Annotated in this window: 61 protein-coding genes, 10 tRNA genes and 1 pseudogene (1 of these 72 running past the window's edge); 33 read left to right on the plus strand and 39 right to left on the minus strand. The window is 40.4% G+C overall.

The annotated features are described in order from the left end of the window. Nucleotides 1-365: pseudogene (locus DW862_RS10560) on the plus strand (hypothetical protein); the annotation flags it as partial. 113 nt (nucleotides 366-478) lie between these two features. Here the strand turns inward: DW862_RS10560 and DW862_RS10565 are convergent. The 23 genes from DW862_RS10565 to DW862_RS10665 form a co-directional block, all read right to left on the minus strand. Beyond that, nucleotides 479-910 carry a hypothetical protein gene (locus DW862_RS10565; protein WP_004326765.1) on the minus strand — a complete coding sequence of 144 codons (432 nt, stop codon included), beginning with the start codon at nucleotides 908-910 and terminating at the stop codon, nucleotides 479-481. Between the two features lie 9 nt (nucleotides 911-919). Continuing rightward, nucleotides 920-1,645 (minus strand): KilA-N domain-containing protein, encoded by a 726-nt coding sequence (locus tag DW862_RS10570; RefSeq protein WP_004326766.1) that lies wholly within the window; start codon nucleotides 1,643-1,645, stop codon nucleotides 920-922. Nucleotides 1,646-1,654: 9 nt separating this feature from the next. Continuing rightward, nucleotides 1,655-1,969 (minus strand): Rha family transcriptional regulator, encoded by a 315-nt coding sequence (locus DW862_RS10575; RefSeq protein WP_005794398.1) that lies wholly within the window; start codon nucleotides 1,967-1,969, stop codon nucleotides 1,655-1,657. 596 nt (nucleotides 1,970-2,565) lie between these two features. Next, nucleotides 2,566-3,078 carry a hypothetical protein gene (locus tag DW862_RS10580; RefSeq protein WP_005794401.1) on the minus strand — a complete coding sequence of 171 codons (513 nt, stop codon included), beginning with the start codon at nucleotides 3,076-3,078 and terminating at the stop codon, nucleotides 2,566-2,568. Beyond that, nucleotides 3,075-8,549, minus strand: coding sequence for a replicative DNA helicase (locus DW862_RS10585; RefSeq protein WP_120068092.1), 5,475 nt, complete (start codon nucleotides 8,547-8,549; stop codon nucleotides 3,075-3,077). Before DW862_RS10585 ends, DW862_RS10580 begins: the two co-directional genes overlap by 4 nt. A 17-nt stretch (nucleotides 8,550-8,566) precedes the next feature. Next, nucleotides 8,567-8,788 (minus strand): hypothetical protein, encoded by a 222-nt coding sequence (locus tag DW862_RS10590; RefSeq protein WP_008775833.1) that lies wholly within the window; start codon nucleotides 8,786-8,788, stop codon nucleotides 8,567-8,569. 62 nt (nucleotides 8,789-8,850) lie between these two features. Beyond that, nucleotides 8,851-9,309, minus strand: a complete 459-nt coding sequence (locus tag DW862_RS10595) for a hypothetical protein (RefSeq protein WP_004326772.1) — start codon at nucleotides 9,307-9,309, stop codon at nucleotides 8,851-8,853. Between the two features lie 101 nt (nucleotides 9,310-9,410). Next, complete coding sequence (locus DW862_RS10600) at nucleotides 9,411-9,974, minus strand: hypothetical protein (protein WP_004326773.1); 564 nt, start codon at nucleotides 9,972-9,974, stop codon at nucleotides 9,411-9,413. A gap of 23 nt (nucleotides 9,975-9,997) precedes the next feature. Then, on the minus strand, nucleotides 9,998-10,393 hold the full coding sequence (locus tag DW862_RS10605) for a hypothetical protein (RefSeq protein WP_008775834.1): 396 nt from the start codon (nucleotides 10,391-10,393) through the stop codon (nucleotides 9,998-10,000). Next, nucleotides 10,390-10,920 (minus strand): hypothetical protein, encoded by a 531-nt coding sequence (locus DW862_RS10610; RefSeq protein WP_004326776.1) that lies wholly within the window; start codon nucleotides 10,918-10,920, stop codon nucleotides 10,390-10,392. Before DW862_RS10610 ends, DW862_RS10605 begins: the two co-directional genes overlap by 4 nt. A 3-nt stretch (nucleotides 10,921-10,923) precedes the next feature. Beyond that, nucleotides 10,924-11,247, minus strand: a complete 324-nt coding sequence (locus DW862_RS10615; protein WP_004326777.1) for a hypothetical protein — start codon at nucleotides 11,245-11,247, stop codon at nucleotides 10,924-10,926. 2 nt (nucleotides 11,248-11,249) lie between these two features. Next, on the minus strand, nucleotides 11,250-11,624 hold the full coding sequence (locus DW862_RS10620; RefSeq protein WP_005794411.1) for a hypothetical protein: 375 nt from the start codon (nucleotides 11,622-11,624) through the stop codon (nucleotides 11,250-11,252). 19 nt (nucleotides 11,625-11,643) lie between these two features. Beyond that, nucleotides 11,644-12,837, minus strand: coding sequence for a hypothetical protein (locus DW862_RS10625; protein ID WP_005794414.1), 1,194 nt, complete (start codon nucleotides 12,835-12,837; stop codon nucleotides 11,644-11,646). Nucleotides 12,838-12,874: 37 nt separating this feature from the next. After that, nucleotides 12,875-13,282, minus strand: a complete 408-nt coding sequence (locus DW862_RS10630) for a hypothetical protein (RefSeq protein WP_004327383.1) — start codon at nucleotides 13,280-13,282, stop codon at nucleotides 12,875-12,877. Between the two features lie 27 nt (nucleotides 13,283-13,309). Beyond that, a complete protein-coding gene (locus tag DW862_RS10635; RefSeq protein ID WP_032581963.1) occupies nucleotides 13,310-13,933 on the minus strand; it encodes a hypothetical protein in 624 nt (207 codons plus the stop codon). A 94-nt stretch (nucleotides 13,934-14,027) separates the two neighbouring features. After that, nucleotides 14,028-14,109 (minus strand) — tRNA-Tyr (locus DW862_RS10640). A gap of 6 nt (nucleotides 14,110-14,115) precedes the next feature. Further along, nucleotides 14,116-14,200 (minus strand) — tRNA-Ser (locus tag DW862_RS25895). A 73-nt stretch (nucleotides 14,201-14,273) separates the two neighbouring features. Continuing rightward, nucleotides 14,274-14,345, minus strand: a tRNA-Glu gene (locus tag DW862_RS10645). Nucleotides 14,346-14,350: 5 nt separating this feature from the next. Beyond that, nucleotides 14,351-14,421, minus strand: a tRNA-Gln gene (locus tag DW862_RS10650). A 5-nt stretch (nucleotides 14,422-14,426) separates the two neighbouring features. Beyond that, a tRNA-Trp gene (locus DW862_RS10655) sits at nucleotides 14,427-14,499 on the minus strand. A 7-nt stretch (nucleotides 14,500-14,506) separates the two neighbouring features. After that, nucleotides 14,507-14,579, minus strand: a tRNA-Asn gene (locus DW862_RS10660). A 79-nt stretch (nucleotides 14,580-14,658) separates the two neighbouring features. Next, nucleotides 14,659-14,731: transfer RNA gene (locus DW862_RS25900), tRNA-Phe, on the minus strand. Between the two features lie 65 nt (nucleotides 14,732-14,796). Then, nucleotides 14,797-14,869: transfer RNA gene (locus DW862_RS10665), tRNA-Met, on the minus strand. Nucleotides 14,870-15,217: 348 nt separating this feature from the next. On the opposite strand from DW862_RS10665, the gene DW862_RS10675 reads away from it, so the two are divergent. Together DW862_RS10675 and DW862_RS10680 are read left to right on the plus strand one after the other, a co-directional pair. Continuing rightward, nucleotides 15,218-16,852 (plus strand): terminase large subunit domain-containing protein, encoded by a 1,635-nt coding sequence (locus DW862_RS10675; protein WP_120068095.1) that lies wholly within the window; start codon nucleotides 15,218-15,220, stop codon nucleotides 16,850-16,852. After that, nucleotides 16,849-18,345, plus strand: a complete 1,497-nt coding sequence (locus DW862_RS10680) for a phage portal protein (protein WP_005794425.1) — start codon at nucleotides 16,849-16,851, stop codon at nucleotides 18,343-18,345. Before DW862_RS10675 ends, DW862_RS10680 begins: the two co-directional genes overlap by 4 nt. A 196-nt stretch (nucleotides 18,346-18,541) precedes the next feature. On the opposite strand, the gene DW862_RS10685 is transcribed toward DW862_RS10680, so the two are convergent. From DW862_RS10685 to DW862_RS10725, 9 genes are all read right to left on the minus strand, one after another. Continuing rightward, nucleotides 18,542-18,796 carry a hypothetical protein gene (locus DW862_RS10685; RefSeq protein ID WP_005794429.1) on the minus strand — a complete coding sequence of 85 codons (255 nt, stop codon included), beginning with the start codon at nucleotides 18,794-18,796 and terminating at the stop codon, nucleotides 18,542-18,544. Between the two features lie 29 nt (nucleotides 18,797-18,825). Next, entirely contained in the window at nucleotides 18,826-19,614 is a 789-nt protein-coding gene (locus DW862_RS10690; protein ID WP_005794430.1) for a hypothetical protein, read from the minus strand. Further along, entirely contained in the window at nucleotides 19,598-20,005 is a 408-nt protein-coding gene (locus DW862_RS10695) for a hypothetical protein (protein WP_005794432.1), read from the minus strand. Before DW862_RS10695 ends, DW862_RS10690 begins: the two co-directional genes overlap by 17 nt. Further along, nucleotides 20,002-20,379, minus strand: coding sequence for a hypothetical protein (locus DW862_RS10700; protein WP_005794434.1), 378 nt, complete (start codon nucleotides 20,377-20,379; stop codon nucleotides 20,002-20,004). The genes DW862_RS10695 and DW862_RS10700 overlap by 4 nt, the downstream gene beginning before the upstream one ends. Nucleotides 20,380-20,384: 5 nt before the next feature. Continuing rightward, nucleotides 20,385-20,606, minus strand: coding sequence for a hypothetical protein (locus DW862_RS10705; RefSeq protein ID WP_032535098.1), 222 nt, complete (start codon nucleotides 20,604-20,606; stop codon nucleotides 20,385-20,387). Between the two features lie 2 nt (nucleotides 20,607-20,608). Continuing rightward, a complete protein-coding gene (locus DW862_RS10710; RefSeq protein WP_005794436.1) occupies nucleotides 20,609-20,791 on the minus strand; it encodes a hypothetical protein in 183 nt (60 codons plus the stop codon). Between the two features lies 1 nt (nucleotide 20,792). Next, nucleotides 20,793-22,430 (minus strand): phage/plasmid primase, P4 family, encoded by a 1,638-nt coding sequence (locus tag DW862_RS10715; protein WP_007854258.1) that lies wholly within the window; start codon nucleotides 22,428-22,430, stop codon nucleotides 20,793-20,795. A 7-nt stretch (nucleotides 22,431-22,437) separates the two neighbouring features. Continuing rightward, a complete protein-coding gene (locus tag DW862_RS10720) occupies nucleotides 22,438-22,701 on the minus strand; it encodes a hypothetical protein (protein ID WP_005794441.1) in 264 nt (87 codons plus the stop codon). Between the two features lie 759 nt (nucleotides 22,702-23,460). After that, nucleotides 23,461-24,027, minus strand: coding sequence for a hypothetical protein (locus DW862_RS10725; RefSeq protein WP_004327397.1), 567 nt, complete (start codon nucleotides 24,025-24,027; stop codon nucleotides 23,461-23,463). A gap of 373 nt (nucleotides 24,028-24,400) precedes the next feature. Between DW862_RS10725 and DW862_RS10730 the strand changes: the two genes are divergently transcribed. From DW862_RS10730 to DW862_RS10790, 12 genes are all read left to right on the plus strand, one after another. Then, nucleotides 24,401-24,640 carry a hypothetical protein gene (locus DW862_RS10730; protein WP_004327398.1) on the plus strand — a complete coding sequence of 80 codons (240 nt, stop codon included), beginning with the start codon at nucleotides 24,401-24,403 and terminating at the stop codon, nucleotides 24,638-24,640. A 140-nt stretch (nucleotides 24,641-24,780) separates the two neighbouring features. Continuing rightward, the gene (locus tag DW862_RS10735; protein ID WP_007854252.1) at nucleotides 24,781-25,062 is read left to right on the plus strand and encodes a hypothetical protein; all 282 of its coding nucleotides are present in this window, start codon (nucleotides 24,781-24,783) and stop codon (nucleotides 25,060-25,062) included. Between the two features lie 77 nt (nucleotides 25,063-25,139). After that, nucleotides 25,140-26,033 carry a hypothetical protein gene (locus tag DW862_RS10740; RefSeq protein ID WP_120068098.1) on the plus strand — a complete coding sequence of 298 codons (894 nt, stop codon included), beginning with the start codon at nucleotides 25,140-25,142 and terminating at the stop codon, nucleotides 26,031-26,033. A gap of 2 nt (nucleotides 26,034-26,035) precedes the next feature. Beyond that, nucleotides 26,036-26,248 carry a hypothetical protein gene (locus DW862_RS10745; RefSeq protein WP_120068101.1) on the plus strand — a complete coding sequence of 71 codons (213 nt, stop codon included), beginning with the start codon at nucleotides 26,036-26,038 and terminating at the stop codon, nucleotides 26,246-26,248. A gap of 650 nt (nucleotides 26,249-26,898) precedes the next feature. Further along, the gene (locus DW862_RS10755; protein WP_243636475.1) at nucleotides 26,899-28,758 is read left to right on the plus strand and encodes a hypothetical protein; all 1,860 of its coding nucleotides are present in this window, start codon (nucleotides 26,899-26,901) and stop codon (nucleotides 28,756-28,758) included. Between the two features lie 51 nt (nucleotides 28,759-28,809). Next, nucleotides 28,810-29,319, plus strand: a complete 510-nt coding sequence (locus DW862_RS10765; protein ID WP_007846555.1) for a hypothetical protein — start codon at nucleotides 28,810-28,812, stop codon at nucleotides 29,317-29,319. Nucleotides 29,320-29,326: 7 nt separating this feature from the next. After that, a complete protein-coding gene (locus DW862_RS10770) occupies nucleotides 29,327-29,584 on the plus strand; it encodes a hypothetical protein (protein ID WP_007846554.1) in 258 nt (85 codons plus the stop codon). A 12-nt stretch (nucleotides 29,585-29,596) separates the two neighbouring features. Continuing rightward, nucleotides 29,597-29,992: a YopX family protein gene (locus DW862_RS10775; RefSeq protein ID WP_007846553.1), complete on the plus strand. Its 396-nt coding sequence runs from the start codon at nucleotides 29,597-29,599 to the stop codon at nucleotides 29,990-29,992. Then, nucleotides 29,989-30,258: a hypothetical protein gene (locus tag DW862_RS10780; protein ID WP_007846552.1), complete on the plus strand. Its 270-nt coding sequence runs from the start codon at nucleotides 29,989-29,991 to the stop codon at nucleotides 30,256-30,258. The genes DW862_RS10775 and DW862_RS10780 overlap by 4 nt, the downstream gene beginning before the upstream one ends. A 5-nt stretch (nucleotides 30,259-30,263) precedes the next feature. Further along, the gene (locus tag DW862_RS26335; protein WP_224205399.1) at nucleotides 30,264-30,836 is read left to right on the plus strand and encodes a P-loop NTPase; all 573 of its coding nucleotides are present in this window, start codon (nucleotides 30,264-30,266) and stop codon (nucleotides 30,834-30,836) included. Then, nucleotides 30,826-31,521 carry a hypothetical protein gene (locus tag DW862_RS26340; protein ID WP_224205400.1) on the plus strand — a complete coding sequence of 232 codons (696 nt, stop codon included), beginning with the start codon at nucleotides 30,826-30,828 and terminating at the stop codon, nucleotides 31,519-31,521. The genes DW862_RS26335 and DW862_RS26340 overlap by 11 nt, the downstream gene beginning before the upstream one ends. Before the next feature lie 2 nt (nucleotides 31,522-31,523). Then, nucleotides 31,524-32,342: a site-specific integrase gene (locus DW862_RS10790; protein WP_032581918.1), complete on the plus strand. Its 819-nt coding sequence runs from the start codon at nucleotides 31,524-31,526 to the stop codon at nucleotides 32,340-32,342. A 51-nt stretch (nucleotides 32,343-32,393) separates the two neighbouring features. Here DW862_RS10790 and DW862_RS10795 read toward each other — a convergent pair whose 3' ends face one another. From DW862_RS10795 to DW862_RS10805, 3 genes are all read right to left on the minus strand, one after another. Then, the gene (locus tag DW862_RS10795) at nucleotides 32,394-33,533 is read right to left on the minus strand and encodes a site-specific integrase (RefSeq protein WP_007846549.1); all 1,140 of its coding nucleotides are present in this window, start codon (nucleotides 33,531-33,533) and stop codon (nucleotides 32,394-32,396) included. Between the two features lie 217 nt (nucleotides 33,534-33,750). Beyond that, nucleotides 33,751-33,824 (minus strand) — tRNA-Asp (locus DW862_RS10800). 54 nt (nucleotides 33,825-33,878) lie between these two features. Continuing rightward, nucleotides 33,879-33,952 (minus strand) — tRNA-Asp (locus DW862_RS10805). A gap of 438 nt (nucleotides 33,953-34,390) precedes the next feature. On the opposite strand from DW862_RS10805, the gene purU reads away from it, so the two are divergent. The 10 genes from purU to DW862_RS10855 all read left to right on the plus strand — a co-directional run bounded on the left by purU (nucleotide 34,391) and on the right by DW862_RS10855 (nucleotide 44,713). Further along, a complete protein-coding gene (gene purU, locus DW862_RS10810) occupies nucleotides 34,391-35,248 on the plus strand; it encodes a formyltetrahydrofolate deformylase (protein WP_008771204.1) in 858 nt (285 codons plus the stop codon). Then, nucleotides 35,248-35,838, plus strand: coding sequence for an imidazole glycerol phosphate synthase subunit HisH (hisH, locus tag DW862_RS10815; protein WP_008643438.1), 591 nt, complete (start codon nucleotides 35,248-35,250; stop codon nucleotides 35,836-35,838). The genes purU and hisH overlap by 1 nt, the downstream gene beginning before the upstream one ends. Before the next feature lie 91 nt (nucleotides 35,839-35,929). Next, nucleotides 35,930-36,649 (plus strand): 1-(5-phosphoribosyl)-5-[(5-phosphoribosylamino)methylideneamino]imidazole-4-carboxamide isomerase, encoded by a 720-nt coding sequence (hisA, locus tag DW862_RS10820; RefSeq protein ID WP_004313663.1) that lies wholly within the window; start codon nucleotides 35,930-35,932, stop codon nucleotides 36,647-36,649. Nucleotides 36,650-36,773: 124 nt separating this feature from the next. Further along, nucleotides 36,774-37,526: an imidazole glycerol phosphate synthase subunit HisF gene (hisF, locus tag DW862_RS10825; protein WP_008643433.1), complete on the plus strand. Its 753-nt coding sequence runs from the start codon at nucleotides 36,774-36,776 to the stop codon at nucleotides 37,524-37,526. A 192-nt stretch (nucleotides 37,527-37,718) separates the two neighbouring features. Next, on the plus strand, nucleotides 37,719-38,330 hold the full coding sequence (gene hisIE / locus DW862_RS10830; RefSeq protein WP_004313661.1) for a bifunctional phosphoribosyl-AMP cyclohydrolase/phosphoribosyl-ATP diphosphatase HisIE: 612 nt from the start codon (nucleotides 37,719-37,721) through the stop codon (nucleotides 38,328-38,330). A 42-nt stretch (nucleotides 38,331-38,372) separates the two neighbouring features. Beyond that, the gene (locus DW862_RS10835) at nucleotides 38,373-39,101 is read left to right on the plus strand and encodes a cell division ATP-binding protein FtsE (protein WP_004313660.1); all 729 of its coding nucleotides are present in this window, start codon (nucleotides 38,373-38,375) and stop codon (nucleotides 39,099-39,101) included. A gap of 13 nt (nucleotides 39,102-39,114) precedes the next feature. Continuing rightward, nucleotides 39,115-40,434: an aspartate kinase gene (locus DW862_RS10840; protein ID WP_004313659.1), complete on the plus strand. Its 1,320-nt coding sequence runs from the start codon at nucleotides 39,115-39,117 to the stop codon at nucleotides 40,432-40,434. A 78-nt stretch (nucleotides 40,435-40,512) separates the two neighbouring features. Continuing rightward, a complete protein-coding gene (gene lysA / locus DW862_RS10845; RefSeq protein ID WP_008643429.1) occupies nucleotides 40,513-41,673 on the plus strand; it encodes a diaminopimelate decarboxylase in 1,161 nt (386 codons plus the stop codon). A 142-nt stretch (nucleotides 41,674-41,815) separates the two neighbouring features. Next, complete coding sequence (locus DW862_RS10850) at nucleotides 41,816-42,295, plus strand: ferritin (protein WP_004304025.1); 480 nt, start codon at nucleotides 41,816-41,818, stop codon at nucleotides 42,293-42,295. 153 nt (nucleotides 42,296-42,448) lie between these two features. Next, nucleotides 42,449-44,713 (plus strand): ATP-binding protein, encoded by a 2,265-nt coding sequence (locus DW862_RS10855; protein ID WP_120068105.1) that lies wholly within the window; start codon nucleotides 42,449-42,451, stop codon nucleotides 44,711-44,713. Between the two features lie 33 nt (nucleotides 44,714-44,746). Here DW862_RS10855 and DW862_RS10860 read toward each other — a convergent pair whose 3' ends face one another. Further along, nucleotides 44,747-45,154 carry a DUF2721 domain-containing protein gene (locus DW862_RS10860; protein WP_008025474.1) on the minus strand — a complete coding sequence of 136 codons (408 nt, stop codon included), beginning with the start codon at nucleotides 45,152-45,154 and terminating at the stop codon, nucleotides 44,747-44,749. A 172-nt stretch (nucleotides 45,155-45,326) separates the two neighbouring features. After that, on the minus strand, nucleotides 45,327-46,520 hold the full coding sequence (gene kbl, locus DW862_RS10865; protein ID WP_120068109.1) for a glycine C-acetyltransferase: 1,194 nt from the start codon (nucleotides 46,518-46,520) through the stop codon (nucleotides 45,327-45,329). A 136-nt stretch (nucleotides 46,521-46,656) separates the two neighbouring features. Here kbl and DW862_RS10870 point away from each other — a divergent pair, with 136 nt between their 5' ends. The 5 genes from DW862_RS10870 (at nucleotide 46,657) to DW862_RS10890 (ending at nucleotide 51,979) form a co-directional block, all read left to right on the plus strand. Beyond that, entirely contained in the window at nucleotides 46,657-47,610 is a 954-nt protein-coding gene (locus tag DW862_RS10870; RefSeq protein ID WP_004313654.1) for an NAD-dependent epimerase/dehydratase family protein, read from the plus strand. After that, complete coding sequence (locus DW862_RS10875; RefSeq protein WP_004313653.1) at nucleotides 47,610-48,458, plus strand: DUF4348 domain-containing protein; 849 nt, start codon at nucleotides 47,610-47,612, stop codon at nucleotides 48,456-48,458. Before DW862_RS10870 ends, DW862_RS10875 begins: the two co-directional genes overlap by 1 nt. A gap of 101 nt (nucleotides 48,459-48,559) precedes the next feature. Next, the gene (murB, locus tag DW862_RS10880; protein ID WP_015532883.1) at nucleotides 48,560-49,552 is read left to right on the plus strand and encodes a UDP-N-acetylmuramate dehydrogenase; all 993 of its coding nucleotides are present in this window, start codon (nucleotides 48,560-48,562) and stop codon (nucleotides 49,550-49,552) included. A 10-nt stretch (nucleotides 49,553-49,562) separates the two neighbouring features. Beyond that, complete coding sequence (locus DW862_RS10885; protein WP_120068113.1) at nucleotides 49,563-50,321, plus strand: MBL fold metallo-hydrolase; 759 nt, start codon at nucleotides 49,563-49,565, stop codon at nucleotides 50,319-50,321. A gap of 83 nt (nucleotides 50,322-50,404) precedes the next feature. Then, entirely contained in the window at nucleotides 50,405-51,979 is a 1,575-nt protein-coding gene (locus DW862_RS10890; RefSeq protein ID WP_120068116.1) for a DUF3352 domain-containing protein, read from the plus strand. On the opposite strand, the gene DW862_RS10895 is transcribed toward DW862_RS10890, so the two are convergent. Together DW862_RS10895 and DW862_RS10900 are read right to left on the minus strand one after the other, a co-directional pair. Then, nucleotides 51,916-52,173, minus strand: coding sequence for a hypothetical protein (locus tag DW862_RS10895; protein WP_225450302.1), 258 nt, complete (start codon nucleotides 52,171-52,173; stop codon nucleotides 51,916-51,918). The genes DW862_RS10890 and DW862_RS10895 overlap by 64 nt on opposite strands. 302 nt (nucleotides 52,174-52,475) lie before the next feature. Then, nucleotides 52,476-52,850 (minus strand): DUF3127 domain-containing protein, encoded by a 375-nt coding sequence (locus tag DW862_RS10900; protein ID WP_004316866.1) that lies wholly within the window; start codon nucleotides 52,848-52,850, stop codon nucleotides 52,476-52,478. Between the two features lie 154 nt (nucleotides 52,851-53,004). Here DW862_RS10900 and dnaN point away from each other — a divergent pair, with 154 nt between their 5' ends. From dnaN to coaBC, 3 genes are all read left to right on the plus strand, one after another. Continuing rightward, on the plus strand, nucleotides 53,005-54,129 hold the full coding sequence (gene dnaN, locus DW862_RS10905; protein WP_004316865.1) for a DNA polymerase III subunit beta: 1,125 nt from the start codon (nucleotides 53,005-53,007) through the stop codon (nucleotides 54,127-54,129). A gap of 112 nt (nucleotides 54,130-54,241) precedes the next feature. Then, nucleotides 54,242-55,021: a 3'-5' exonuclease gene (locus tag DW862_RS10910; RefSeq protein WP_120068120.1), complete on the plus strand. Its 780-nt coding sequence runs from the start codon at nucleotides 54,242-54,244 to the stop codon at nucleotides 55,019-55,021. Beyond that, nucleotides 55,021-56,136, plus strand: the 5' portion of a protein-coding gene (coaBC, locus tag DW862_RS10915) for a bifunctional phosphopantothenoylcysteine decarboxylase/phosphopantothenate--cysteine ligase CoaBC (RefSeq protein ID WP_120068123.1). Its footprint extends 93 nt past the window's final position; only the first 1,116 of its 1,209 coding nucleotides appear in the window; the start codon lies at nucleotides 55,021-55,023; its stop codon lies beyond the right edge, outside the window. Before DW862_RS10910 ends, coaBC begins: the two co-directional genes overlap by 1 nt.

Here is a 56,136-nt window from a genome sequence, read left to right on the forward strand (position 1 = left end):
ATGAATCTTTGTTACAATACATCAAATGGAAAGAACTTGTTGGGCAAGAACAAGCAATAGCCAAATTAAAAGAATATGACTTTTACATTTCCGCTGAAGAACAAATTAGGAGAGAAAGTGAATTAGCTATATGTTTGGTTGATATTCTCAAATCAAATAAAGTAAAATATAGTTGTACGATTGACAATACGGGAAAATATAAAACTACAATCCCTTATGGTAATTATTATTTTATATTTAAATCCGCAAATAAAAGCGTAGATAAGTCTATACTTAATGGTCGTGGAACATATAATATCTATAAAATCAAATTATATTCTAAATATAAAGATATTAGTACGTCTTTTAACGCTGACTACCATTAAATATTGAGCTAACATAATCTGGCTAATGTTTTCGCGTATAAATTATAATTAGGCTGGCTCCAAAGTCAGCCCAATTTTATTTTGTGCATTTTGCCACTCTTAGCCAAAAGTATTCAGCTTTCGAGATATTTGTTAAGCGCATCTCTCAATTTACGAATTTCATCATTTGAAGATACTATTTCGGATATTTCATCTTCACATGCGCAATCGCACATTGAAATAAGCATACCTTTTATGCCACCTCCCTTTTCTATTTTAGCATCTTTTGAGAACATTTCTATCGGGAGAAACTCGACTACCCCTCCGCTGTCAAAACTTACCGAAGCCGCAGCGTTTTTCTTTTCCCATTCCTCCACCTCACTACATGACATATAAGCCGTTTGACAATTTTCTAATTCTGGCTTCTTTTGCTCTATCATATCTAAATAGAACTGTATAGCCATTAAACCTTTCTCTGTTACCGTATTGTCTTTTGCAATAAGACCATTTACTTTGAATGTTTCTACAACGCATTCTTTGTTGCTCATAAATTCTACTAATTCCATATTGATTTATTATTTATAGTGGATAAAATTTGTATTTTCTTGCTGTAATTGGAACACGGCAGGATAGTTCCTTTTTGAATATTGTTTTCTAAGGTATGATATTAAATTATCGAAGTTGGTAATGAATCCCTCGTTGATTAAATCAGCCACCTTCTTTTCAAGCTGCCACAGTTCGCGTTGTTTGCTTTCATCACCCTGCTTGTTGCGAAGCATTTTCTCATGTGAGTTAAACACAACCCAATTCAATGCTTCCCCAACCTTTTGCATTGCTTTCGGCATAAACTCTTTAGGAACTATCTTCTGAACGGCAGAGCCAAGTTCTTTGTAAGCATCCCCGGCATCGTTTCGATAGCGAATCATTTCATCGTACACAAACCGTAATACTTTGACTTCAAAAGCCGGATTTATCCACATAGCAAATTTGATAAACAGAAGCGGATTCATCCAAACTTTATCGGGTGTTTTGCCTTCTTTCGTATTTCTACCCTTAACTTTTATAAGTAGTTGATTTTCACCAATGAGCATTTTTGCTCTATGGCTTTCATCCTCTGCAAGAGCTTTCAAAAACTCTGATGTATTATCAGATTCTAAGAATTTACTCATTTGCCTTCTCGGATTCCCTTCTACATTATTCCACTGCCGAAGCAATTCAGTTCCGTCAAAATAACCATCACTCGTGCGCTGAACCACAGAAAAACTATCAATGTATCGCACCATTTCTTGATTTGTTTTCATATTATAAATTTAGATTTTACTTAACAAAGATTTCTCCCTTTTACGGGAAAGTTCACGCTTGTTTTCTTCAAGTTCTTCCCAACGATTAATAATTTTGGCTCGTAAGTTTGCATCATAACCACTTGCGAGAAGAAGACAATCCTTTTTGGTGAGAATGTAACAAGACACTTCTTTGCTTCCACCGTTTGGCATAGGTTGAGGTCTTGATGATAATTCAAAACTGAATTGTCGTCTATCTTCCAGTTGTTCAAGGATATTGCGAATATCTCGCATTACATTTGAATGAGTTTTGCCCGTAATTTCTGCAATCTGTAAGGAGGTCATTGTTCTTTTTTTACCTTTTCCCTCATCAATAGGTATTAACTGATTAAAATTTTCCATATCTTTGCACTATAAAGTTAATGTTTTCCCCATCAGCGGCTCGGACATCTCCGCTTTTGGGGAATTATTTTGTCCGATCTTGTAGTAGGCAGGGAATCGAACCCCAATACGCCATTACTCGTACCTACTGAACCCTCCTTAATATAATAGTCACGCTTGACATAATAGTAAAGAGAAAGGGCAAATCCCGATGAAGCTTAATGTGGTTGTCTGCCTCAAAGAGAATGCCCTATAATATTTTACTCCAGTTCATGACAACCACGTAATGAACCTTACAACATTGTTTCCAGCGCAAATATAAAGACGATATTTTCACCATACAACAACCTAAAAATCAATAAAATAAATTCGGTAAACATCAGTAACAAACGGTAAGAATCGGTAAATAAAAACAGTTATATTTACTCTAAAATTTAGACATAATATAAATAATGCGCGTATCTACCGTATTGTGGCGAGATGTTGATTGTCATTTATGATACCGTTCAAATAATATAGGAATATAAAAGGCTATAAATAAGGATGTTGCAAAACACATGTTAATCCCCATTCATTTTATATCTTACCATGACATTGCCATCGGTTTCAACTTTACAGTTTCCACCATGAACATATACATAAACTTTAGCCACATCGCTTTGCCTTACATGTAGTTTAGCCCGATCATATACACTTACAAAAACTTTGGCACAATCCTCCACTTCAAGAGTCAATTCACTATCATGCCGCAAATGGAGAGTAACAACTGTAAATTTACCGAAAGAAAGTTTGCCTGAACATTTACCGTTCAGTACATATACACCATTGTCGCCTCCGATTACTGGTTCATCAACAAAAATATGGTTTTGATGAAGCAGACTCCGGTCAAAATTGCCTTTTATATATTCCACCGTCGGATAATCGTGTTCAATACAAAAATCAATGCCCCGTATATACATTCCGATCAATTCTTGCTGGCTTTTATTGTTTTGCCAGTCACCTTGCCATTGTGTGCAGAGGCCATACGATACGGCATGGCCTCTCAATTCACTATTCAATCTGTTCATAATCATATATTAAACTTGTTTACACCGTTTATATTCCTATGTAGTATATCCCTGATTTCTTCCACAAATTCCACATTCTTTGCTGTATTTATCTGTATCATTGTCAGTTGTTGTAATTGTGCTTGTGCTATTACATTATAGGCCGGGAACAATTCTTCAACCAATCTGCGCACATACTCCCGTTTAACACTCACGTCAGCCCGGATTGCATTTATATAAGAAGCCAAAAGGTTAGCGGTATTTTCAGTAACATTCTGTATGCCTTTAGATAAACCACTTCCACTGTCTTCTTCCTCTTCCTTCATACTGATACCATATTTCTTTTCCATATAGTTATTCAGTTTGTCAAGCATGGAATAGTAATCATCGGTTTTCTCACTTACCCCCATTAGATAGTCCGCAATACTTTCCAACTCCTTTTCGTCAAGAGAGAAATCCTTGCCGAAATAACCACTCATTCCATCCTCACCGAAAAGCATCTTTTGAAGCTGTTGCATGGCCGGTTCCAAAATACTTATTTTGAGAATGGAGTTCATAACATCACCCATAATGTCGGCAACCTTATTTTTGAAAGCTTCGGCACCATCCTCGCCTTTCTGCCATGCCTCATACAAGGCATCTCCCAGCTGTGAAGCCCAGTCTTTCAAATTAATGCCATAAAGAGATTCAGCCGTTTCTTCGGCAAAATCCTTTATTTGCTGTTTCATCTCCGCAATCTGATTCTCATAATCAGCCACTTTGCTATCATCCGTCTTCTTCTTGTCAATTTCGGCTTGCCGTTGTTTCTCCAATTCTGAAAGTTGTTCTTGCATCAAGGCACGTTGATACCCGTATGCACCACCTTCATCGTATGCCGAAACACGTTTTTGAAGTTTTTCCGCTTCCTGCTTATATTTCTGCAAAGACATCAAATCGAAGATGTTGATCTTTCCCTTATTGCGTATTGCCCCAATCTGATTATTTAATTGATTCAACCGGGTACGGTCATTTTCTGCATCTACAAGTTTTAGTTCCGTGCCACTGCCCAAAAAACGTTCAAGAATACCGTCAATTTGTTCGTATATATATTGCAACTGTTGAGCACGAAGTTTACTCTTTTCAATAGCCTTATCGAGTTTCTTATCATGCGCTTGTGCTATCTTCCCAATCCAATTTACAGCTTCACCAGCAGCGGCAGCAATACCACCAACGATTCCACCTTTGGCGAATCCCTGCCCGATATTGCTTATAGAAGACATGGCATCCTGCACATTACCCATCGTGTCGGCCATACCCTCATTGCCCAAAGCATCGAACATGGAAGACATCTGTCCTGCAAAATTGCCGACAAGATCAGCACTTTCAGCGGCACTTTCTCCCAACCGTCCGATTTTCTTTTCCAGTTTGTCGCTGTTTTTTTCAGAAGTAAAAAGTTCTTTTACATTCTTCGCTAAGGTTTTGAATGGATTTACAGCCAACTGTGCATCTTGCAACTGGGGGATGGCTTTTATCAATTTATCCAACAAAGAATAAGCACCCTTAACATTTTCAATACTACCATCATCTTTCGTAAAAAAAGAAGTAAATCCATTGGGCTTTCCATCGCTATCATAGGAAACCTTTGCATTATTCTTGATTTCCCTTGCGATACGTTCAGCCTCTTTCAAATCAGAGAATGAACGTTGCTCTTTATCTCCAAATATTTTCTCCCATTCAGGTAACAATTGTAATAAGGTCGATTTTAATTCAATCAGCTTCTTATTATATTCATCAAGATAAGCCTTCTGAACATTGTTTAGACCTGACGTATCACCAACCAACTCCCCATTTTTTCCGACACTTAATCCAGTCTTTGATGCGTACTGTTCACTTAATATTCGTATCTTTTCTATCGTTGATCTTGCATTGGCAATAACCTTTGTATCATCAAGTGCAATACTTACCTTATCTTTCTCAAATGCCTCTTTAGCATCCTTCCACACCTTAAAAAATTGCTTATATAATGGGCTGTCTTTACCTCCTAATATACTTTCTGCTTCATCGTCACTCAAAGTGAATGGAAGATCAACAGCCTTTTCTTTGAGTTTCTTTTGTACTGTATCTATTAAATATTGCGCTTCATTCTCATAATCAGTCAAAAAACCAAAAGCATAAGTTGAAGCATCCTTCTTACTTGCACCGGCATTGATAAGCTGCTTGTATATATCCCATTTCTTTGAAACATCAGACACGTACCTTTCAAGTTCCTTTGTGGCCTTATCCGAAGCTTCTTTCATAGCGTTGGCATCAATATCCAAAAGCACTTTCCGTATAGAGACTTTCAATTCCCTACGCTCTTTGGTCTTATCGTCAAGCTGGTTAAGAATCTTATTCAATTCATCCCGATAATTTACAATATTCACCGGTTCTTTACCTTTAAATAAGGAATCAAAAATACCCGATTCTTTAACCTTGCTGGCAGCTTCTCCCTTTCCAACAATGTCAGTCCACTTCTTATATTCAGAATATGCCTCCTTTAGTAAGTTTACCCGTTCTTTCAATCTTTCGGCAAAGGCATCCTTTTTGCTCTTATCCTTATTTGGATCAGTGAGAGAAAAACCGATTTCTTTAGCTCCTTTCTCACCGGCTTGCATTGTGTCGAAAGCCTTTTTATAATCTGATACAATTTGCTTCTGCCAGTCGGGAAGTTTTGACAAGTCAATAGCTCCAATACCTGACAAATCTATTCCGGCTTTAATCAATACCGGCTTCAATTGATTTGTTGTCTCTTTAGCTTCCTTGTATCCTTTTTGTATTCCTTCAATGATTTTCTCTGAATCTGTGGAAACCTTTATTTGGGCTTCAAATTGCCCATCTGTGGCTTCATTGAACTTTTTCTGCAAATCAGAAAAACTTTGACTGGCTTCTGTATATTCAGCATTAATCTTGATATTGAACTCTTCTTCAAGAGTCTTCTCGTTAAAGAAGTCTCGCATATATTTCGGCATCTTCTCGAACGTATCAAAGAAAGAACTTATATCCAAACCGATAGCTATTTTCTGCGCATCACTCAAATTCTCCAAATCCCAGCCGGCAGCTTTCAGCCTCGACTTGTACCCAGATAGGAAGTCCTTCATATCCGGCAATACATCTTCCATATAAATACGCTTAGAGTTTTTCCACGCTTTCCGCAATTGAAAAATATCATCTCTATATCCTCCAGTGAAAGGCAACTCATTATTCAGGCTGGCCAATGCTTTGGGGTATTCTTTGAGAATGGATAGCTGTTCTTTCAGCGGTTTACCCGAAGCGGCTTTGGCAAAATCACCATGTTTGGCTATAACTTTCTGCATGGCGGTGGAATACTCGATATAGCTGCCTGACATGCGGCCAATAATTTTGTTTACCCGTTCCTCCGCATCAATGTAGTCATTGATATTTTCAAGAAAACTGTCATCAAAATAACCGTCAGTCGCTTCATTGGCATGTTCAGACGTACCTTTTATGGCATTCAACAATCTATAAGCCTCTTTTGTATCATTCAAAGCATTCCGAAGCAATATATATTGTTCTGCAAGGCTTTTAACCGTATTTCCTTCATCATCAGTCTTAAACGTTTCATTAAAAGTGTTTGCCCAAACTGGAGAATAATCCTTTAATGCTGTTTTCATTTCTTCAATGGAAGAAATCAGTGAGGCATCATTCGCCTTAAAAGGATCAACATCAGCAAATTTTTGAGCTTCTTTCGTTAAATTCTTGAAACCGTCTTGTGCTCTTGTTGTCAGCTCGGAAATACGCTCGTTCATTTCGTCAGCCTTTTGCCCGGACTTATACCATAATTCAGTAATGGCAAAAAGTCCAGCGAACAAATACATGTATGGATTGAACAAACCCTTAAAAGCAGTCCAAACTTGTTTGGCTCCATAACTAAGCATTGTCATTGCCACACGAGCTTTTCCAGCTGACATAGCCACTTGAAGTTCAGCTTTTGATATATTAAGTAATTGGGTAATATGTCCTGCCTGACCTGATTTAATTTTCCCAAGTGTTATCAACCTCAACGCTTGTTCTTTGTTCAATGCGCCACTAACAGCCAATGCCCTCCATTCTGCGGTAGTCATAGCATTTCTTGAAGCAATCAATCCTTTTTCAGCGGCAGTTAAAGTGCGGTAATTGGAAGCCATCACTAAATCCGCTGCTGTTTTTTGTTTAGCTGCGAGTGTTCCTTTTATTAATGTAGCATTTGCCACTCCCATGGCACGTGATCCTGCATAAACCGCAACCCGATATGTTCCAAACGCAGCTGTGGCCGCTGTTATAAAAGGTACAACTTCTTTCCAATTTTGAGCAAGGGTGGTAAGGCTTTCGGCAGTCCATTTCAATGTACTACCCGTTGACTCCGCAATATCACCAAGCATAATGTCAATCGCATCAGCCAAGTTCTTCCATTTGGACTTAACTGATTCTGAAAGAACTTCCTGCATGTTATTAAACATACCACCATCATCCGTAAGTTCCCAAAGAACATCTTTTACATCCTCAAACGTAACCTTCTTTTTCGAGATCATATCAAGCACTTCACCGGCACTGACAATGCGGCCTTCCAACTTACTGAATCGCTCGGCCAGTTTATCCACCATAGGAATGTTCGCTTCCGTCAATTGTCGTAATTCCGTTCCTTTCAAGAATTTAGCAGCCTTTATCTGACCGTAGGCCAATATGATACGTCCCATATCAACACCTACACCGGCCGATATATCAGCCAGCCTTTTCATGGTATCATACAATTCATTGTATGGTATAGAATACGCGGAAAGTTGTTTGGCATACTGATTCAAGTCCATAACCCCGAACGGAGAAGCAACAGCCAGTTTCTTAATCTGATTGAATATGGTCGTAGCTTTGCCTTCATCTTGCAGGATAGAGGCCATTGCAATTTTCTGATTCTCCAATTCACCACCAATATCAACCACCGCACGTAAAAAATTTTGTGCCGCATAAATGGAGTATAGCCCTAAAAATTCATTTCTTAGTTGTCCGACAATACTCAACTGACTGTTCATTGCTCCATTCATATTGAGAGTGGCTGTCATGTGACGTCTTGCTGCATTGGCTGATCTCTCACGGGCATTAGCCAAATCCAGTTCCGCTTTGGCGGCACGTGCGGCTCTTTGTCGCGCAAGCTCACGTGCGGCTGCGGCAGAAGCCTCCGCTTTGGTTTGAATGGCTGCGGCTTTGGCGGCGCGTAAATCACTTGCTGTAAAGTTTGTATTCAAACCGGCGGCTTGCAAGGCGGCACGAACAGCTTGTGTGGTACTGGCCTTATCCACTACCACATTGATCTTAAACTTCTCACTTTGAAGCAAAGTCTTCATATCACCAACCAACTTCTTCTTGTCAAAACCCACATCAAGTTTTGCCTGCAAGTCTTTGGTGATTTCCGCTTTCAATTTTTTACGTTGTTCCGCTGTCTTATCACGGAACAGTATATCAAAATATAAATTACCGAGATCAGCCATATATTATTGTGTTTGTGTTACTTATAATCATTAATGTTAATTGCTGTTTCTCCATTGCCATACTTATCTTTCCAGCGTTTGGCAGCATCCTCTATTTCGCTTACGGAAGGGGATTTGAAGTTCTTCGTATCGTGCTTCTTTTCCTTGTTGTCCTTGTCACAATCTGTAACCACAATAGACACATCCATTGCCAATAGTTCAATTTGTGCATTTGTAAGTACCCAATAAATACCAAACAAGGGCTTGCTTATTGGAATCCCAAATACTCTCAAAGGCTCTGTCAGCCACGGATAGGACTTGCCTATTTCCCACGTTTGTCCGTAGCTGGTTCGTGAAGGATATGCTCTGCTTCCTCTTTTGTCATTGTCATCATCGTGTCCTTCATCGCGGTCAGATATATGGTAGCAGTCAAGTAGTCTTCCACTGGAATTTTTTTTTTGCCGACGGCTATAACCTTCATCAGCTCATGATCTCCATATTGTTTGATATAAAAGAACCATCGCCACAAGAAAGGATAGAAGAACTTGATCTTCCAATATCCGTTCAAAATGATAGCGGCTGCACATTGGCAACTGATCTTATCATCATTTCCCGATTTCTGCATGGTACTGGTGAATTTGCGTATAGTCCCTCTTTTCAGCCATGAAATACCATATTTCTTTCCTCGGACTTCCACATAGTCCACACTGTCTTCCAACACATCATTCAATAGCCTTTCATCCTCCGGTGTAGGAAGTGTTATGTCATTCTTCTTTGTCATATTTTATCGTGTTTTATACGAAAAAAGGTGGTGGCCGGTATCAAGTAGCTCACCACCTTTTCGCTGATATGAATTTTGCAAAGTGTTATATCCTAAGTTTTTTATTCGGACACTTTTTTACGTAAAATGTAAATAGAGGCACCCTTAGCATCATTCAACGGAGAAACAGATACATTAAAGTACCCCGGCTTATCCTGCTCGCTGACGAAGTTGCTATACCCCTCAACATTCGGTAAGAACAAGGCTGTTTGACGGTCTTCACTACGCATGAAGAGTCCTCCGATTACTTTCTTCGGTTCGATATTGTAACCTTCACCTTCATAAGTCTCACCATCAATGGTAGCAGTCATAGTCACCGTTTCCGCTTTCTTGTTCAGTAACAAGTCATTGATCTTTCCTGCCACGGAAGGTACTTGAAACTGAATATCGGAATCTCCAGCATTAGCAATAGAAGTCCAAGTTGCTCCGGTTGTCAACTTGATCTTGGAAACATCGGCAGCTCCGGTATCAAATGTAACTCCGTCAGAGAGTACCGGCAGCTCCATATCAAAAGCCGCTAAAGTTGCGAGGTCACTATTGACTTTGGACACATAATAAACCTCCTTCATCTGATTAAAGAGCACCTTTAACTCTTCCAGTTTGGTAGTAATAGAAATCTCTGCCATAATCGTATCTTTTTAAGTTTGTGTCATTTGTTTATTATTAGCTTCGCTTGTATTATTAAGGAATGAAAACCGAGTCCGTCATTTCCTCCGGGAAGCAATCGTGGACTTACAGCTGAAAACAATTCCGTCACTATTGGAAATTTTGAAACCACTTCCATTTGCATTTCATCCAAACGGACTGTATTCTCAATACCGTTTGAGCGATCATGCGCAAAAACGTTTATCTGACAGTAAGTGTCTTGGTAGGTACTTCCTTTATCTTGGATAGTTTGTGGCAACCGGATAACAACAAAGTCCTTCATCGCCTTTTGTTCAGCAGCCGGACGATCTGTTATGAAAACCTTTTCACCAATGCCGGTTACTGCATCAGCGATTTGTTTTAATATATCCATACGTCTATAAACTGTCCGTCCCATCATTTCATTGGTTTAAAGTTCTTGAATAATGTATTTTGTGCCCTTTGAAATGTTCCGGTCAGAACATCTGCATTCAACACATTCTCCAAATAGGTTGAATATTCAGTACCCGTGCACATTACTATCTCAAATCCTTTACGTGATTCCGACTTATATCTTTTCAAGAAATCAAAGGAGAATGCTTCGCCATAACCTTTATCAGTTTCTATTGTTCCAGTAAAACGTCTGTTCTGATTATCATAACTGACACCTACAAATGTTTCACCTTTAGTCAGCTTTACTCTCACCGGTTGTTTCATTGAATCTCCACTACAAACGAAATAGGAAAATCTACCGTCCATGAATAATCCGCACGCATAACTGGTTATTGTATTACCCGTAAGATTCCGAAAGCCTGACTTGTTATCAAGTGCATCTTGGATAAGTTCTTCACAGCATTTAGTCAAGACATCAAAGATATATCCTGAAACAAGCTCCTTTGCCTTCCTTATTCCTTCATCAAACAATACTTCATTGCTCCGGTTATCCATGCGTTAATTTTTTGCAAGATTGAAATACACAGTTGTTCCCAAATTTCCGGCATAGCTATCAGTAACCATACATTGAGTGAAAGTGCCTTGTCTGTCCGTGACATCTATCAGATCACCGGCCAATATTCCTTCAACAATTCCGGGAAGGCTCAACAGATAATCGCTCTTTATCACATTATCGGTTTTGAATGTCCGCAAATTTGTACTACCTTCCTTTCGGCATATACCTTCATACAAGATCACCTTCTCACCATCACTGAAAGAATCCTCACCTATAATTCGGTAAACAGTACATTTGTGCGGATGCCGTGGATTATTTACTTTCATACTCAAAAATTGACTATTCTGATTTTAGTGCCCTTTACAACTTCTTCATCCCATTTCTCATACAGTTCTTTCGCCATTTCACGGAGTTGCCGCTTGTCGTATGCACTGGTCTGCCAACCACCTTCCTTATGCTTCCATCCCCCGTCACTGTCTTCGGTATCATTCTTACTGCTTGGAGTGCTTGCACACCACATGTAAATATCGGCAGTGGCAAGATCAAGCTGCCTTTCGGTCAGTTCACTTACCATTGTTCCAAAAGCGATTTTCCGCTTGACAAGAACCCTTTTGAGGGCGTTGTCCGCTATTTCATAAGCAGTTGCGCCACTCAAAAAGTCCTCAATGGTCATATCTTCCGTATGAGAAAGTTCCTCATTCATTCTTGCATGAATTTAAGAATTACACAGTTACAGTAGAGATGAACATATACTGTGGCATTCTCGGCACACACATTTGGGCGGCTTCACTTTCAATATAGATTGAATGTGTTTCAGGATTGGCTCTCTGTGTCAGTTTCAAGCGTCCACCGTCATAAGAAGCAACCTTGTTTGCCTCATATCCCAAAGTCAAAGGCTCCACACCTTGAATAGTACCGATCTGACCTACTGGTATAAAGGCAATATTGGTGGCCTTGAAGTTCTCCACTTGTTCAGTGATAAGATCAGGTTGTCCGTCCGCATCCTTACCGGGCTTGTCAACAAAAGCATAGCTGTCACGTGGCACGATTTCATCCACCTTAACCAGTTTCTTGAAAATGGCTTTCAGGCGGTCTTCATCTTCATTCTGTGCATTGGCAATAACCGTACTATCATCCGTCACAGTCGGATAGAGGGAATGGCCGATACGTTTAAGAACCGTGGTATGAGTCATTAAATCATCCCATAAGTCCTGCGCCAGCTCCATCCTGATCTTGCCCAAATAATGATATTTGCGGCGAATCTCTTTCACTCTGTTCTTTACATCCATAATCGGATCAGAGGCAGAGCCTTGATTTGCCGGAATATGTTCATCCTTAGTCCACCAGCGGCTTGTGCCGGCCAATACTTGATAATGGTTTTCAGGGATATTAAAGTCAATAGTGATACCCTTCAAACCACGTGGGTTGTTATCAGTATCAATAGTGAACTTACCCGTGGAAACAATTCTCATTCGCTGGTGAGTAAGCGCATTGTAGTACGATCCGATAAGACCGTCAGCACTTTCATCAAGCAAGCCCAAGAACACATTCTGCATCTCTTCCGTCAATGCGGACATGCCTACCCGTTGCAACAGCTGCAATTGTTGTCTCACAGTCACACGGTTCAAACGGTAGAACTTCTTTTGAGTCGGGATATTACCCGTCCTTCCTTCGAGTTCTCCCAATGCAGCTTCATAACCCGGACTTTCCGGATCAACGTAAGCTGGCAGCGTTTTCACGCCGAGGCTCGTAATAAGCTGGGAGAAAGTATAATCCAACTTGGTTGCTTCAAATTCAAAACCATCAATTTGAAGTAGGTCATACTTCTCCTTGTAACGGTCAATAAATTCTTGCCAAGTGTCCCCACCAAGCCCATACTCGATAACCTTGTACAAATCAATAGGAAGTGTATTCATACAATTGTCGTATTTTAAATGTTGTTTTCAAATTCTTTTACTGCACCCATACAATTTGAGGAAGTGTAGTAATCTTTTGCAGGATAGCGACCACTTCTTCGTCAAACATGTACTGATAAATCTCTCCGGCATAGACTACTGTCCCACTGGCCTTTGTGTTGCCACTGGCTACAAGAATATCTTCTTGCAAATAACCATTAATGCCAAGAGTGGTAATATCTGATTCAGCCGCCTTGATCTGTGCATCCGTATAAGCGGTGAATGTCTTACCTGAAAGATCAAACTTCACAGCTGTACCGGCAGGAATCTTGCCAACCGCAACCCAATCGGAAATGTTGCTCACCATACCACCGCCCGGATAACGGTGACGGATTTCACGCCACACTTTACGGGCATGTCCGTATTTCACGGTGTTCACATCAAACGTGTTACCCATTGTTCCCATACATTTACTGTTTTAGAGTTAATAATTTTAATTCTTCTTCCAGCCTTCCTTCTTGCCTTTACGTTCAAAGTATCTGCTGGCTGCATTGTGTTGTGTTCCACCTGAACCGTCAGAAGTTCTTGGGGCGGTGCCATAACCCCTGCACGCCTTATATTCTGCATCATATTTTGGCAGAAATTCAGTAACCAGTTCATCCACAGTTTTCTTGGTATCGAAAGTTACCCCCTGCAAAGTCTTGCCCAATACGTAATCATCATTCGCTTGCTTGGCTTTCATTGCAGCCGTAACCTTCTTTAGCAGGTCAGCTTGAACCTTTTTGCTGTCTTCTGCATCTAAACGTGCTTCCAGTTCTTTCAGCTTCTTCTCCAGTTCATCATCGTTTTTCGGTGGTGCCGGTGGAGTTGGAGGTGTCGGGGGAGTCGGTTGGGGCTTATAGTTTTTCTTAAAGTCCTCAACTCTGGTTGCGACATCATGGTTGTACTGTCCTTGCATCCCTTTCAGAAAATTCACAGCCTTGTTCCAATAAGCCTCGTCAGGCTCCGAACCTTCGGCTACGGGATTAAGTTCTACATACTTCTGTAATGTCTGCGGTGAAAAACTGGTTTCTCCAAGTTTCTCGCTTAATGTGGATAAGATTTTTTCTTGTTCCATCGTGTTTATTTTGTGTTTATGTTGAATAAAAAAAGAGTCAGACAATGCTTTTTTGCATCAATCTGACTCTTTGGTCTTATTTTTCATTTAATAGTGGGCAGTATTGGACTCGAACCAATGAAGACGAAAGCCAATAGATTTACAGTCTATCCCGTTTGCCACTTCGGTAACTACCCGTTTTGCGGAAGCAGAAGGATTCAAACCTCCGAAGCCTTTCAGCTTGCCTCTTTAGCAAAGAGGTGGTATCGTTCACTCACCCATACTTCCAATATGCGGCCTACAAGACATCTCTGTGAAACCACCGCATTTCCCTTGTACTTCGGACGTTATTCATTTTGTGTAGCGTATCAGAGAATCGAACTCTGGTTTCCACCGTGAAAAGGTGACGACCTAACCGTTAGTCGAATACGCCATTTGTTGAGATACAAGGATTTGAACCTTGAATAGCAGAACCAAAATCTGCTGTGTTGCCATTACACCATATCTCAATATGCGCGAAGAGAAGGACTCGAACCCCCGACAATCAGGTTTGGAATCTGACGTTCTTCCAACTGAACTATCTCCGCTTCATTGCGCCCGGTGATAGAATCGAACTACCGACCTTTACATTAACAGTGTATTGCTCTACCAATTGAGCTAACCGGACAATATACCTATACTCACCTAACCTGCGATACCCCATTTCAGCGTACCTGTGGGAATTGAACCACACCGTATAGGTTTTGTGGAAAGAGATGAAATCGAATCACCTTAACCGGATTTTCAGTCCGGCGCATACACCACGTCTGCCATCTTTCCATATTCTCCCTTTATCCCCATACGCCACATCGAAGGGAGAAACAATGCGGCAACTCCAACTATTGTTGCGGAGATTCGACTCGAACGAATGACCTTTGGGCTATGATCCCAACGAGCTACCAGCTGCTCCACTCCGCGATATTATCCTGAAAACTACTTTGTACCCACAATATCCACATTTATGTAGTTCTTGCATCTACGACACTTCACTCTCAATATAACAACACCATTGACATAGCTTATATCAGTTAGTTTCTGACCGCATATCGGACATAAAACTATCTTGTTGTATATTTCCCTTTGATCTGCATCTTTATCCGCACTAATTTTTATCATACTCCATGTTTTCGTTGCAAATATATGTACTGGATTTCTTTTCTCAAAACATTTTTGATATTATTTTCTATTAAAATGTAGAAAATAATACTCTTTATGCGTATTTTTGTACTGCAATATTAGAATCAGAGCTTATAGGCCGGTCTCCACATGTGTAATGTGAGGATCGGTTTTCTTTTTATGGAGAAATATAGTGGAATAAAAACGGTTAATGCCAGTTTGGTGCTTGATTATGAATATATCCAAATGTTAAGGGACGCGGATAGGAAAATTCCTAATCCGAATAAGATAATCGCACAAGGTGGAGGGCAGGAAAACATGCTCTCCACCCCGGCTGATATTACCATCTGTGGGGGATGCCGTGGGGGAAGTAAAACTTTTACTCTTCTTATGGAAACATTGAAAGATATAAAAAATAAAAACTTCCGTTCTGTGCTTCTCCGGCATGAGATAGACGATCTCTCTGATATGGTAGAAACATCATCCACCTTATATGATGATTTTGGGGAATACAACAAGTCCAAAAACGACATGCGCTGGAATTTCTATAAAGGTGGATTTTTAAAATTCAGCTATCATGCTGACACACTTGACGATTTCAAAAAGCGTTTTCAAGGTAAACAGTTCGCATATATAGGTGTGGATGAAATAACCCACATGGAATATCTCAAATTCAAATACCTTATCACTTGTAACCGTAACGCCTTTCATATCCGTAACCGCTTTATCGGAACATGTAACCCTGATCCTGACAGCTGGGTTGCAAAATTCATTGACTGGTGGATCGGAGAAGATGGTCTTCCAATCCCGGAACGTGATGGCAGAGTCCGGTATTGTTTTATGGACGGGGACAATGTTTCAGGTATATATTGGGGAGATACCCGTGAGGAAGTATATGAGCAATGCAGGGATATTATACACGCCTACTGGAAGCCGGAGTATGAGCAATATGGCACACCACAAGAACTGTTTATCAAGTCGGTTACTTTTATTGAAGCAAAACTTTCCGATAATGTAAAACTGATGTCTTCTGATCCGACCTATTTGGCTAACCTTGTCAACCAGTCAGACGAACAACGCGCACGCGATCTTGACGGTAACTGGAAATACAAAGCTGCCGGAGATGATATAATAAAGCTGACTCACATGGAAGCCTTATACCGCAATTCCATGCAGATAGGTGATGGAATACGCCGGGTATCATGTGATGCGGCATTTGAGGGTGGCGACAGTCTTGTCATGTGGCTGTGGGAAGGATGGCATATAAGAGACATATTTGTTTGCAAACTTGACAGCAAGAAAACAGTCGATACCGTAAAAGCGATGCTGGAAGAATGGCATGTAAGAGAAGAATGCTTCACCTATGACCTTAACGGACTCGGACAAATATTCAAAGGCTTTTTCCCGAATGCAATCCCATTCAACAACAAAGAAGCCGTGGAAGAGAAATTCAAATACATCTATGCGAATTTAAAATCACAAGCGGCATATCTGTTTGCACAAAAAATTATCAACCGGGAGATTTCCATTGAACCGACTCTTCTTGAACGCAAGTTCTCCGGCAAAGGGTTTGAGAAAGTTCCCCTTAGACAGATTCTCGACAAGGAAAGGAAAGCGATACGAAAGGATGAAGACAGTGAAGAGAAAGGCTGGACTATTATCAAGAAGATTATAATGAAAAAATTAGTAGGTCATTCTCCCGACTTCATAGAAGCATTGCTTATGCGAATGATTTTTGAAATTAAACATAAACGCAAACACATAAAAGGTTTAGGATTAATATGATAGCAGAGATTCTTACAAAAAAGCCTTTTGCAAGGGTTACTCCCGAAGGTTACTTGCAAGGCAGGATTACGAGCGATTTAAGAAACGCATCGTTCACAAACAACAGTGATAGGCTGACATGGCAGCTCATTTCGCAGGCTGATTTTATCCGTGAGTTTTATCCTTCAGGGCACAAGATCAATTCGGAATTGTTTTACCCGGACAGACTGAAATATGACGAAGAGAAGAAACGGTTCTTCCGGGAGAAAGTATTCCGTGCTTCTTTTCCCTTTCAGATGATAATCACTATCCAACAACTTGTACATCTATGTGGCAATGACATTCATCATGAGCTGACCGATACCAAAGTTGATGAAAGTTCACGGGAAATATTTCTCGAATTTCAAAAAGGATGGCTGGATAAAAATATGGAGATTGCATTTTACGAATATGCCAAAAGTGTAAAAATAACGGGAGATGCAGCAATCGTATTCTATATGAATGAAGGCAAGGTGTTCACCAAGAATCTCTCCTATTTTGATGGTGACACTCTTTATCCTCACTACGATTCCATAACCGGTCAAATGACACTGTTTGCCCGGCGATACAGCGACTATGACGAAGAGGGAAAGGAACTCATTTCTTGGGTGGAAGTGTGGGATAATAAAAAAATGTACCGTTACCGGCAGGATAAAAGGGGAATAGCCGGAGCAATAAACAAAGTGAAACAGTATTTCGGTATTGAAGGATATACATTAGTGGAAGAACACGATCATGGATTTACCGAATGTCCGGTTGTATATTATCGGGACAAACACGGTGCCTGCTGGAGCTTTTCACAAGATAATATCGACAAGTACGAACTGGCTATTTCCCATTTGTGTCAAAACAATATGGCATACGCATTTCCAATTATGTTACTTAAAGGTGAAGATGTTGAGATTCAGGGAGATATGTATGGTGCGGTAAAAGCTATCACTATGGGGAAGGATGATGATGCAGGCTTTATGAATCGTCCCGAAGCATCACAATCATTTGAACTTCAAATTAATACATTACTTAAAATGATTTTTATGGGGAGTTTTGTTGTCATGCCTCCCGAAGTAAAGTCAGGAGATTTACCGGGTGTTGCTATCAAGCTGATCTATTCACCATCTTTGGAAAAAGCCATGATTGACTGCAAGGAATTTGACGAATCAATAGACAAAATGAAACGGCTGTTCCTGCACGGATATGGAACAGAAAAAGGCCAACTTACCAAATTCCTCAATTTGAAAATTTTTTCGTGGGCAGTTCCATACGTCCACCAAAATGCAGCCGAATTGGTATCGAACTTGGTACAATTAGTCGGTGCCGGTATTTTATCAAAAGAAACCGGCTCGGAAGAATCCGGCTATGGAAAAAACAATGAATGGGATCGTATCATGCGTGAATATAAGGAACAGCAACAAGCTGACTTGCTATATCAACTGAAAATCAAGAAAAATGAAAATAAAGAGGGTAATGCAAAATGATCTGTACCAACGCGGAGCGCGAAAGCAATCCCGTACTCCGCGCTCTGAATCCAATGTAACTATACATTAGGAAAAGCCGCCTCTGCCTACATAAAATAGACAGAGGCTTTACTTTTTCAACAATTTGGTTGATAAGCTTGTGTTATAACAAGTCAGCTTCTACATTGCAAATGTAATGAATGAATTGAATATGACACTACTTTCGATACAATTTTTTATTATAAGGCTTTCGAGGATATTTCCGGTTAAGCTTCTTTTGCAGATCATCATTGATACTTTCATTCAGAAGGATTTTAGAATTTAGCACCCGGACTTCTCCAGTAAGTTCCATAATAGTTTTAGATTGTGTCGCATTTTGTTTTGAAAGCTCAACATTGGCAATAGCCAGTTTGCTGCATTCTGATGCAAGATGATTGAGTTTCTTTGTGCTGATTAATGATAATCCAAACATAATATTCTGATATTTAGTATGTTAAATAATTATATTGCTGATACGGGAACGGCAAAGCATTTACAATGACCGTGATACGGTGGTAATTTGTCCCATTCCACATGAAATCCGACTTCATCGTCACAAATGTTACAAGGATAGGAGCTGCCACGCATGACAAAGAACCCTACGGCTCCACAGGCTTTAGCCTGCAATTCCCAATGCTTCATCCAACCCTCTGCCACAGCATACTCCGTCAAATCTGACAGTGCAGTCCAAGAGCTTACAGTACGTCCTACTCCAAAAGACTCCTGAACACCGAGTCTTGAAATAATCGGATAACCCTTTGAAATAGCTCTCTGTACATGCTCATTAAGCAATGGCGTTTTTACCGACTGCCTGATAGATGAAAGTAATTTGTCTTTGGAAAGGTTCAGTAGTAATCCGGCGGCAATGGCCGTTTCAACCTCCTTTGAAAACCGGTCAACATATTCTCTTGCACGTTGTGTGAAGGTTTTGCCGTATGATTCTCGCGTTATACATGTTATGATTGCATCCTTATTATCCTCATGTGTCGCTACTGCCAAAGTATAAGTATAGTCTTCAATTATTTCAAGAAGGGATAAAATAATGGCATCCACTTCCTCCTGCAACTGTCTGTTTGCTGAAAAACGGAATAGTTCAGGGCTGATCTTGTACCGGTATGAAATATCTATAATTTGCTTTGCCGCCTCGATCATTACAATTTGAAGATTGGTACGCATGGATAGCTCCGCATCCAGACGTTGACGGAGGTATTCTTTGGCCTCTTCAATTTCCTTATCAGTCGGTACCCTCATTTTTATGTTCCTCCTTAATACCTTCCTTGATACTATTCATGTTTCTCTCTTCTTCCAGTATCTTGGCATCATCTTCCGGTGATACTGGTTGCTGCAAGCCTCGTAGCCGTTCGGTAAGATCAGAATAGCTTTTAAAAAACTCTTCCATAAACTTAACGTCAGGGGTTGCATTACTAATAAGGAAACATACTTTGATCCATGTTTCCAAATATTCACGAAGTTCCTTATTGTTGGTTAACTCCCGAATCCGGGAAAACATTCCGTTATCATCCCGAAAACGCATACTCCAAAAACCTGACACTGCCTTAATACTGATCCAGTCATGTTCACTACCATTATCCCTCGTAACAATAAAGTTACCTACCTGAATACCATTTGTTTTTTTGCTCATAATCCTATTTTTAATTTACGTTCAAATCTATCTCCAAGATTAAAAAAGTATTCCTTACCGTAAGAGTTTATACGTTCTTCATCCGATGATACTTTATTCATTTCATAAATCAAGCAACTATACCTATCATCATCAGGAAGAAGCCCTTTGCACTCTTCTCTGATATAAATATGATGCTTCCCATTTACCCAATAAAATTCAGAGAGAAATCCACCAAGAAGCATTTCAATCATTTTTTGGTGCCTGACAGACAATTCTCCTTGCACTGCTATATCCATTACAATGCTCTTACCTTCTATTGTCTTCAATTCACATGAATAGTTCAAGGCCCGAAGAATAGACATCAGCTCAACACTTAACTCTATGTGATTCATATTTTTCATACTTTTACTATTTCAAATTCATCTGCATGTTCCTTGCCAATCCAATCCCGTTTCTGATTTTCAGTTGCGCTTTCGTAGATTCTTCCTCGCTTAGACAAATGCCTTTTCCTAAAAATACCTTCTTCTCCAAGTTTGTCATAATCTCTTCTTGAAGGGGATAATCCCTTTGCCCTGCAAAAGAACAATCCCGTTTCCTTGTGTCTAAATTTTACTGCCATGCTTATTCCTCCCATGGATTTTCGTCTTCTTCCTCAACGTAAATCCGTTTTAATTTGTCTGATACTTCTTCAAGCTCACGCTTCATTTGATTTACATGAAATCCAGCTGGCATAGGGATTTCCAATGCTCCCCGTAGGTTATCTATTTTTTCAATAACCTCTGCAAATTCATCCGGTGCGATCATACTATTTGGTTCTTATTTTTAATTGTTTGATAATCTTCTCCACAGCGTCCAAGTCAAAAACAGTTGTTCTCTTCTCCATGTGGTACGTCCCCTCCAGTTTCTTCTCCCGGAACAAACGCTGGACTTGATAAATGCTCAATGACAAGCAGGCCGCAAGCCCTTCATGGGTATAAGCGTATCGTTTGCCATCTTGATAAACCGGTTTAGCGATCCTTTGCTTATAGTTACCCCGTAGGTCTTCCCGTTTCTCATAATAGAGTTTTTCCGTCAAGGCTGTTCCATACAAACCATACACCTGACCATTCGGGGTTCTTTTTTTACGATAACCGGCTTCCGAAAGAATACGTCCGAATACTGTCACATTCTCTTCTTTGGCATTATTGTCCCTACACCATTTGCAATATTTCCGGTACAGAATGGCCGAAGACATCCATTTGGGTTCAATATCGGCAATTTCCTCATAGCGGCACAGATAGTTCATTTGATACATGAACTTCATTACGGTACTACTTTCCGACTGATATTCATCCATGACATTTTCAAGCTCCTTACTGTCTGTCAACTTATAACCATTGGCGATAAAACGGTCACGTCCTTCCAATATCCAATTGAATATAGCTGGGTATTCGGCCTCCAAATCCCGTGACAGTTCTTTTTTCTGCCGGGCTTTGGGTATCTCCACCTCAAAGGGAATAATGCAAATACGCCGCCTCATTCCATAGCTCCAGTCTTTCAAATACGGCATTTGGTTGGCATTTGCCATAAGCAGAGGAATATTGTAAGCAGTGAAGTTATCGCCATAGATAGGCCGGGCTTCGGTAGGTTCACCACTGATAAGGCTCTTCAACGTGTCACTATCCTTACCAAACTCTAACGCTTGTATTTCAGAACAGTAGTTCAACCGCTTGCCATTAATGAAAGCGATATTTTTTTTTCTCTCATTTCCAGTAATCAATGCACCTATGCCGAAATTGCTGACATTCTCCCGGCCAAGTATGCCCATGATCGTTTCAAAGACTACACTTTTGCCATTGGAGCCGGAGCCACGAAGAACAAGCATAGTTTCCATTTTCGCCACACGCCGGTCAACAAAAATACTTCCAAGAAACTCCTGCAAAACTTTTTGCATGTTTTTGTCCGGCAAAACTTCATCCAGGAACATTCTCCAAAGAAAGACATGCTCTTCCGGCTTGTAGTCATAGGGAACACATGTAGTCTGTACCCAACGGCGGTTGAAAGAATGTGCACGGCGAGCATTCATATCAAACACACAGTTATTGAACACCACAATGGCATTATCAGGCTTCAAGGCTTTTCCTGCCACCACACGCTTACAGACTTTCAGTACACCCTCCACACGGGAATAATCACCATTGGGCATTTTGCATTTACGCATCAAGTCATATATCAGATTGCCAAAATCATCCCATGCCATCTCTTCATATATCCGGCCACTGAAATAGTAAGGCGTACCATTGAACTTACAAATCGAAGATCGTATAATGGCTGCACGCATCAAGTCCTGCACAGCGTCAACACGCGCTGCACTTTTGGACTCTTGTAAGGCGGCATCCAGTTTCTCGCCTTTCATAAGCCCGAAGACCTCATTTAACAACTTCCTATACTTTCCCTTCTCCATGTACAATCTATGAATTTGAATACCCGGCACGGGTTAAGGCCTCAACCATATATACTGACAGATTATTTATAGCAACATCTCCTGAATATCCAAATCGCCACAAATCAGTACGCCAGTCCTCTAAAGATGTGTCACAAGGTATATGATATTTTTGCATAATATCTCGCATCACCGCACAATCTTCATATCTTTCCTCTTCCTGCGCTTTTCTGAACACAGAAACAAAAACGTATCGCCCATAATCAAACAATATAGACTCAAACTTATTCATACCACCGTTTTTATACCCGAAAACAAAGCATTTCTACTGTTTTTATGCTATTTTTCAAGTGTTTTATGCCACAAATATAGCTTATTTTCTACATAATTACCATATAAATACTATTATTTTCTACTTAAAATATAGAATAAACACGCTTTTTTGAAGTCTTTTTGCCATGTTTTTATTCGTTGCATCATTGAAGACCAATAATCGCAAAATATTGATAAACAAAGGATAACTACTCTATTTCAATAGGAAATACAGATGGAACATTCTCTCTGATATGTATGGTTTATGTAGGGTTTTAAAGGCAACTATACATATATAACATATTGAAATACAAATCAATGGAAAAATAGTGCATAGTATGTATAGTTTTTTATGCAAACCATATTATATATATTTTTTTCCCATACGCAATTTACATATAAACTATACATACTATACATTAAATTTCCATTGACCTAATAATGAATGATTTACACATGTATAGTTATGAAGTAAACTATACATATACTATACATTTTCAGAAGTAAAACTATACATCGGACATTCACTTTTGTAATTTATCATTGGAAAAGCCTTAAAAACATCCATTATTGGCTCCAAAAAAGAAAAAAAAATAAAAATCTTGACCGGGATTGAAACATGCTTGGTGTCTTGGGTAGCCGGGGGGGGTGCCCTCCCTGCTTTCATTATCCAGTTGACCAGCAAAGAAGGAGAAAAGCCGCGCTTTGCCTTGATTCTCTTTATATTATACCTATAATATTAAATATTATCCGGCTTTTCCGCTCCTTCTGCTTTCCGCTTTGCTCGATCAGCTATAAAAAGGCTACATCTATAACATTGCAAAGGTAGATAATAATGTACTGTTTCCTCTTCTTCCGTGTTTTCGTCCTTCTTCATTTGCTGGAGATCGGCTATTTTCATTAATACATCCGCGCGATCTTTGCCCCTTAAATAAGGTAGGGTTTGTTCGAGGCCTGATAAAACAGCGTCTTTATCTCGGTATTGTACAACATTCCCGGCTTTTTCTTCCTCTTCTGTTTCTGTGTTTTTCTTTTTCTTCTTGCTTTTGGGGCTATCATTGTCAGGAAGGAAGGCGGCGCGGTTATCTTCAAAAGACCGTATTAGTTTATTAATGCCGGGTTTATCCTTTGCAAGTTGGGCGGCTCCGCGTTGCGCCGTTTCTATTTTGGTTGATCGTGGTCTAAATATAGTTGCGTATGCTTCGCCACGACTGGCACCGGATGCAACAAGCATACAAAAGAAAACATCATCCGGGGTTAATTGATAAATTTGCTGTAAATCTGTTACGCGCTTACTGTACACCATATAAAACGATATGAAAGAGTTTATTATATTGGCGTCTCGCGCTCTGTAACTTGCTACAAAGTTAAACAAAGGCTATAAATAAAGCAAATAAGCATATTTAGATGTTTACATCTATAAATATTTCCTTACTTCTTAAAGGCTTTATATTTATTCCCTTGTTGTTATATAATATACTGATAATCAATATATTATACAAGTATTAATAAATGCAAAAATAGAGTGTTTCCTTAAAAATAAAGATACATTTTGTTTTGTATTACAAATATTATTCGTACCTTTGTAATACAGAAAAGGAGATAAACGGTTAACGTCTTCCACACTTTCCCGTTTTTACTTCTTCTTTGGTTGAATGTTTAATTTAAAATATAAGATCATGGAAGTATTACTAAACTTACAAAACAAAAATGTAACGTTAAACGCCGTACATGTAGCCCCAGAAGGCACAAACTGTTGCAACCGTTTAAAGGTTCATTTTGATGTGTTTCAAGAAACAGCGAAAAAAGCCGCTATTATAAGACTATCAACGGCAAATAGTTTTGAATTGATTCACTATCAGGATAAGCACATAGCGTTATTAATTCCTTTTGATCGTATTCAAAAGATTTCATACTAATAAAAAGCCGGATCAGTGCGTTAACTTCTCCGGCCTCCCTTTAAACTTTGCGTTTATCGGTTAACGTCTTCCACAACGTTAAATGCAAAGTTAAGGGAAAAACAAAGACAAACCAAGTTTCACCCTTTAAATTTTGCGTTATGAACACAGATTTATTAATTATCTATATTCGCAATTCTCGCGATATTTACGCGCTTACTGAATGGCTGCAAAATACACTTTTGAAAAAAGTAAACCGCGGCTTAACTCCTTCCGTTGAATATCTTGCAAACTGTTCCACTATGAAAAAGATCGTCCGGATGGCTGCAAAAATGCTTTCCGATCAGGATCATAAGACCGCAACCAAGCAAGAAAAAGAACAAGCGGCAAGAGAACACGCGGCCTATATTATCGGATGCGTGGAATATCTTTCTAAATTCTAATAATAACTATTTTTCCGGGGCTGTCATGGCTCCGGGTTACTTCTTACTTTCATTATTCACCCTTTAAATTTTGTATTATGACAACTACAAATAGACTTTGTTACACAGTATCAAAAAGATATATTCAAGCCGGGACAACCTTTAAAATCAATGTTAAAATATTACTGGCTGATGATTGCAAAAATAATATATGCGATTGGAGTATAACGGCGGATATTTACGAACAACGCAAAAACGGGCGTTTCGTTTGGTGTGCTGGTGGTTGCTGCCATGAAGAAATACTAAAGCGTTTCCCACAGTTTAAAATGTTCGTTGATCTTCATTTGTCTAATCATTACGGCGCGCCAATGTACCCAGTTGAAAACGGTTTTTACCATATTACGAACAGCAGCAAAGAAACTGCAATTAACTATTTGCGTATCACGGAAACGGAATATAATTTGCTTCATCAGGCAGAAGATAAACAATACTTTAAATACCTCCTTTATATGCTCGGTATCGTTGAACGCTGGAAAAGAGAATCTAACGAGGCTTTAAAAAAGCTGGAAGAGTTAACCGGGCAAACATGGGAAAACCCATATAAGCCGGAAAACGAACGTTTTACTTTGAAATTGACGGACGAAGAACGTACAACTATAACTAACAGAATAAACGATGGTTATTATCGCCCTGAAGCTGTACAAGCGCGAAAAGACGAAGAAAAGCGCAAAGCATACGAGAAAAAACGCGCTGAAATAATTAACGATTGCAAAAAGAAACAACAAAAGGCCGAAAATGAAAAGCGGGTTATGTTGGCCGTTCTTGATGCCGGGTTATCAGTTAATAATGTGATATATTACGATCATAGTAACGAGCTTGTTTTTAATTGGAAAGACTACGAAACAAAAGTAACGGAGAACGATTTTAATAAATTCGTTTCCAGTGTTAACCGTTCTTTGTTGCCTGCTGGCATAACTTTTAAAATGAAATAGCCATGGCAAAATACACGATAACCAATCAAAAAGAGTTACGCCGATCTTTTTGGGAGTTCTGCAAAGAGTTCGGAGGCGAATTTGAAAGAGAAGCCAACAAAAAGAAACATTCTTTTAAACTGGATTTTAATATAGCTTTCGGAGAATATAAAGACGGACTTTGTAAAGATGGCATTATATTGCAAAGTTTATACGAACGTGCAACACTTTATTAATAATAAGCTATGTTTTGTTTAATGCTGCTTTTATTCGGTGCCGTGGTGTTTATCTCCGGCACCGATCCCAAAAAATTAAAAGACTTCATAAATAAAAACGATCAATCAGACAAATTTTAAATTTATGGAGAAAAAGATATTATATCATATTGGGTTATATGGATTTAGAAAACTTATAGTTTATGTAATTAAGGATAACGGGGATAATACATCTATTGTTAGCCTTAACAAAGACGGTTCATTCCCTAAACACGTTTGGAACTGTAATTTGCATAACATAAACGAATAATACAAATATTCCACCGCGCCGGGCGGTTTCCCGGCATTCCTTTAAACTTTGATATTATGACTACCTATATAATAGAATCCCCAAACGGAGAAACGCACAAATTAGAAGTATTCCGCACCGCAACCGGATTTAGTGTTTGTGTTGATGGCTCAAATATATGTGAGAGTATAACGGAGGAAGATTTTTTGCAAGAGCTTGAAAACCCTACTTTCTAACATGGTGGGCGTAATTATTTGGCTAATAGTAGTTTTATTAATCTGCTTTAGCGTGTTTGGCGGTCTTTGGCTGCTTCCTATTTACTTGCTTTTCTGCCTTGCTTTAGGCTTTTACTTTGGTGTAAAATATCTAACTATTTAATGTTATGAATGAAAAAGAATTTAACGGCCTTATTTTGGCCGAACTGGTTAAAATAGCAAACGAAGTTTTTACAAATGAAATAGAAATAGCTCCCGGCACCTATACCGCCGCGGAGCTTGCAAAGCTGAAAGATGCCAACGGCAACGAGATAAATATAAAATATCTTTGCGTTGATGCCAAACTAAATATAACGGATTTTAGGGCTGTACAAATAAACAGCTTTAAGTGTTCCTTCCCAGTGGATCAGGTTTTTAATCTTGTTTGGCAATTTGAAAAGCTGATAGGCACCAAACAAGCCAATAAAACAAGGTTTACCAAAATAGAAGAGCGTGAAAATATTGTTTGCTCCTTTGATATGTGGATTACAAAGGAACATCTAAATATCACTAAATTAGTAACAAAAGATTCTCTAAGACCAGCATTTAATTATATTTATCTTGATCCTTACAAATCGGCTTTAGTTGCTTCTGACGGGCGTACATTAAAAGAATATCCCGTAATTATTGAAACATCCGGGCTTTTGCCTGACGGTCTGAAATTATTTATCAATCCCAAACATTTAAAAGAAATGGTTGGCCGGTGCTCTGTTTGTGTTTGCAGTCAGGAAGGCGGCAATATTACAGAAATAACCAACGATAAAAAACAAACCTTTATTTGTGATTTTGCCGGATATTTCCCTAATTACCGGCTTGTATATCCCAATCTTTCAAAAGACGGATTTATAAAGATTCAGAAAAGCGAATTAAAAGCGGTTGCCGGTTTTGTAAAAGAAATAGCCAAACGGAACAAAAAAAGCGGTTTCTCACTTCGTACTATTGCCGGAGAGAACAAAGTTTATTTATCTTATAATGACGCAGACAGTAACGGACACAAAGAACTTTGTGTAACATTGGAAAAAGCCGCTTTAATTGATATAAAGTTAGGTTTCTTTGCATCAAACGTTATCCCTTTGCTTTCCGGCTGGACTGGTGGCGTATGGCTGGTGGCACCTGATCGGGCGGCGGTCTTCGATGATAAGGCGGCGCGTATCGGTGTGGTTATGCCTGCCTTTATAAATGATTCTATTTGCCCGAACTTAAAATGTAATATAAAGGCTTTGGATCGTGCCAAAGTTCCTACCATCCCGGAAAAAGAACCGGTAAGAGAGCCGGAGAAACATTTACCGGCCTTATATGTGGATGTACAAACAAAAACACCGGCTTTTGTCTTTGCTTTGGTAGCTCTGATAGATTTTATTTCCCGTTGGTTTTATCAGGATCAAATAAACAAAGCATTACAGAGGCTAACAATGCTAACCGAACTATCCGGCATTTCTTTGCCTGAACTATTAACCGAACCAGTAAACGAAGAAACAAACGCGAACGAACCCGAACCAATAACAGAGAATGAACCAGTACGCGCATACACACCCGAACTATTGTATATTGATCAGCCTTTGGTTTTCCCGGTGCCTATCTTCATACATAAACATGAACGAACTATCAGCCCAACCGTTGTGCCCGAACTATTGAATCGTCAATGTATAACATTGCTGTTTGTTTCCATGATGTTGCCCGAACTATTACGGCGATATGTTTGGGGAGCAATCCGACCAAAGGCAAATGCAGATGAACTATTTTGGGGCGATTTTAGACGTTTTCACACCAAAGGTAATCATCGAATCAGAGACGGAACAAAAGAGGCAAACAAGCCTAAATTACAGCCATTTCAAACGAATTATTACATACATCAAGAATCATTATGGAAGAGAATAAACAAGCCAAAAGAAGTTATCGCCGAAACAAACCGGTTACGAAAAGTAAGGTCTATGCTATTAGACTGGATATTGATTTGGTTGATTTTGTCAGAGAGCAACCGAACATGAGTAAATTTATTAATGAACTGATCCGAAAGGAGAAGGAAAATACCCAAAAGTATGAATGAAAAATCAAAAGCTTTTGAACTGATAGAATTTGTTTGGAACAATGAAAAGACTGATTCTTATTTACGAGTCAACATAGCCATGTATGAAGCAGTAAAGTTGGCTATAATATCTCAAATGAAATTCAATAAAGAGGATTTTCAGAATATATTTTCAAAATTCAGCGGTGGTTACTGGTTTGGAGTCAACGCCAACGGTAAGGGCTATGGTGAAAATTTCTATCGGAAAGCTGTTACTTCGGGAAATATTTCAGCCTGCCAAAGCTATGAAGCATTCTGCAATATTAAACCCTTCATAGACTCCAAAGGCAGAAGGTTATGCAAAGGGGCAATGTACCGGGATAATGAGAAACGTTATAGGGTGACGGGATTTGATTTCAGCACTAAAAAAGTTTATTTAGTAGGTTATGCCATAAGTGATTGGGAAGAAAAAGGCAAAAAGACTCTTTTCAACTTTACCAACAACGAATGGAACGAATTTAGAAAACAAATAAAGCAATTTTAGCATAATTATGAATCAAAAAGCAAAAGATTATATCAGACGTAACACTTTGGATTTGGAAAGTGACAACCGGATGGATTCTACCGGCTATGTGCAATATGCCATATCAGAAGCAAAAGCCTATGCAGCAATAGCGATAGCCGAAGAAGGAATGAGACAAAAAGCCATTGAAGCATTCAAATTTGCTGTTGATGGTTACTTCATAATTGGTGGTACCGATTATTCAGCCGATAGATTAAATGAATTTATTAAAAAACTTGAATCTTAATTGGATATTTATATGAGAATGATAAAATTTAGAGCGAAAAGGGTTAACGGTGGTGAATGGGTAAAGAGTATGACCATTTCCTATGGAACCATCAAAAGAAAGATGTACAATGTATTCTTTGAAGTAGAACCCAACAAGTGGGTTGGTGTTATTCCCGAAACAGTCTGTCAGTTCAGCGAAATAACCGATAAGAACGGTAATAGCATCTTCGAACATGATCTAATACTGATTCATGAAAGTGAAAGCTCCTATCAATTTACAGTTGAGGTATTATTTCATAAAGGTATGTTTTGCTACAAGAACAAGGCATGTGGCTTTACTCCGTTGTGGTACGTCAGCGATAGATGTGAAGTGATAGGAAATGCTTTTGATAATCCTGAATTGATGAAAGAAGGAGTCCAACCATGAATATGCCATATAAAACCAGTCGTGACTATCAGCTTCTTAAAAAGCTACTGGATGAAGGAAAAGAGATCGTATGTTTTACAGACTTTCCGATAGATAATCGGATTTTCCGTGATGTTTGTAAAGCAAGAAAAATAGGAGAAGGCCGATATTCCGTTACTTGCCGTGGTTGTGAATATGCTTCATTTTGGGAAAATCACAATTACAAATGGACGTTTGAAGATGAAATGCGAATGGCTAATATAGAATTTATTGAACCAAATATTTAATTGATATGAAAGCTATTATAATATATTCAGGCAAAGGCGGCGTAGGCAAAACCACAACAACCGCAAATATAGCAAGATTACTTGCAAAACAAGGGAATAAGGTGTTTATCATTGATGCAGATATAAACACCCCGTCAATGAACACCGAATTTGAAGGCGATCATCCGCATGAAATGATTTGGGTACACTCTTCTGGAAATATGTTTTCCAAGTTTATTTACTTGGAAAAATCAATGGTAAGGCAATATCTTGAACTGGCTAAAAAGAAAATACACTCTATCAACCCGGATTATGTTCTTATTGACACGCCTCCAAGTGTTACAAACGTGCATATAGAACTTCTTAGTAGGGTAAAAGTAAGTTATGTGCTGTTTGTCACCCAACCCACGAAATTAAGCAACCAAGATGTATTGCGTACAATGGACTTCTTTCATGAAAGATGTGGGAAGGTTAATTGTGGTATTGTGGAGAATATGTGCTACGGTACAGAACATAATGAATACCCAATAAGACTTGTTGCACAAATACCCATGCAGGACAACATGAATACCGAAAACCTGCTAACCAATGCCCTATAATGAGTTTCAAAAGATAGTTGATGAAATCGTACAGAGTGATATTGTTGTTCTTGAAGAATATTCCACCGAAAACGGATATGATGAAAACTTTGATGTTACGGATATACACATTACCGGCTCACGAAAACATTACTTTACCCATGAACTTAAATATGATAATGGTGTAGAAAAAACTCTTACTCTACCTGCTATGAAATTTCTGTCTGTAAGAACATGGGATAAAGTAAGAGATTATATCCGATTCCATGATGATATGGGACATCTTTGGGACGAGAGAATGAGAAGATGTGATACAGAAAGGGTTGGCAGAGTAGTAAATCATTTCCAAAATGACGATAACGCCTATTTTATGGTTATAAATGCGCCAAACACGGAAGTTCATCTCATTACCGGAGAAATCGGAATCTGTTCTTTATTGACTGGGCAGAGAGGGCATTTTGAACTACCAAGAGTCAGTTATCAAACGAGTAAAGGAAACGTGGTGCTGTTCCCTGATGAAATTATGCCAGTAGATATAAACTTGCTACAACAAGAAATAAACGAAGGCTATATAATGTTAAGTGACGGGAGATATTTACCACCGAAAGAAACGGTACAACAATGTTACAACGCTTTCGGCATAAGGGTTGGCTTAGGTGATAATTGGGAAGATATTTATGATAGTTGGAATAAAGAAATGAAATAAAAATGAAAGATTTACGTACAGCATTTTTGGTAAAATACCCCAAATATGAAATTATACTCAACATGTATAGTAAGGCGAACGATTGCCCGGCAACATGGGAGAATCTTTCAAAAGTCCGATTGCAGGCTTTTGTTGATTATATGGAAGAACGGCTGGCACCAAACTCTGTTCGCCAATATGCCGCCAAATTAAAAGCTGTATTGAACTTGTATAATGAAGAGGTTGAGCTACCTAAAGACTATAATAAAATCCTTTCAGTAAAAAATGTGAGAAGCACTAATGTTTGGCTTACTGATGAAGAACTTGAACAAATTATCACCTATGTTCCCAAGAATGCCAACGAACAATTGGTACGCACACAATTTTTAATAGGAGCCTTTACCGGTTGCCGTCATAGCGACTATACACGGTTGAACAACCGTAATATAGTGGGTGGAATGATCTCTTATGTCAGCCTAAAAACTAAAACTCATGCCACAGTGCCATTGAAGCCAATCGTGAAAGAGCTACTAACAAATTTGCCAAAAGAAGAAGTTACTGATCCGACATTCAACAATAATATCCGTAATATTTGCCGGAAAGCCGGAATCACAGAGGCGGTTAAAGTATTCAAGGCCGGAAAGGAAGTGGAAGGTGAAAAATGGGAATTTGTTTCAAGCCACACGGCACGCCGGAGTTTTGCAACCAATTTGTATTTACGCGGTGCCGATTTATACTCAATAAGCCAAATGATGGGACATGCAAGCGTGGAAATGACTCAAAATTATCTTTGCTGTGGTCTCCGTGAACAATCGGCACAAGTTATGGAGTATTTTAAATGAAACAAGCCACGCTAAATATCGGTAGAACTATTTTAGCGTGGCTCTCTTATACTATGACAAAATCCGTTCCAGCATCTCAAAGTCTTTTTCCACTTCGGCATTCAGAACTTTAGCATATTGTTGTGTGGTGCGTACATTTGTATGACCGAGCATTTTACTCACATTTTCCATTTTAACCCCATTGTTCAGGCACATTGTCGCAAATGTGTGCCTGCTCATGTGAACGGTCAAATTTCTATCAAGCCCTGCATAATCAGCAACTATTTTAAGCCGCAAATTGTATTGTTGATTACTGATAATCGGAAGCACATAATCATATTTTTTCAATATTTCCATTGCAGGAGACAGTAATACGATAAAATAGTTTTCTTCTGTCTTTAAACGAATATCCAATATAACATACTTATTGCCGCGTTTTTGTACGTCACGTTTGAAATTGAATTTAGCAAGATCAGCATAGGATATTCCAGTATATGCCTGAAAAATAAAAAGGTCACGGACTCTACAGATCGTTTCCGAGTCTATTTGAGCATCTTTCACTTTCTTCAATTCTTCGGCAGTCAAATATTTCCTGATGGCATGTTTGCCACGGGAAAAACGCTCCCCCTTATACGGATCATTTTTTAGCAAATCAAACTTTATGGCCTCGTGGATATAACGTTTGTTACGTTTATGATAGTTATATATTGTCGGCTGTGAATAGCCCTTAGCATGTAACCAATCATCATACAATGTGATATTGGCTTTTGTGAGATCAGAAAAATATATTATTCTGTCAAATTCACGTAATGAGGTCGCAAATGTCCGATGGGAAGCTTTGGTACTTTCCGTTATATCTCCACGCTCTTCAATTCTTCTTTCTACAAAGTCAACAAAACTTTCCGATTTATTGGTATATCTCAAAAATCTATCCAGCTTATCAAAATCAAAAACTTCCTTTTTGCTGATAAGTTCATTAATCCAATTTTGGATAATCCGGAGTTGTTCATCAAGACACTGGTTCAATTGAATCATTTCAACCGAATTGATTATCTTCTTTCGATCATTCCATTGGTCGGAATAGACTTTAACGCCGGTTCCGATCCATTTTCTCTTACCTTCGCTCAAAACTTCAATTTGAACGAGTCCCTTGTGTGTCTTTGTCGCAACCTTTTTACGGTCAAAGACGAATCTCATTGTCGGATATTTCATATTCTTTTGAGTTTTGGTATCTACTGATTATCGCTACAATAAAAAAATGGTATCAAAGGCGGTATCATTATAGGTGAAAATATCGGTAAAAATCGGGAAATACTGGTAAGTTTCCGGTAAATATGCACCCAATTTTTATATGTTCTCCATCTACTCCCAACGCCTTAATTGCTTGATACACAACAAAAAAGGGAGTAACTAATGTTACTCCCTTTCGCGGTGCGTACGGGACTCGAACCCGTGACCCCATGCGTGACAGGCATGTATTCTAACCAACTGAACTAACGCACCAAATTTTATTTTGACTAACTCATTTTATTTCTTTCAGCCTCTCTATTGAAGAAGCGGTGCGTACGGGACTCGAACCCGTGACCCCATGCGTGACAGGCATGTATTCTAACCAACTGAACTAACGCACCAGAATTTCATTTTGTTAATCTGCATCTCTCTCGATTGCGGGTGCAAAGGTAGTTGTTTTTTATAAATCTGCAAGCGTTTTGGGAAAAGTTTTTTTCAAGAAAAAACGAGAAAAACGCTTAGTGTCTCATTTTGAGTACTTTTGTAATGAAATAAATATTGTTTTTTTTCTTCGGATAGTGACGCTATCCGGTTGTTATAGTGACGCCATCACGATAGGATAGCGTCACTATCTGAAGTCAATAGCGTCACTATCCTGAAGTTTGTCATTCTATTCATAGAAAATAACTCCCAATATCTTTCTATCTGTAAGAAATCACCGTTTTTATATCAACTTTCTGCTTGAATAATTCGTAATTTTGCAATAAATCGTTATTTTTGCGGACTAAAATAAGAAAGGTGGAAAATTATCCGCCTAGAATCGTTAATTAGTAAAAAGAATGATGACAACAGCCAAACTGTTATTGCACTGTCCCGACAAACCGGGAATCCTTGCGGAAGTGACAGACTTTATTACGGTAAACAAAGGAAATATTATCTATCTGGATCAATATGTAGATCATGTAGAGAACATATTCTTCATGCGTATTGAATGGGAACTGAAAGACTTTCTGGTTCCGCAGGAGAAAATTGAAGATTATTTCAGAACTCTCTACGGGCAAAAATATGAAATGGATTTTCGCCTTTATTTCTCTGATGTAAAACCACGTATGGCTATTTTCGTTTCCAAGCTGTCACACTGTCTTTTCGATATATTGGCACGATATACAGCCGGAGAATGGAATGTAGAAATACCTCTTATTATAAGTAACCATCCGGATTTGCAGCATGTAGCAGAGCGGTTCGGAATTCCTTTCTATCTGTTTCCTATTACAAAGGAGACGAAAGAAGAACAGGAGCGTAAGGAGATGGAACTGCTTGCCAAGCATAATATTACATTTATTGTATTGGCGCGCTATATGCAGGTAATTTCCGAGCAGATGATTAATGCTTATCCGAATAAGATTATTAATATACATCACTCTTTCCTTCCTGCGTTTGTAGGAGCGAAGCCTTATCATGCGGCATTCCAGAGAGGTGTGAAGATTATCGGTGCAACCAGTCACTATGTAACGACTGAATTGGATGCCGGACCGATTATTGAACAGGACGTGGTGCGTATTACTCATAAGGACGCTATTGAAGACCTTGTAAATAAAGGAAAGGATTTGGAAAAAATCGTTCTTTCACGTGCAGTACAGAAGCACATCGAACGTAAAGTTTTGGCTTATAAAAATAAAACAGTAATATTTAGCTGATGAAAGTAGCAGTTGTAAAATACAATGCCGGCAATATTCGTTCTGTGGATTATGCTTTGAAGCGGTTGGGTGTGGAAGCGGTGATTACTGCTGATAAAGAAGAACTCCAATCGGCAGATAAAGTTATTTTCCCCGGAGTGGGAGAGGCGGAAACTACCATGAACCACTTGAAAGCAACGGGACTGGACGAACTGATAAAAAATCTCCGTCAGCCTGTATTTGGAATTTGTCTCGGTATGCAGTTGATGTGCCGGTATTCCGAAGAAGGAGAGGTCGATTGTTTGAATATCTTTGATGTGGACGTGAAGCGTTTTGTTCCGCAGAAACATGAGGATAAAGTGCCGCACATGGGATGGAATACTATTGGAAAAACGAATAGCAAATTGTTTGAAGGATTCACTGAAGAAGAGTTTGTCTATTTTGTACATAGCTTTTATGTGCCTACCTGTGACTTTACTGCTGCTACAACAGATTATATTCACCCGTTTAGTGCTGCATTGCATAAAGATAACTTTTATGCCACCCAGTTCCATCCGGAGAAAAGCGGTAAGACGGGAGAAAAGATTCTGACGAACTTTTTGAATCTATAATAAACTATGTTGCCGTTTATAATAAACTCCATCATAATTTATAATAAACTCGTTCATCGTTTATAATAAACTTTTAGCAAATAAATAATAGATGATAGAAATTATTCCAGCCATTGATATTATTGACGGAAAGTGCGTACGTCTTTCCCAGGGAGATTATGACAGTAAGAAAGTATATAACGAAAATCCGGTGGAAGTTGCCAAGGAGTTTGAAGCGAACGGTGTTCGCAGGCTTCATGTAGTAGATCTGGACGGTGCTGCTTCTCATCATGTAGTCAATTATCGGGTGTTGGAACGGATTGCTGCGCACACTTCTCTCGTTATCGATTTTGGTGGTGGAGTAAAGAGTGATGAAGATTTGAAAATTGCTTTTGAGAGTGGAGCACAGATGGTTACAGGTGGAAGCATTGCGGTGAAAGACCCGGAATTGTTCTGTCATTGGCTGGAAATATATGGCAGTGAAAAAATCATTTTGGGGGCAGATGTAAAAGATCATAAGATAGCCGTCAACGGTTGGAAAGACGAAAGTGCCTGTGAGCTTTTTCCATTTCTTGAAAATTATATGGATAAAGGTATACGCAAAGTAATCTGTACGGATATTAGCTGTGACGGAATGTTGAGTGGGCCTTCTATTGATTTATATAAGGAGATGCTGGCAAAATTCCCTGACCTCTATCTGATGGCTAGTGGCGGGGTGAGTAAGGTGGATGATATTGTTGCTTTGGATGAAGCTGGTGTTCCCGGAGTTATTTTCGGTAAGGCATTATACGAAGGACATATCACCTTAAAAGATTTGAGAATCTTTTTATAATTAGCGTACCAGAATGAAATGGCTGTTTATATTATAAATGGCTACCTTATTATAAGAGGAAACAAAGAATCAAACTTCAGGGATATAGATTATAAATTGTTGAACAATAAATAAAAGTAGGATTGTGTTAGCAAAAAGAATAGTACCTTGTCTGGATATAAAAGACGGACAAACCGTGAAAGGAACGAATTTTGTCAATTTGCGCCAAGCCGGTGATCCGGTAGAGTTAGGCCGCGCTTACAGTGAACAAGGAGCAGATGAACTTGTTTTCCTGGATATTACTGCAAGTCATGAAGGACGTAAGACTTTTACGGAATTGGTAAAACGGATTGCTGCTAATATCAATATCCCATTTACGGTAGGTGGCGGAATCAACGAATTAAGTGATGTGGACCGCCTGTTGAATGCAGGGGCGGATAAGATCTCTATCAATTCTTCCGCTATCCGTAATCCTCAATTGATTGACGAGATTGCAAAGAATTTCGGTTCGCAGGTTTGTGTGTTGGCAGTAGATGCCAAACAAGCCGAAAATGGTTGGAAATGTTACTTGAATGGAGGACGTATCGAAACAGATAAAGACCTGTTCGAGTGGACAAAAGAGGCCCAGGAACGCGGAGCAGGAGAGATTCTCTTCACAAGCATGAATCACGATGGTGTAAAGGCCGGTTATGCAAATGATGCACTTGCCGCTTTGGCGGATCAGCTTTCCATTCCTATCATTGCTTCGGGAGGTGCGGGCTGTAAAGAGCATTTCCGCGATGTCTTTTCACAAGGAAAGGCAGATGCTGCATTGGCTGCCAGCGTTTTTCACTTCGGAGAAATTAAAATTCCCGAATTAAAATCGTATCTTTGCGGCGAAGGAATTACCACTAGGTAATTGCTGCGTAGCAAAAATTAGCCTTTAGGCTGCGGCGAAGGAATTACCATCAGGGGGTGAGGCACCCCGGCCGGGTTTCCATGCTGATGAATAATCTATTTAGATAAATAGAATAAGATATTTGCAAAAAAAACTCCATAGGCGAATAGATCATAATTGTAAATTGGAATAGTAATTAGAACTTATATAAAAATGGAATTGGATTTCGATAAAATGAACGGACTCGTTCCGGCTATCATACAGGACAACGAGACACGTAAAGTCTTGATGCTGGGCTTCATGAATAAAGAAGCTTATGATAAAACGGTAGAAACCGGAAAAGTTACATTCTTTAGCCGTACCAAGAATCGTTTGTGGACAAAAGGCGAAGAAAGCGGTAACTTCCTTCATGTGGTATCTATAAAGGCCGATTGCGACAATGATACACTACTGATTCAGGTAAACCCGGTAGGTCCCGTGTGCCATACTGGTACAGATACTTGTTGGGGTGAGAAGAACGAAGAACCGGTTATGTTCCTGAAAGCATTGCAAGATTTCATTGACAAACGTCATGAAGAAATGCCCGAAGGCTCTTATACTACCAGTCTGTTTGAGTCGGGAATCAATAAAATAGCTCAAAAAGTAGGTGAAGAAGCTGTAGAAACAGTAATCGAAGCAACAAACGGTACTGACGAACGTTTGATCTACGAAGGAGCCGACCTTATTTATCACATGATTGTATTGCTTACTTCAAAAGGCTATCGTCTCGAAGACCTTGCACGTGAATTGCAGGAAAGACACAGCAGTACATGGAAGAAGCATTAAACAATTAAAATTTAATAATTAAAAATTAAAACGGGAGTCAGTATGGATGACGAGGCGTTGATTCAATATAAGAACGTAGAAATCCATCAACAGGAACTCTGTGTATTAAGCGATGTAAATCTGGAGCTGCACAAAGGAGAGTTCGTCTATTTGATCGGAAAAGTAGGCTCGGGAAAAACGAGTTTGCTCAAGACTCTGTATGGCGAACTGGACGTAATTGACGGTGAAGCGGAAGTGTTGGGTTATAACATGCGTTCTATCAAACGTAAGCATATCCCGCAACTGCGTCGGAAATTAGGCATTGTCTTTCAGGATTTTCAGTTGCTCACAGACCGTACTGTATATAATAATCTGGAATTTGTGCTTCGTGCCACAGGCTGGAAAAACAAACAGGAAATCCAAGATCGCATTGAAGAAGTGCTTCAGCTGGTGGGAATGTCCAACAAAGGTTATAAGCTCCCGAACGAGCTTTCCGGTGGCGAGCAACAGCGTATTGTGATTGCACGTGCCGTACTCAATTCTCCGGCTATTATTCTGGCGGATGAACCGACCGGAAATCTGGACGTAGAGACCGGTAAAGCCATTGTAGAATTGTTGCACAATATCTGTGAATCCGGCTCATCCGTAGTGATGACAACGCACAATTTGCAATTGCTGAAAGAGTATCCGGGCAGGGTATATCGTTGCGCCGACCATCAGATTGTAGATGTGACAGCCGAATACATGCCCAGACAGAGAACAATAGAAATAGATTTAAATATAGATAACTAAAACAGTAACGAAAATGAAAGTTTTAAAGTTTGGAGGAACTTCCGTAGGTTCTGCTCAGCGCATGAAGGAAGTAGCCAAATTGATTACCGATGGTGAACAGAAGATTGTTGTTCTTTCTGCTATGTCAGGAACAACAAACACATTGGTGGAAATTTCGGACTATCTGTATAAGAAGAATCCGGAGGGTGCCAACGAGATTATCAATAAGCTGGAAGCAAAATATAAACAGCACATTGATGAACTTTTTGCAACTCAGGAATATAAACAGAAAGGTCTTGAAGTTGTCAAATCCCACTTCGACTACATCCGCTCCTATACTAAAGACCTTTTCACTTTGTTCGAAGAGAAAGTGGTTTTGGCACAGGGAGAGCTTATTTCTACGGCGATGGTAAACTTCTACCTGCAGGAATGTGGCGTGAAGTCCGTGTTGCTTCCGGCTTTGGAATTCATGCGTACTGACAAGAACGCAGAACCGGATCCTGTATATATTAAGGATAAATTGCGCGCACAGCTCGATCTCTATCCGGATACAGAAATCTACATTACGCAAGGTTTCATCTGCCGCAATGCTTACGGTGAGATAGACAATCTGCAACGTGGTGGTAGTGACTACACTGCTTCTCTGATCGGAGCCGCAGTAAACGCTTCCGAAATCCAGATTTGGACAGATATCGACGGTATGCACAATAACGACCCGCGTATTGTTGACAAGACCGCTCCGGTTCGTCAACTTCACTTCGAAGAAGCAGCCGAGTTGGCTTACTTCGGTGCAAAAATCCTGCACCCTACCTGTATTCAGCCCGCTAAATATGCCAATATCCCTGTTCGTCTGTTGAACACAATGGATCCGGAAGCTCCGGGCACACTGATTTCCAACGACACGGAAAAAGGTAAAATCAAGGCAGTAGCTGCAAAAGAAAACATTACTGCGATCAAGATCAAATCCAGCCGTATGTTATTGGCTCACGGTTTCCTGCGTAAGGTATTCGAAATCTTCGAAAGCTATCAGACGTCTATCGACATGATCTGTACTTCAGAGGTAGGTGTATCTGTAACAATCGATAACACGAAGCATCTTAACGAGATTCTGGATGACTTGAAGAAATACGGAACAGTAACCGTTGATAAAGAGATGTGTATCATCTGCGTTGTAGGTGACCTTGAATGGGAAAATGTCGGTTTTGAAGCGAAAGCTCTTGATGCGATGCGGAATATACCGGTGCGAATGATCTCGTTCGGAGGAAGTAACTACAATATCTCCTTCCTCATTCGGGAGTGCGATAAGAAAGTAGCTTTACAGTCGTTGAGCGATATGCTTTTCAACGACAAATAAATCCACAAATAACACGAGCGCTTTTACCGAACTGATAAAAGCGCTCTTTTTTAACCAACTAAACAAGTTTTTCGAATTATGAAGGGAATATTTCCAATCGATAAATTCCGCACTTTGCAGACACCTTTCTATTATTACGATACCAAAGTGCTGCGTGATACATTGTCGGCTATTAACCAGGAGGTTGCCAAATATCCTAATTATTCAGTGCATTACGCTGTTAAAGCCAATGCCAACCCGAAAGTACTTACCATTATCCGTGAGAGCGGAATGGGAGCCGATTGTGTGAGCGGCGGAGAAATCCGTGCCGCTATCCGTGCCGGATTCCCTGCCGATAAAGTTGTTTTCGCAGGAGTCGGCAAAGCAGATTGGGAAATCAATCTCGGACTGGAGTATGGCATCTTCTGTTTCAATGTCGAGTCTATCCCCGAACTGGAAGTAATCAATGAATTGGCTGCTGCTCAAAATAAGATTGCTAATGTTGCTTTCCGTATCAATCCCGATGTCGGCGCACATACACATGCCAATATAACTACCGGTTTGGCAGAAAACAAATTCGGTATCAGTATGCAGGACATGGACAAGGTGATAGACGTAGCACAAGAGATGAAAAACGTAAAGTTTATCGGTCTTCACTTCCACATTGGCTCGCAGATTCTGGATATGGGTGATTTCGTAGCCCTCTGCAATCGTGTCAATGAGTTGCAGGACAAACTGGAAGCACGAAGAATTTTGGTAGAACATATCAATGTAGGTGGTGGTTTGGGTATTGATTACGGACACCCCAACCGTCAGGCTGTCCCGAATTTCAAGGATTACTTTGCTACCTATGCCGGACAATTGAAATTGCGTCCTTATCAAACACTGCATTTTGAACTGGGACGTGCAGTGGTAGGTCAGTGTGGTTCTTTGATATCCAAAGTCCTCTATGTAAAACAAGGAACACGGAAGAAATTTGCCATCCTTGATGCAGGTATGACCGACCTGATCCGTCCGGCTTTGTATCAGGCATTCCATAAAATGGAAAATATAACTTCCGAAGAACCGTTGGAAGCATACGATGTAGTAGGGCCGATCTGTGAATCGTCAGACGTTTTCGGAAAAGCGATTGACTTGAACAAAGTGAAGCGTGGTGACTTGATCGCCCTTCGTTCTGCCGGTGCGTACGGTGAAATAATGGCTTCCGGATACAACTGTCGTGAACTACCGAAAGGATATACTTCCGACGAATTGGTGTAAGTAAAAAATGAACTGCTACAATCAAAATGTGAATGTAGTTTAAAAATATAGGGTGCATGGAACAATTTTAACTGAAAGCGTGTTATTTTTGTAATGAGTTCAAAAAGAAACTACATTAACAACTTAATAAAAAAATACGATTATGATTTCAGAAAAATTACAGAATGCAATTAACGAACAGATTACTGCTGAAATGTGGTCTGCTAACCTGTATTTAGCAATGTCTTTCTATTTTGAGAAAGAAGGTTTCAGTGGTTTTGCTCATTGGATGAAAAAACAATCCCAGGAAGAAATGGGACATGCTTATGCAATGGCAGATTATATCATCAAACGTGGAGGAACTGCTAAAGTGGATAAAATAGATGTTGTTCCTAACGGATGGGGTACACCTCTTGAAGTATTCGAACACGTTTACAAACATGAATGTCATGTTTCTCAATTGGTAGACAAGCTGGTAGACGTAGCAGCTGCTGAAAAGGATAAAGCAACACAGGATTTCTTGTGGGGATTTGTTCGTGAACAGGTAGAAGAAGAAGCTACAGCGCAAGGCATTGTTGATAAAATCAAGAAAGCCGGTGATACTGGAATTTTCTTTGTAGATTCACAATTGGGACAGCGTTAATGATGCTACTCTGAAAAAATAGTTCTTTATATAGAAAGAAGCTACTCGAAATTTCTTCAAGTAGCTTCTTTTTTTTCACTTATTTGGCTCGTATCTGGAAATAAACTACCTTTGTATTAAGAGTCAGAGAGAAATTAATCCCGATTATTATAAATGAATGGTGTGAACAGAGGAATTTTTAGATTGCTCCCTATATTTTTATTGCTCTTTTTGGGGGTGAGCAGTTGTTCTCAAAAAGAGGAACGGCGTATTTTAGTTATCCACTCTTATGAGGAGACTTACGCGGCTTATCCGGAATTTAACCGGATGATAGCGGAGCAATTTGAGAAAGAGAAAATAGATGCTGATATCCGTACCGTTTATTTAGATTGTGAGTCCTATTGGGAAGAACCGGAGTTGGAACGAATGCGTTTTCTGGTTGATTCCGTTTCGAAAGACTGGCGGCCGGAAGTGATTCTGGTGAATGAAGACCAGGCTACCTATTCATTGATGAAATGTGGGGTGCAGTTGGGCAAAGAAGTACCTGTGGTTTTTGGTGGTGTCAATTACCCGAATTGGGGATTGCTGAAACGCCATCCTAATGTGACGGGTTTCCATGATAAGATCGCCTTTAATGAAAATGTCAGTGTGGCAAAAGAACTTTTCGGTGAACGCGTCCGGTTGTTTACCATGCTCGATACCACTTATATCGATAAACAAATCAGAAGAGATGCAAAGGAACAGTTTAAAGGTCATAAAGTGACCGGATTCATTGATAACCCCGAACTTTCTCCTGAAGAACAGATACGTTTGACGCAGGAAGAAGGTTATACTCGTTTCATGGCTATTCCTTTGCGTAATGCCAGAAATCATTCGGATGCCACCTTTATGTGGGTGTTGAACAGAAGCTACCGAGATCAATGTTATATTCAGCTGAAACGTGATTACACCACCATTAATATTGGAAGCATCTGTGGTAGTCCCAGCTTGACAGCCATCAATGAAGCCTTCGGGTTTGGTGAGAAGTTGCTGGGTGGATACATCACTTCGTTGCCTATTCAGGTGGAAGAAGAGGTGAAAGCAGCCGTTCGTATATTACACGGTGCGAGTCCGGCGGACATGCCTATTGTTGAAAGCCGGAAAGAATATGTTGTTGATTGGAATACAATGACGCAAATAGGTTTGAGTAAGGAAAGTATTCCTGCTAAATATCGTATTATCAATATTCCGTTTAGTGATAAATACCCTTTGTTGTGGGGAATTTCAGTCGCATCGTTCATTCTTATACTAATTATTCTTTTCGCTTCTCTTTGGTGGCTATACCTTCGGGAACAGATGAGGAAAAAGCAGGCTCTTATAGCATTGGCTGATGAAAAAGAAACATTGTCATTAGCCATTGAGGGTGGAATGACGTATGCTTGGAGATTGGATAACGGTTGTTTTGTTTTTGAAGATGCATTCTGGGCGTCGCAAGGGTTAAATCCCAGACAACTTTCGTTTAAGGAATTCATGAGCTTTATCCATCCCGACCATTGGGAAGGAGTGAAGTTCAACTGGCGAAATCTGAAAAGTGCTCATAAAAAGATTGTGCAGGAGCTTTGTAACTTCGACGGCAAAGGCTATCAGTGGTGGGAATTCCGTTATACCACCAAACAGCTACCCGGAGGCGAATATAAAACTGCAGGTTTGTTGCTTAATATACAGGATATAAAAGATCGTGAAGAAGAATTGGAAGCAGCACGCTTATTGGCTGAAAAGGCGGAATTGAAACAATCATTCCTCGCAAATATGAGCCATGAGATACGTACTCCGCTTAATTCAATCGTTGGCTTTGCCAATATACTGGCATTGGAAGATGGATTGAGTTCCGTAGAACGCGAAGAGTATATCAGTACTATTAACAAGAACAGCGAGTTATTACTCAAACTGATTAATGATATCTTGGAACTTTCCCGTATCGAATCAGGATATATGTCTTTCTCATTCAAGAGATGCAAGGTGAGAGAGTTGATTGACGATATCTATATGACACATCAGGTTCTGATTGCTCCACATTTGGAATTCCTGAAAGAAGTGGATGATACACCTTTGGAAATCAATGTGGACAGAGAGCGTTTGATACAAGTCCTGACAAACTTTCTGAATAATGCCGGTAAGTTTACGGAAACCGGATATATCAAATTAGGATATAGTTATCTGCCGGATGAAGGCAAAGTGCAGATTTATGTAGAAGATACCGGAAGAGGGATTCCACGAGAAGAACAACGGATGATTTTCAGCCGTTTCTACAAACAAAACGAATTTTCGCAGGGAGCAGGATTGGGACTTTCTATTTGTCAGGTGATTATAGAGAAGCTGGGTGGAAAGATCGAACTCAAGTCCGAAGTAGGCAAGGGAAGCCGTTTTACGGTTATTCTTCCTTGCCGGGTGGTATCTTGATAATGATAGACTTTAACGGGAATACGAACAATCTTATTTCTTGTGTTTCCCTTTCTCCATCGTTCCCAGGTAAATCTCCAGTGAACGGGTGGAAATCTGTATTTCGCGGAAAGATACGCCTAAAGAAGCTATCAGCAGAATCAATGCCAATCCGAATACATAAGCAGAGAATAATTGAAGCCCGATATAAATAAGGAACATGCTGACTACACAGAAAAAAAGGCTTGCAATACCTAGTCCTTGCATTCTACGGGTCAGGTTTAACCGTTTCCGTAGATTCTCGATTTGTGCTTCAGTGATATCCGAAGGGTTTTCCATGTAGCGGTCACGCAGTTGGCGCACAAGTTGGGCATACGATAAGAAACGGTTAGTATAAGCCAGCAATATCAATGAAACTGCCGAGAAAAGTAGGGCAGGAGTAGTGAGAGTCAATTCTTCCATAATCTTTTTTTTATAGTCAAGTAGCGGTTCAAAATTCATTTTATAAAAGAGAATTTTTTGGCACGGGTTACACGGATTTCACGGTTTTAGAAATATGCTTGCATAAAGCAACAGCGTAATCTGTGTAATCCGTGCCTAAAAATGGATGCTGCGAGTAAACCTTGCCCCGGAGTTATTCCGCTTTCAGCACATTAAGCTCTTTGCCTACCTTGATAAAGGCAGCGATGCACTTGTCAAGATGTGCTTTCTCGTGCCCTGCAGAGATTTGCACACGGATGCGTGCCTGATCTTTCGGCACTACCGGATAATAGAAACCTGTCACATAGATACCTTCCTCCTGCATACGTGCAGCGTAAATCTGGGATAACTTCGCGTCATACAACATAACGGCACAGATAGCGCTTTGTGTCGGTTTGATATCAAATCCGGCAGCCGTCATCTTATCGCGGAAGTAGTTTACATTCTCAACAAGTTTATCATGTAATGCATTGCTCTCTTTCAGCATCTTGAAAACTTCAAGGCTGGCACCAATGATGCCCGGAGCCAAAGAATTCGAGAACAGATACGGGCGGCTGCGTTGACGAAGCAAATCGATAATCTCTTTACGACCGGTGGTGAAACCTCCCAGTGCACCGCCAAAAGCCTTACCTAATGTTCCGGTATAAATATCTACCCGTCCATGAGTCTTATACAACTCGCTTACTCCATGCCCTGTGGCACCTACCACACCGGCAGAGTGTGACTCGTCCACCATTACCAGTGCATCGTATTTCTCGGCAAGATCGCAAATCTGATCCATCGGAGCTACATTGCCGTCCATAGAGAACACACCGTCCGTCACAATAATACGGAAACGTTGTGCCTGCGCTTCTTGCAAACATCTTTCCAAGTCCTTCATGTCAGCATTGGCATAACGGTAGCGCTTTGCCTTGCAAAGACGTACTCCGTCAATGATAGAAGCATGGTTCAGAGAATCCGAGATGATGGCATCCTCTTCAGAGAAAAGCGGTTCGAATACACCGCCGTTGGCGTCGAAACAAGCAGCATACAAGATCGTGTCTTCCGTTTGGAAATACTCCGAGATGGCAGCTTCCAGTTCTTTGTGTATATCTTGCGTTCCACAAATGAAGCGGACGGACGACATTCCGTAGCCACGGTTATTCATCATTTCCTGCGAAGCCTTAATCAATCGGGGATGATTGGATAATCCTAAGTAATTATTTGCGCAGAAGTTCAGCACTTCCTTACCTTTTACAGTGATGGCAGCTTGCTGCGCACTTTCAATCAGTCGTTCTTCTTTATAAAGTCCGGCTTCCTTGATTTCAGCCAATGTTTGGCAGAGATATTCTTGCATTTTACCGTACATAGTGTTTGGGTGATTAAGTTATATTGCAAAGGACACAATTTTTCTTGGAATAACAATGTCTTTTTGATTAAAATCTGAAAAAAAAGTGCTTACTTTGCGCACTATTTAAGCTTGATATTCTAAGTCAGAAGAAAAAATGGAACACATTTTGATTATTGGAGCTACCGGACAGATAGGGTCGGAGCTAACGATGGAGCTACGTAAACGTTACGGAAATGCAAATGTAGTAGCAGGTTATATTCCGGGTGCAGAGCCTAAAGGGGAATTAAAGGAGTCCGGACCGTCAGCAATTGCTGATGTAACGGATGGAGAGGCGATTGCATCTGTGGTAAAAGAGTATCACATCGATACAATTTATAATTTGGCTGCTCTGCTGTCCGTAGTTGCCGAGTCGAAGCCCAAGCTGGCCTGGAAAATAGGTATCGATGGATTATGGAATGTATTGGAAGTGGCACGCGAACAAGGATGTGCAGTGTTTACTCCGAGTTCTATCGGTTCGTTTGGCGCTAGTACGCCTCATACGAAAACACCGCAGGACACTATTCAGCGTCCGCGCACCATGTATGGAGTCACCAAGGTAACGACCGAGTTGCTAAGTGATTATTATTTTAATAAATATGGTGTCGATACCCGTGCTGTCCGTTTTCCGGGCATTATTTCGAATGTGACCCCTCCGGGAGGAGGTACGACCGATTATGCTGTCGATATTTATTACTCGGCAGTGAAAGGAGAAAAATTTGTGTGCCCCATTAAGCAAGGCACTTTGATGGATATGATGTACATGCCGGATGCGCTGAACGCAGCAATTACGCTGATGGAAGCTGATCCGACAAAATTGATACACCGAAATGCTTTCAATATCGCCTCGATGAGTTTCGACCCGGAGACGATTTATCAGGCTATCAGGAAGCATGTGCCGCAGTTTGAGATGATCTATGATATAGATCCTTTGAAACAGCGCATTGCCGATAGCTGGCCCGATAGTCTGGATGACACCTGCGCTCGTGAAGAGTGGGGCTGGAAGCCGGCCTACGATTTGGAAAGCATGACGGTAGATATGCTTGAAAAGTTAAGAGAGAAACTAAAATAATGAAAAAACTAATTGTAGGGGTCATGTTGCTCGGTATACTGGGTGCTTGTGGAAACAAGAAAACAAACATTGACCCCTTCGCATCTATCACAAAAGAAGTGGATTCTATCCGGCGGGTAGCCGATTCTATTCACTGTGATGAATCGCCGGAAGATCCGCAACCTATACAGGCAGATGAATCTTTCGATGATTTTATCTACAATTTTGCTTCCGATGACGTGTTGCAGCGTCAGCGTGTGAAATTTCCGTTGCCTTACTACAATGGAGATAAAAAAACGAATATCGAGGAGCATAACTGGAAGCATGATGACTTGTTTACCAAACAGCATTATTATACGCTTCTGTTTGATAGAGAAGAAGATATGGATTTAGTAGGAGATACCTCCCTCACTTCCGTACAGGTAGAATGGGTGTTTGTGAAAACACGAATGGTAAAGAAATACTATTTTGAGCGTATCAAAGGTGCATGGATGCTGGAGGCAATTAATCTGCGTCCCATTAAGCAAAATGATAATGAAAATTTCGTGGAGTTTTTCGGACACTTTGCCGCAGATAGTCTTTTTCAGAGTAAGCGTGTGTGTGAGCCTCTGGCTTTTGTAACCACCGATCCGGACGATGATTTCTCTATTCTGGAGACCACCCTCGATCTTAATCAGTGGTTCGCTTTTAAACCGGGACTTCCTGCCGATCGTCTTTCTAATATCAATTACGGGCAGCGGAATGACGATGATTCGCCAACGAAAATTCTGGCGTTGAAAGGTATCGGTAATGGTTTTTCCAATATCCTCTATTTCCGTCGCAAAGCCGGGGAATGGGAATTGTATAAGTTTGAAGATACAAGCATTTGATGCAGGTAGTAATACGCTACAAGAAATAGCCTTGCTGTTAATGATATAACAGTATTTGCCGGCTTATAACGAATAATGATATAACTTATAATTAAAAATATATGTATTCTCTTTTACCCTACAATACATTCGGTATTGATGTCAGTGCCGCTCGTTTTTTAGAGTACACTTCGGTTGAAGAACTGAAGAAGCTGATTGTGCAAGGTGCCGTTACGACACCTTTTTTGCATATTGGTGGTGGCAGTAACCTGTTGTTTACCAAAGATTACGACGGGTTGATATTGCATTCCCGCATTGAAGGAATCGAAGTGACGGAAGAAGATGCTCACTCTGTATCAGTGCGAGTGGGAGCAGGGGTGGTATGGGATGACTTTGTAGCTTATTGTGTAGAGCATGGATGGTATGGAGCGGAGAACCTGTCGCTGATTCCCGGTGAGGTGGGGGCAAGTGCAGTACAGAATATCGGAGCCTATGGCGTTGAGGTAAAAGATCTGATAACGGCTGTGGAAACAGTGAACATTCAAGCTGAAGAACGCGTTTATTCAGTTGGTGAATGTGGATATACCTATCGCAACAGTATTTTTAAGCGTTCGGAAAACAAATCGGCTTTTGTTACTTATGTCCGTTTCCGGCTAAGTAAAGAAGAACATTATACATTAGACTATGGCACCATTCGTCAGGAGCTTGAAAAATATCCGTCGTTGACACTTTCTGTTGTCCGGAAAGTGATTATTGCTATTCGCGAGAGCAAGCTGCCCGATCCGAAAGTGATGGGTAATGCCGGCAGTTTCTTTATGAACCCCATTGTGCCGAAAGAAAAACTGGAAGCCTTGCAACAGGAATATCCCCGCATACCCTACTATGAGCTGGCCGACGGCCGCGTAAAAATTCCGGCAGGGTGGATGATTGACCAATGTGGTTGGAAAGGAAAAGCCTTGGGACCGGCTGCTGTGCATGATAAACAAGCACTGGTGCTGGTGAATCGTGGCGGAGCAAAAGGTAGTGATATTATTGCACTTTCAGATGCGGTCCGAGCTTCTGTTCGTGAGAAGTTCGGTATTGATATCCATCCGGAAGTCAACTTTATAAATTGAGAATTAACAAGTGAAAGTAAGAATTATAGGAAGTGGAACATCGACGGGAGTACCTCAAATCGGCTGTACATGTCCGGTTTGTACTTCTTCCGATCCGAAAGATAATCGATTGCGTGCCTCTGCTATTGTGGAGACAGATGACGCGCGGATTCTGATAGATTGTGGTCCCGATTTCCGGACACAGGTATTACATCTCCCTTTTGAGAGGATAGATGGTGTGCTCATTACGCACGAACATTATGACCATGTAGGCGGACTGGACGATTTACGTCCGTTTTGCCGGTTCGGTTCCGTGCCTATTTATGCGGAAGATTATGTAGCGCAGGGATTGCGTTTGCGTATGCCCTATTGCTTTGTCGACCATCGTTATCCGGGTGTTCCTGATATTCCTTTACAAGAAATTTCGGTGGGGCAATCCTTTGCTGTAAACCACACGGAAGTGCTTCCTCTGCGTGTGATGCATGGCCGACTGCCGATTCTGGGGTATCGTATCGGGCAGTTGGGGTATATCACTGATATGTTGACCATGCCCGAAGAATCCTATGAACAATTGGCAGGAATAGATGTTTTGGTAATGAATGCGCTTCGGATCGCCTCGCATCCTACTCACCAAAATTTGGAAGAAGCATTGGCGGTGGCCCGGCGTATTCAGGCAAAGAAGACATACTTTATACACATGAGTCATGATATGGGCTTACATGCGGAGGTTGAAAAGAACCTTCCGGAAAATATTCACCTGGCGTTCGACGGATTGGATATCCATGTTTGATTATCGGTGAAATTTTTAGCAAAAGTTTTGTTTTCTTTGTAGAAATTATTATTTTTGCACCTGGCCGATAAACAGCGAATATTATGAAACTTCGTACGATAGTGAAAATAGCGATCACATCTTCTGTTGTACTTTTGTGCTCAGGTTTCGCATTGTACTCTTTTTTTAGACTGTCAGCAGCTGAAGGGCAGAAAGACTTTAATCTTTATGAACTGGTGCCATCCACAACTTCAGCCGTATTCGTTACTGATGACGTGCTCGAATTTGTAGCAGAAGTCGATGAGCTGACTTGCAGTAAAAATCAGCAATATCTTTATGTATCCAAGCTCTTTTCTTATCTGAAACAGAGCCTTTACGCCCTTTCAGAAGATACTCCCCACGGTTTAAGCCGGCAAATGAATCAAATGTTGATTAGTTTCCACGAGCCGGATAACGAACGTAATCAAGTGCTCTATTGCAGATTGGGAAATGGAGATAAGGAGTTGGTAAACAGATTTTTACGCAAATATATATCCTCACTTTATCCGCCGAAAACATTTATTTACAAAGGAGAAGAGATAATTATTTATCCCATGGCGGACGGTGATTTTCTAGCCTGCTATCTGACATCCGATTTTATGGCATTGAGCTTTCAGAAAAAACTGATTGAAAACGTTATTGATGCGTATAAAAGTGGAAAATCGTTGGCTGATGATTCTACCTTTACAGGAATACGTGCTCCGAAAAAAAGTGCGGCGGCCGCTACCATCTATACCCGTATGCAAGGGATGATGGGATGGACGGAATTTGACATGAAAATGAAAGATGATTTCATCTATTTCTCCGGCATCACTCACGATGCAGACACTTGCTTTGCGTTTATAAACCAGCTTCGCCAGCAACAATCCGTCAAGGGATTTCCGGGAGAAGTGTTGCCGTCTACTGCTTTCTATTTTAGCAGGCAAGGGATTACGGACTGGGTGTCTCTACTTTCTTATGGAAATGCCCAAGGACAGAGCGTGCCTGCCCGCACGAGTGAAGTGCAAAATAGGGATAAAGAGTTTTCACGCTATCTGATGGAAAATGCCGGGCAGGATTTGGTTGCCTGTCTCTTTCAGCGTGAAGATACTTTGCAGGGTGCAGCGGCAGTCTTGAGCCTGTCGGTGGCAGATGTAACGGAAGCCGAGCGAATGCTTCGTGCCCTTGTTAATGCCGCTTCGGCGGACGAAGGAAGAAGAAATCCGCGTATAACTTTTTGTTATACTGTAAATAAAGCATATCCTATCTATCGGTTGCCTCAAACAACATTGTTTGAACAACTAACCAGTTTTGCGGAACCAACCTTGGATGTATATGCAGCCTTCTATGGCGGGCGTTTGTTGCTCGCTCCTGATGCGGATGCTCTCGCGCATTATATTCGCCAGCTGGATAAAGGTGAGGTGCTCAATGGAGCGATGGCCTATCAGACAGGCATGGATCATTTGTCCGATTCCTACCATTTTATGCTGATGGCGGATTTCGACCACATATTCCAACAATCAGAAAATCACGTTCGTTTTGTACCGGATTTCTTTCTGCGCAACGCCGACTTCTTCCGTCATTTCACCCTCTTTGTTCAGTTTGCCTGTGCAGACGGAATGGTATATCCTAATATTGTTTTGAAATATAAATCAGAATAAAAAATCATCGTTTGTCTGCGATCATTTTTCTGAAAACCTCCATAGCTTTTGGCTGGATTATCCATAAACTTTGCCTGCTTCCTCCATACATTTTCAAGATGCTGTTTATCGTTTTTTTTGCTCCATTGACCCATACTTTTTTGTGTGCGTTCTGCTTTTGGAGAAACGCCTTTTTGTTTTTTTTCTTTTTGCATTTTTGCCGTTTTTATATGTGTGCTTATAATAGTCCTATGGTCAGCTTATTATGAGTGATTTTAACATTTGAATCTGTAAAATATGCAGAAAAATTCACAGGAAATACGTAAAATATACAGAAAAATTCATCCCCCATTATAAACAAAGAAATAAATAAAAAAACTTCTTCTTCTGAAGATGAAAAAGAAGAAGAAAAAGATTTGTTTTTTTTCGGGAGAAAAGGAGATAAAAAAAACTCCCGATGGAGTTTAATCCTATCGGGAGTTTTTTATGCTTATTCATCGAACGAATGACTTTCGGTTTAGAATGGCAGATCGTCTTTGGCATCGCCCGGAGTAAATTCCGGCATAGCCGACGGAGCTGGAGGAGGAACGGGAGAACCGGAAGCCATTGGAGCACCTGTGCTAACACGCTCTACTTTCCATGCGCGGATACTATTGAACCAGCGATCATTCCACTGACGGGCGTCAACGTCGAATGATACAGTCAATTCTTCGCCCATTTGAATGTTGAACTGCTCGATTTTGTCTGCGCCAAATACGTCGAAGCACATTTTGCGCGGATATTGGTCGTGGTTTTCGATAACGTACTCTTGTGATTTCCACTCGTTGCCGCTAGTTTTTGAAACTCCGCCTCTCGGGGGGAGGATAGCGATGATTTTTCCTGTAAATTCCATTGCGATAATTTTAAATTCTGCGGCGAAGTTACAATTTTTTAGTAATATCCCTCGCACAATACCTGTTTTTTTCTTTTGTTTTTATTGGGCAGCCCAAATCTTTTTTCGTAACTTTGTGCGATAGAACATTTAAAACTTAAATACACGAAAATATATGAAATTTATCGTTTCAAGTACTGCTCTTTCCAGCCATTTACAGGCCATCAGCCGTGTTATTAATTCAAAAAATGCGCTGCCAATTCTCGATTGTTTCCTCTTCGAATTGGAAGACGGAACATTATCTGTGACTGTATCCGACAGTGAAACAACGATGGTGACTACCGTAGAAGTGAATGAAAGCGATACGAACGGGCGTTTTGCCGTAGTAGCGAAAACATTGCTTGACGCACTGAAAGAAATTCCGGAACAACCACTCACATTCGATATCAATCCGGATAATTATGAAATAACGGTGCAGTACCAGAACGGAAAATACAGCCTGATGGGGCAGAATGCGGATGAATTCCCGCAATCGGCTACACTGGGGGATAATGCTGTCCGCGTGGAAATGGAAGCAAGCGTACTTCTGGGAGGTATCAACCGTTCGGTGTTTGCTACTGCCGATGATGAACTTCGTCCGGTGATGAACGGTATTTATTTCGATATTACAACAGAAGACATTACAATGGTTGCTTCGGACGGTCATAAACTGGTGCGTTGTAAAACGTTGGCAGCCAAAGGCAACGAGCGTGCAGCCTTCATCCTTCCAAAGAAACCGGCTACATTGCTAAAGAATCTTTTGCCGAAAGAACAAGGCGCAGTGACCATCGAATTTGACGAACGCAACGCTGTATTCATGCTTGAAAGCTACCGGATGGTTTGCCGCCTGATTGAAGGACGTTACCCGAACTACAACTCGGTAATTCCGCAAAACAACCCGCACAAAGTAACCGTAGACCGCCAACAGTTGGTAGGAGCTTTGCGCCGTGTGTCTATCTTCTCGTCACAAGCCAGCAGTTTGATTAAACTTCGTATGCAGGAAAACCAGATTGTGATTTCCGCACAAGATATTGATTTCTCTACTTCTGCCGAAGAAACACAAGTTTGCCAGTATGCAGGTGCTGCAATGAGTATCGGTTTTAAATCGACATTCCTCATCGACATACTGAACAATATTTCGGCAGATGAAGTAGTCATCGAACTTGCAGATCCTTCACGTGCCGGAGTAATCATCCCGGTAGAGCAGGAAGAAAACGAAGACTTGCTGATGCTGCTGATGCCGATGATGCTAAATGATTAATGTTAATTCACCACAGAGGACGCAGAGGACACAGAGGATAAATTTGAATATTTATTAAATAACCCTCTGTGTCCTCTGCGTCCTCTGTGGTGACTCAATAAAATAAACAGAAATGAAATTAAACCTGAAAAATCCCATTGTTTTCTTTGATTTAGAAACAACAGGAACCAATATCAACACAGACCGAATTGTTGAAATCTGCTATCTGAAAGTATATCCGAATGGAAATGAAGAAGCAAAGACATTACGTATCAATCCTGAAATGCATATTCCGGAAGCATCCTCTGTTATACATGGTATTTATGATGCCGACGTAGCAGATTGTCCTACTTTTAAAGAAGTAGCGAAAAACATAGCCAGGGACATTGAAGGTTGCGATTTGGCAGGATTTAATTCCAATCGTTTTGATATTCCTGTCCTTGCCGAAGAATTTCTTCGTGCCGGAGTGGATATTGATATGACAAAACGTAAATTTGTAGACGTACAGGTCATCTTCCACAAAATGGAACAACGCACCCTGTCTGCTGCCTACAAGTTCTATTGCGACAAGAATTTGGAAGATGCACACACTGCCGAAGCAGATACACGAGCTACGTACGAAGTGCTGAAAGCACAGCTCGACCGTTACTCCGATCTTCAGAATGATATTGCGTTCCTGGCAGATTATTCAAGTTTCAGCAAGAATGTCGATTTTGCCGGACGCATGGTGTACGATGATAACGGAGTAGAAGTGTTCAACTTCGGAAAATATAAGGGAATGTCTGTTGCCGAGGTTTTGAAGAAAGATCCCGGATATTACAGTTGGATTTTGAATAGTGATTTCACGCTGAACACCAAGGCGGCATTGACAAAAATCCGCTTGCGTGAAATGAGTAATTTGATTACAAAATAATGCTAAAAGGAAAGAAAATAATTCTTGGAATTACCGGCAGTATTGCCGCGTATAAGGCGTGCTATATCATTCGCGGACTGATAAAACAAGGAGCGGAAGTGCAGGTCGTAATTACTCCGGCGGGAAAAGAATTTATTACTCCGATCACTCTTTCGGCTTTGACCAGTAAACCGGTCATCAGTGAGTTTTTTGCCCAACGTGACGGAACGTGGAACAGCCATGTCGATCTCGGTTTATGGGCGGATGCCGTATTGATTGCGCCGGCCACTGCCTCTACCATCGGTAAAATGGCCAACGGAATAGCCGACAATATGCTGATAACCACTTATCTTTCAGCAAAAGCTCCCGTGTTTGTTGCTCCGGCAATGGACCTCGATATGTTTGCTCATCCTGCCACCCAGAAAAATCTGGATATTCTGCGTTCCTATGGTAATCATATTATCGAGCCGGGGACAGGAGAACTAGCCAGCCATCTAGTAGGGAAGGGGCGAATGGAAGAGCCGGAGAATATCATCCGGGTATTGGATGAATTCTTTGCTTCGAGTGACGAACTGTCCGGAAAGAAAGTGATGATTACCGCCGGACCGACTTACGAAAAGATTGACCCGGTGCGTTTCATCGGCAATTATTCGTCCGGAAAGATGGGATTCGCGTTGGCAGAAGAATGTGCCCGTCGCGGAGCACAAGTGACCTTGATTACAGGCCCTGTGCAACTCAAAACGCAACATTCTGGTATCATCCGTGTCAATGTCGAATCTGCTGAAGAAATGTACAAAGCAGCACAGACTCATTTTCCGGATGCTGATGCAGGTATTCTTTGTGCGGCAGTAGCCGACTATCGTCCGGCAACGGTAGCCGATAAGAAGATTAAGCGGGAAAAAGAAGAAGAACTGACCCTGCATCTTCAGGCAACACAAGATATTGCTGCCTCTTTAGGAGCCATAAAAAGAAAACAACAATGCCTGGTTGGCTTTGCGCTCGAAACCAATAATGAGCAGCAGAATGCCGAAGGAAAGCTCGAACGCAAGAACTTCGATTTTATCGTGCTCAACTCGTTGAATGATGCAGGAGCCGGTTTCCGCCATGATACCAATAAGATAAGTATAATCGACAGG

The sequence above is a fragment of the Bacteroides sp. AM37-9 genome (assembly GCF_003603455.1).
In the GTDB taxonomy this organism is placed as follows: Bacteria; Bacteroidota; Bacteroidia; order Bacteroidales; family Bacteroidaceae; genus Bacteroides; species Bacteroides xylanisolvens.

What these genes read in the sequence shown, in the direction of transcription:
- DW862_RS10675 (WP_120068095.1), top strand. Translation starts at nt 15,218, where the DNA reads ATGTGTAATGTGAGGATCGGTTTTCTTTTTATGGAGAAATATAGTGGA.
- DW862_RS26335 (WP_224205399.1), top strand. Translation starts at nt 30,264, where the DNA reads ATGAAAGCTATTATAATATATTCAGGCAAAGGCGGCGTAGGCAAAACC.
- DW862_RS10565 (WP_004326765.1), bottom strand. Translation starts at nt 910, where the DNA reads ATGGAATTAGTAGAATTTATGAGCAACAAAGAATGCGTTGTAGAAACA.
- DW862_RS10835 (WP_004313660.1), top strand. Translation starts at nt 38,373, where the DNA reads ATGGATGACGAGGCGTTGATTCAATATAAGAACGTAGAAATCCATCAA.
- DW862_RS10860 (WP_008025474.1), bottom strand. Translation starts at nt 45,154, where the DNA reads ATGGAAGAATTGACTCTCACTACTCCTGCCCTACTTTTCTCGGCAGTT.
- DW862_RS10700 (WP_005794434.1), bottom strand. Translation starts at nt 20,379, where the DNA reads ATGAATCACATAGAGTTAAGTGTTGAGCTGATGTCTATTCTTCGGGCC.
- DW862_RS10715 (WP_007854258.1), bottom strand. Translation starts at nt 22,430, where the DNA reads ATGGAGAAGGGAAAGTATAGGAAGTTGTTAAATGAGGTCTTCGGGCTT.
- DW862_RS10795 (WP_007846549.1), bottom strand. Translation starts at nt 33,533, where the DNA reads ATGAAATATCCGACAATGAGATTCGTCTTTGACCGTAAAAAGGTTGCG.
- DW862_RS10570 (WP_004326766.1), bottom strand. Translation starts at nt 1,645, where the DNA reads ATGAAAACAAATCAAGAAATGGTGCGATACATTGATAGTTTTTCTGTG.
- DW862_RS10895 (WP_225450302.1), bottom strand. Translation starts at nt 52,173, where the DNA reads ATGCAAAAAGAAAAAAAACAAAAAGGCGTTTCTCCAAAAGCAGAACGC.
- DW862_RS10850 (WP_004304025.1), top strand. Translation starts at nt 41,816, where the DNA reads ATGATTTCAGAAAAATTACAGAATGCAATTAACGAACAGATTACTGCT.
- DW862_RS10790 (WP_032581918.1), top strand. Translation starts at nt 31,524, where the DNA reads ATGAAAGATTTACGTACAGCATTTTTGGTAAAATACCCCAAATATGAA.
- DW862_RS10730 (WP_004327398.1), top strand. Translation starts at nt 24,401, where the DNA reads ATGGAAGTATTACTAAACTTACAAAACAAAAATGTAACGTTAAACGCC.
- DW862_RS10710 (WP_005794436.1), bottom strand. Translation starts at nt 20,791, where the DNA reads ATGATCGCACCGGATGAATTTGCAGAGGTTATTGAAAAAATAGATAAC.
- DW862_RS10855 (WP_120068105.1), top strand. Translation starts at nt 42,449, where the DNA reads ATGAATGGTGTGAACAGAGGAATTTTTAGATTGCTCCCTATATTTTTA.
- DW862_RS10695 (WP_005794432.1), bottom strand. Translation starts at nt 20,005, where the DNA reads ATGAGCAAAAAAACAAATGGTATTCAGGTAGGTAACTTTATTGTTACG.
- DW862_RS10755 (WP_243636475.1), top strand. Translation starts at nt 26,899, where the DNA reads ATGAATGAAAAAGAATTTAACGGCCTTATTTTGGCCGAACTGGTTAAA.
- DW862_RS10630 (WP_004327383.1), bottom strand. Translation starts at nt 13,282, where the DNA reads ATGGGAACAATGGGTAACACGTTTGATGTGAACACCGTGAAATACGGA.
- DW862_RS10615 (WP_004326777.1), bottom strand. Translation starts at nt 11,247, where the DNA reads ATGAAAGTAAATAATCCACGGCATCCGCACAAATGTACTGTTTACCGA.
- DW862_RS10585 (WP_120068092.1), bottom strand. Translation starts at nt 8,549, where the DNA reads ATGGCTGATCTCGGTAATTTATATTTTGATATACTGTTCCGTGATAAG.
- DW862_RS10685 (WP_005794429.1), bottom strand. Translation starts at nt 18,796, where the DNA reads ATGTTTGGATTATCATTAATCAGCACAAAGAAACTCAATCATCTTGCA.
- DW862_RS10625 (WP_005794414.1), bottom strand. Translation starts at nt 12,837, where the DNA reads ATGAATACACTTCCTATTGATTTGTACAAGGTTATCGAGTATGGGCTT.
- DW862_RS10910 (WP_120068120.1), top strand. Translation starts at nt 54,242, where the DNA reads ATGAAATTAAACCTGAAAAATCCCATTGTTTTCTTTGATTTAGAAACA.
- DW862_RS10875 (WP_004313653.1), top strand. Translation starts at nt 47,610, where the DNA reads ATGAAAAAACTAATTGTAGGGGTCATGTTGCTCGGTATACTGGGTGCT.
- purU (WP_008771204.1), top strand. Translation starts at nt 34,391, where the DNA reads ATGATGACAACAGCCAAACTGTTATTGCACTGTCCCGACAAACCGGGA.
- DW862_RS10900 (WP_004316866.1), bottom strand. Translation starts at nt 52,850, where the DNA reads ATGGAATTTACAGGAAAAATCATCGCTATCCTCCCCCCGAGAGGCGGA.
- hisH (WP_008643438.1), top strand. Translation starts at nt 35,248, where the DNA reads ATGAAAGTAGCAGTTGTAAAATACAATGCCGGCAATATTCGTTCTGTG.
- dnaN (WP_004316865.1), top strand. Translation starts at nt 53,005, where the DNA reads ATGAAATTTATCGTTTCAAGTACTGCTCTTTCCAGCCATTTACAGGCC.
- DW862_RS10610 (WP_004326776.1), bottom strand. Translation starts at nt 10,920, where the DNA reads ATGGATAACCGGAGCAATGAAGTATTGTTTGATGAAGGAATAAGGAAG.
- kbl (WP_120068109.1), bottom strand. Translation starts at nt 46,520, where the DNA reads ATGTACGGTAAAATGCAAGAATATCTCTGCCAAACATTGGCTGAAATC.
- murB (WP_015532883.1), top strand. Translation starts at nt 48,560, where the DNA reads ATGTATTCTCTTTTACCCTACAATACATTCGGTATTGATGTCAGTGCC.
- DW862_RS10680 (WP_005794425.1), top strand. Translation starts at nt 16,849, where the DNA reads ATGATAGCAGAGATTCTTACAAAAAAGCCTTTTGCAAGGGTTACTCCC.
- DW862_RS10770 (WP_007846554.1), top strand. Translation starts at nt 29,327, where the DNA reads ATGAATCAAAAAGCAAAAGATTATATCAGACGTAACACTTTGGATTTG.
- DW862_RS10745 (WP_120068101.1), top strand. Translation starts at nt 26,036, where the DNA reads ATGGCAAAATACACGATAACCAATCAAAAAGAGTTACGCCGATCTTTT.
- DW862_RS10725 (WP_004327397.1), bottom strand. Translation starts at nt 24,027, where the DNA reads ATGGTGTACAGTAAGCGCGTAACAGATTTACAGCAAATTTATCAATTA.
- DW862_RS10595 (WP_004326772.1), bottom strand. Translation starts at nt 9,309, where the DNA reads ATGACAAAGAAGAATGACATAACACTTCCTACACCGGAGGATGAAAGG.
- DW862_RS10690 (WP_005794430.1), bottom strand. Translation starts at nt 19,614, where the DNA reads ATGAGGGTACCGACTGATAAGGAAATTGAAGAGGCCAAAGAATACCTC.
- DW862_RS10605 (WP_008775834.1), bottom strand. Translation starts at nt 10,393, where the DNA reads ATGATGGGACGGACAGTTTATAGACGTATGGATATATTAAAACAAATC.
- lysA (WP_008643429.1), top strand. Translation starts at nt 40,513, where the DNA reads ATGAAGGGAATATTTCCAATCGATAAATTCCGCACTTTGCAGACACCT.
- DW862_RS10580 (WP_005794401.1), bottom strand. Translation starts at nt 3,078, where the DNA reads ATGATTATGAACAGATTGAATAGTGAATTGAGAGGCCATGCCGTATCG.
- DW862_RS10840 (WP_004313659.1), top strand. Translation starts at nt 39,115, where the DNA reads ATGAAAGTTTTAAAGTTTGGAGGAACTTCCGTAGGTTCTGCTCAGCGC.
- DW862_RS10735 (WP_007854252.1), top strand. Translation starts at nt 24,781, where the DNA reads ATGAACACAGATTTATTAATTATCTATATTCGCAATTCTCGCGATATT.
- DW862_RS10870 (WP_004313654.1), top strand. Translation starts at nt 46,657, where the DNA reads ATGGAACACATTTTGATTATTGGAGCTACCGGACAGATAGGGTCGGAG.
- DW862_RS10575 (WP_005794398.1), bottom strand. Translation starts at nt 1,969, where the DNA reads ATGACCTCCTTACAGATTGCAGAAATTACGGGCAAAACTCATTCAAAT.
- DW862_RS10890 (WP_120068116.1), top strand. Translation starts at nt 50,405, where the DNA reads ATGAAACTTCGTACGATAGTGAAAATAGCGATCACATCTTCTGTTGTA.
- DW862_RS10600 (WP_004326773.1), bottom strand. Translation starts at nt 9,974, where the DNA reads ATGGCAGAGATTTCTATTACTACCAAACTGGAAGAGTTAAAGGTGCTC.
- DW862_RS10765 (WP_007846555.1), top strand. Translation starts at nt 28,810, where the DNA reads ATGAATGAAAAATCAAAAGCTTTTGAACTGATAGAATTTGTTTGGAAC.
- DW862_RS10705 (WP_032535098.1), bottom strand. Translation starts at nt 20,606, where the DNA reads ATGGCAGTAAAATTTAGACACAAGGAAACGGGATTGTTCTTTTGCAGG.
- hisA (WP_004313663.1), top strand. Translation starts at nt 35,930, where the DNA reads ATGATAGAAATTATTCCAGCCATTGATATTATTGACGGAAAGTGCGTA.
- DW862_RS10775 (WP_007846553.1), top strand. Translation starts at nt 29,597, where the DNA reads ATGAGAATGATAAAATTTAGAGCGAAAAGGGTTAACGGTGGTGAATGG.
- DW862_RS10720 (WP_005794441.1), bottom strand. Translation starts at nt 22,701, where the DNA reads ATGAATAAGTTTGAGTCTATATTGTTTGATTATGGGCGATACGTTTTT.
- DW862_RS26340 (WP_224205400.1), top strand. Translation starts at nt 30,826, where the DNA reads ATGCCCTATAATGAGTTTCAAAAGATAGTTGATGAAATCGTACAGAGT.
- hisIE (WP_004313661.1), top strand. Translation starts at nt 37,719, where the DNA reads ATGGAATTGGATTTCGATAAAATGAACGGACTCGTTCCGGCTATCATA.
- DW862_RS10780 (WP_007846552.1), top strand. Translation starts at nt 29,989, where the DNA reads ATGAATATGCCATATAAAACCAGTCGTGACTATCAGCTTCTTAAAAAG.
- DW862_RS10740 (WP_120068098.1), top strand. Translation starts at nt 25,140, where the DNA reads ATGACAACTACAAATAGACTTTGTTACACAGTATCAAAAAGATATATT.
- DW862_RS10635 (WP_032581963.1), bottom strand. Translation starts at nt 13,933, where the DNA reads ATGGAACAAGAAAAAATCTTATCCACATTAAGCGAGAAACTTGGAGAA.
- DW862_RS10620 (WP_005794411.1), bottom strand. Translation starts at nt 11,624, where the DNA reads ATGAATGAGGAACTTTCTCATACGGAAGATATGACCATTGAGGACTTT.